The 44785-nt window shown below is 72.8% G+C and carries 40 protein-coding genes and 1 pseudogene (1 of these 41 running past the window's edge); 25 read left to right on the plus strand and 16 right to left on the minus strand.

The window, feature by feature from the left end:
- Positions 1-1647, plus strand: partial view of a DEAD/DEAH box helicase gene (locus IEY96_RS10075; RefSeq protein ID WP_189194537.1) — the 3' portion only. The gene continues 1152 nt to the left of window position 1, outside the view; the window shows 1647 of its 2799 coding nt (coding positions 1153-2799); its start codon lies off the left edge, out of view; the stop codon is at positions 1645-1647.
- A 33-nt stretch (positions 1648-1680) separates the two neighbouring features.
- On the opposite strand, the gene IEY96_RS10080 is transcribed toward IEY96_RS10075, so the two are convergent.
- Positions 1681-2604, minus strand: coding sequence for a 5'-3' exonuclease (locus tag IEY96_RS10080; protein ID WP_189194538.1), 924 nt, complete (start codon positions 2602-2604; stop codon positions 1681-1683).
- Positions 2605-2695: 91 nt separating this feature from the next.
- On the opposite strand from IEY96_RS10080, the gene IEY96_RS10085 reads away from it, so the two are divergent.
- Genes IEY96_RS10085 through IEY96_RS10095 form a run of 3 tightly spaced genes read left to right on the plus strand, consistent with a single transcriptional unit; the run spans position 2696 to position 5166 of the window.
- The gene (locus tag IEY96_RS10085) at positions 2696-3157 is read left to right on the plus strand and encodes a MarR family winged helix-turn-helix transcriptional regulator (RefSeq protein ID WP_189194539.1); all 462 of its coding nucleotides are present in this window, start codon (positions 2696-2698) and stop codon (positions 3155-3157) included.
- A gap of 17 nt (positions 3158-3174) precedes the next feature.
- Positions 3175-4032, plus strand: a complete 858-nt coding sequence (locus tag IEY96_RS10090; protein WP_189194540.1) for a haloalkane dehalogenase — start codon at positions 3175-3177, stop codon at positions 4030-4032.
- A 60-nt stretch (positions 4033-4092) separates the two neighbouring features.
- Positions 4093-5166 carry a DUF4037 domain-containing protein gene (locus tag IEY96_RS10095; RefSeq protein WP_189194541.1) on the plus strand — a complete coding sequence of 358 codons (1074 nt, stop codon included), beginning with the start codon at positions 4093-4095 and terminating at the stop codon, positions 5164-5166.
- 54 nt (positions 5167-5220) lie between these two features.
- On the opposite strand, the gene IEY96_RS10100 is transcribed toward IEY96_RS10095, so the two are convergent.
- Positions 5221-6066 (minus strand): MBL fold metallo-hydrolase, encoded by an 846-nt coding sequence (locus tag IEY96_RS10100; RefSeq protein ID WP_189194542.1) that lies wholly within the window; start codon positions 6064-6066, stop codon positions 5221-5223.
- A 54-nt stretch (positions 6067-6120) separates the two neighbouring features.
- Between IEY96_RS10100 and IEY96_RS10105 the strand changes: the two genes are divergently transcribed.
- Positions 6121-6492: a winged helix-turn-helix transcriptional regulator gene (locus IEY96_RS10105; RefSeq protein ID WP_189194543.1), complete on the plus strand. Its 372-nt coding sequence runs from the start codon at positions 6121-6123 to the stop codon at positions 6490-6492.
- Here IEY96_RS10105 and IEY96_RS10110 read toward each other — a convergent pair.
- Positions 6489-7751 carry an MFS transporter gene (locus IEY96_RS10110; RefSeq protein WP_189194544.1) on the minus strand — a complete coding sequence of 421 codons (1263 nt, stop codon included), beginning with the start codon at positions 7749-7751 and terminating at the stop codon, positions 6489-6491. The two genes, IEY96_RS10105 and IEY96_RS10110, sit on opposite strands and share 4 nt — an antisense overlap.
- An 83-nt stretch (positions 7752-7834) precedes the next feature.
- Here IEY96_RS10110 and IEY96_RS10115 point away from each other — a divergent pair, with 83 nt between their 5' ends.
- Positions 7835-8725, plus strand: coding sequence for a winged helix-turn-helix transcriptional regulator (locus tag IEY96_RS10115; RefSeq protein WP_189194545.1), 891 nt, complete (start codon positions 7835-7837; stop codon positions 8723-8725).
- 13 nt (positions 8726-8738) lie between these two features.
- Here the strand turns inward: IEY96_RS10115 and IEY96_RS10120 are convergent, their stop codons facing one another.
- Entirely contained in the window at positions 8739-9455 is a 717-nt protein-coding gene (locus IEY96_RS10120; protein ID WP_189194546.1) for a TetR/AcrR family transcriptional regulator, read from the minus strand.
- Positions 9456-9567: 112 nt separating this feature from the next.
- On the opposite strand from IEY96_RS10120, the gene IEY96_RS10125 reads away from it, so the two are divergent.
- Entirely contained in the window at positions 9568-10551 is a 984-nt protein-coding gene (locus IEY96_RS10125; protein ID WP_189194547.1) for an NAD(P)-dependent alcohol dehydrogenase, read from the plus strand.
- On the opposite strand, the gene IEY96_RS10130 is transcribed toward IEY96_RS10125, so the two are convergent.
- Positions 10548-11096, minus strand: coding sequence for a GNAT family N-acetyltransferase (locus tag IEY96_RS10130; protein WP_189194548.1), 549 nt, complete (start codon positions 11094-11096; stop codon positions 10548-10550). The genes IEY96_RS10125 and IEY96_RS10130 overlap by 4 nt on opposite strands.
- Positions 11097-11143: 47 nt before the next feature.
- Here IEY96_RS10130 and IEY96_RS10135 point away from each other — a divergent pair, with 47 nt between their 5' ends.
- From IEY96_RS10135 to IEY96_RS10155, 5 genes are all read left to right on the plus strand, one after another.
- Complete coding sequence (locus tag IEY96_RS10135) at positions 11144-11734, plus strand: TetR/AcrR family transcriptional regulator (protein WP_189194549.1); 591 nt, start codon at positions 11144-11146, stop codon at positions 11732-11734.
- A 197-nt stretch (positions 11735-11931) separates the two neighbouring features.
- Positions 11932-13251, plus strand: coding sequence for an extracellular catalytic domain type 1 short-chain-length polyhydroxyalkanoate depolymerase (locus IEY96_RS10140; RefSeq protein WP_189194550.1), 1320 nt, complete (start codon positions 11932-11934; stop codon positions 13249-13251).
- Positions 13252-13546: 295 nt separating this feature from the next.
- A complete protein-coding gene (locus IEY96_RS10145) occupies positions 13547-14857 on the plus strand; it encodes an RNA-guided endonuclease InsQ/TnpB family protein (RefSeq protein WP_189194551.1) in 1311 nt (436 codons plus the stop codon).
- Between the two features lie 215 nt (positions 14858-15072).
- Positions 15073-15195 (plus strand): 50S ribosomal protein L36, encoded by a 123-nt coding sequence (locus IEY96_RS10150; protein WP_091265774.1) that lies wholly within the window; start codon positions 15073-15075, stop codon positions 15193-15195.
- Positions 15196-15199: 4 nt separating this feature from the next.
- Positions 15200-15973 carry an SDR family oxidoreductase gene (locus IEY96_RS10155; RefSeq protein WP_189194552.1) on the plus strand — a complete coding sequence of 258 codons (774 nt, stop codon included), beginning with the start codon at positions 15200-15202 and terminating at the stop codon, positions 15971-15973.
- Here IEY96_RS10155 and IEY96_RS10160 read toward each other — a convergent pair.
- The 4 genes from IEY96_RS10160 to IEY96_RS10175 all read right to left on the minus strand — a co-directional run bounded on the left by IEY96_RS10160 (position 15933) and on the right by IEY96_RS10175 (position 18470).
- The gene (locus tag IEY96_RS10160; RefSeq protein ID WP_189194553.1) at positions 15933-16697 is read right to left on the minus strand and encodes a glycosyltransferase family 2 protein; all 765 of its coding nucleotides are present in this window, start codon (positions 16695-16697) and stop codon (positions 15933-15935) included. The two genes, IEY96_RS10155 and IEY96_RS10160, sit on opposite strands and share 41 nt — an antisense overlap.
- Positions 16698-16818: 121 nt before the next feature.
- Entirely contained in the window at positions 16819-17454 is a 636-nt protein-coding gene (locus tag IEY96_RS10165) for a YdcF family protein (protein ID WP_189194554.1), read from the minus strand.
- A gap of 27 nt (positions 17455-17481) precedes the next feature.
- Positions 17482-17757 (minus strand): DUF4873 domain-containing protein, encoded by a 276-nt coding sequence (locus IEY96_RS10170; protein ID WP_189194555.1) that lies wholly within the window; start codon positions 17755-17757, stop codon positions 17482-17484.
- Positions 17754-18470 carry a TetR family transcriptional regulator gene (locus tag IEY96_RS10175; RefSeq protein WP_189194556.1) on the minus strand — a complete coding sequence of 239 codons (717 nt, stop codon included), beginning with the start codon at positions 18468-18470 and terminating at the stop codon, positions 17754-17756. The genes IEY96_RS10170 and IEY96_RS10175 overlap by 4 nt, the downstream gene beginning before the upstream one ends.
- Positions 18471-18519: 49 nt before the next feature.
- Here IEY96_RS10175 and IEY96_RS10180 point away from each other — a divergent pair.
- Positions 18520-19422: pseudogene (locus tag IEY96_RS10180) on the plus strand (AurF N-oxygenase family protein).
- Between the two features lie 44 nt (positions 19423-19466).
- Here IEY96_RS10180 and IEY96_RS10185 read toward each other — a convergent pair.
- The 4 genes from IEY96_RS10185 to IEY96_RS10200 all read right to left on the minus strand — a co-directional run bounded on the left by IEY96_RS10185 (position 19467) and on the right by IEY96_RS10200 (position 22235).
- Positions 19467-20909, minus strand: a complete 1443-nt coding sequence (locus IEY96_RS10185) for a cellulase family glycosylhydrolase (protein ID WP_189194778.1) — start codon at positions 20907-20909, stop codon at positions 19467-19469.
- Between the two features lie 131 nt (positions 20910-21040).
- Entirely contained in the window at positions 21041-21331 is a 291-nt protein-coding gene (locus IEY96_RS10190; RefSeq protein WP_189194557.1) for a BON domain-containing protein, read from the minus strand.
- A gap of 44 nt (positions 21332-21375) precedes the next feature.
- Positions 21376-21924, minus strand: a complete 549-nt coding sequence (locus tag IEY96_RS10195) for an STAS domain-containing protein (RefSeq protein WP_189194558.1) — start codon at positions 21922-21924, stop codon at positions 21376-21378.
- The gene (locus tag IEY96_RS10200) at positions 21921-22235 is read right to left on the minus strand and encodes a hypothetical protein (protein WP_189194559.1); all 315 of its coding nucleotides are present in this window, start codon (positions 22233-22235) and stop codon (positions 21921-21923) included. The genes IEY96_RS10195 and IEY96_RS10200 overlap by 4 nt, the downstream gene beginning before the upstream one ends.
- 211 nt (positions 22236-22446) lie before the next feature.
- On the opposite strand from IEY96_RS10200, the gene IEY96_RS10205 reads away from it, so the two are divergent.
- The 3 genes from IEY96_RS10205 to IEY96_RS10215 are packed head-to-tail and all read left to right on the plus strand — an operon-like array spanning position 22447 to position 25024.
- The gene (locus IEY96_RS10205) at positions 22447-23121 is read left to right on the plus strand and encodes a response regulator transcription factor (protein ID WP_189194560.1); all 675 of its coding nucleotides are present in this window, start codon (positions 22447-22449) and stop codon (positions 23119-23121) included.
- Positions 23118-24467 (plus strand): sensor histidine kinase, encoded by a 1350-nt coding sequence (locus IEY96_RS10210; protein WP_189194561.1) that lies wholly within the window; start codon positions 23118-23120, stop codon positions 24465-24467. Before IEY96_RS10205 ends, IEY96_RS10210 begins: the two co-directional genes overlap by 4 nt.
- Positions 24464-25024: a GerMN domain-containing protein gene (locus IEY96_RS10215; protein WP_189194562.1), complete on the plus strand. Its 561-nt coding sequence runs from the start codon at positions 24464-24466 to the stop codon at positions 25022-25024. The genes IEY96_RS10210 and IEY96_RS10215 overlap by 4 nt, the downstream gene beginning before the upstream one ends.
- A gap of 69 nt (positions 25025-25093) precedes the next feature.
- Here the strand turns inward: IEY96_RS10215 and IEY96_RS10220 are convergent, their stop codons facing one another.
- A complete protein-coding gene (locus IEY96_RS10220) occupies positions 25094-26692 on the minus strand; it encodes a hypothetical protein (RefSeq protein WP_189194563.1) in 1599 nt (532 codons plus the stop codon).
- 282 nt (positions 26693-26974) lie between these two features.
- Here IEY96_RS10220 and IEY96_RS10225 point away from each other — a divergent pair, with 282 nt between their 5' ends.
- Both IEY96_RS10225 and IEY96_RS10230 read left to right on the plus strand, forming a co-directional pair.
- The gene (locus IEY96_RS10225) at positions 26975-27787 is read left to right on the plus strand and encodes a SigB/SigF/SigG family RNA polymerase sigma factor (RefSeq protein WP_189194564.1); all 813 of its coding nucleotides are present in this window, start codon (positions 26975-26977) and stop codon (positions 27785-27787) included.
- A gap of 224 nt (positions 27788-28011) precedes the next feature.
- On the plus strand, positions 28012-32520 hold the full coding sequence (locus IEY96_RS10230) for a HAMP domain-containing hybrid sensor histidine kinase/response regulator (protein WP_229791493.1): 4509 nt from the start codon (positions 28012-28014) through the stop codon (positions 32518-32520).
- Positions 32521-32591: 71 nt separating this feature from the next.
- Here the strand turns inward: IEY96_RS10230 and IEY96_RS10235 are convergent, their stop codons facing one another.
- The gene (locus IEY96_RS10235; protein ID WP_189194565.1) at positions 32592-33122 is read right to left on the minus strand and encodes a PadR family transcriptional regulator; all 531 of its coding nucleotides are present in this window, start codon (positions 33120-33122) and stop codon (positions 32592-32594) included.
- Between the two features lie 56 nt (positions 33123-33178).
- Between IEY96_RS10235 and IEY96_RS10240 the strand changes: the two genes are divergently transcribed.
- Positions 33179-33955 (plus strand): alpha/beta fold hydrolase, encoded by a 777-nt coding sequence (locus tag IEY96_RS10240; RefSeq protein WP_189194566.1) that lies wholly within the window; start codon positions 33179-33181, stop codon positions 33953-33955.
- A gap of 114 nt (positions 33956-34069) precedes the next feature.
- On the opposite strand, the gene IEY96_RS10245 is transcribed toward IEY96_RS10240, so the two are convergent.
- A complete protein-coding gene (locus tag IEY96_RS10245; protein WP_189194567.1) occupies positions 34070-36106 on the minus strand; it encodes a glycosyl hydrolase family 28-related protein in 2037 nt (678 codons plus the stop codon).
- Positions 36107-36345: 239 nt separating this feature from the next.
- Here IEY96_RS10245 and IEY96_RS10250 point away from each other — a divergent pair, with 239 nt between their 5' ends.
- The 6 genes from IEY96_RS10250 to IEY96_RS10275 all read left to right on the plus strand — a co-directional run.
- Positions 36346-37347: a LacI family DNA-binding transcriptional regulator gene (locus IEY96_RS10250; protein ID WP_229791494.1), complete on the plus strand. Its 1002-nt coding sequence runs from the start codon at positions 36346-36348 to the stop codon at positions 37345-37347.
- Positions 37348-37685: 338 nt separating this feature from the next.
- Positions 37686-39065, plus strand: a complete 1380-nt coding sequence (locus tag IEY96_RS10255) for an ABC transporter substrate-binding protein (RefSeq protein ID WP_189194568.1) — start codon at positions 37686-37688, stop codon at positions 39063-39065.
- An 83-nt stretch (positions 39066-39148) separates the two neighbouring features.
- A complete protein-coding gene (locus IEY96_RS10260; RefSeq protein WP_189194569.1) occupies positions 39149-40105 on the plus strand; it encodes a carbohydrate ABC transporter permease in 957 nt (318 codons plus the stop codon).
- A gap of 12 nt (positions 40106-40117) precedes the next feature.
- Positions 40118-41005: a carbohydrate ABC transporter permease gene (locus IEY96_RS10265; protein ID WP_189194570.1), complete on the plus strand. Its 888-nt coding sequence runs from the start codon at positions 40118-40120 to the stop codon at positions 41003-41005.
- 103 nt (positions 41006-41108) lie between these two features.
- A complete protein-coding gene (locus tag IEY96_RS10270; RefSeq protein ID WP_189194571.1) occupies positions 41109-42734 on the plus strand; it encodes a glycoside hydrolase family 13 protein in 1626 nt (541 codons plus the stop codon).
- 118 nt (positions 42735-42852) lie between these two features.
- On the plus strand, positions 42853-44785 hold a 1933-nt coding region (locus tag IEY96_RS10275; RefSeq protein ID WP_189194572.1), incomplete at its 3' end, for a glycosyl hydrolase family 28-related protein.

A 44785-nucleotide genomic window follows, 5' to 3' on the forward strand; every position in this document is an offset into this window, starting at 1 on the left:
GAGGTCGTCGAGGAGCTGTTCGTCCGCGGCCTGGTCAAGGCGGTCTTCGCCACCGAGACGCTCGCCCTGGGCATCAACATGCCGGCCCGCTGCGTGGTCCTGGAGCGCCTGGTCAAGTTCAACGGCGAGGCGCACGTCGACCTCACCCCGGGGGAGTACACGCAGCTCACCGGGCGGGCCGGCCGGCGCGGCATCGACGTCGAGGGCCACGCCGTGGTGGTCTGGTCGCCGGAGACCGATCCCCGGCACGTCGCCGGTCTCGCCTCCACCCGCACCTACCCGCTGCGGTCCAGCTTCCGGCCCTCCTACAACATGGCCGTCAACCTGGTCGGCACCGTCGGCGCGGAGCCGGCCCGGGCCCTGCTGGAGTCCTCGTTCGCGCAGTTCCAGGCGGACCGGTCGGTGGTCGGCCTGGCCCGGCAGGTGCAGCGCAACACCGAGACCATCGAGGCGTACGGCGCCGAGGCGGCCTGCCACCAGGGCGACTTCGACGAGTACTTCGCTCTGCGGGTGGCCATCGCCGACCGGGAGCGCGCCATCGCCCGGCAGGGCCAGACCCAGCGCAAGGCGGCGGCGGTCGCCTCGCTGGAACGGCTGCGGGTGGGCGACGTGATACGGGTGCCCTCGGGCCGGCGGGCCGGCCTCGCCGTGGTGCTCGACCCGGCCACCGGCGGCTTCGGTGAGCCCCGGCCGCTGGTGCTCACCCAGGACCGGTGGGCTGGACGGGTCAGCCCCGGCGACTTCACCACCCCGGCCGAGGTGCTCGCCCGGATCCGGGTGCCGAAGCACTTCAACCACCGTTCGCCGGCGGCCCGCCGGGACCTGGCCGCCGAGGTCAGCGGCACCGGGCTGGACCGGCACGGTCGGCGCGGCGGGCGTTCCCGGCAGGCGGCCGGCGAGGACCACCGGCTCAGTCAGCTCCGCACCGAGCTGCGCGGGCACCCCTGCCACGCCTGCCCCGACCGCGAGGAGCACGCCCGCTGGGCCGAGCGGCGCCGCCGCCTGGAGCGCGACACCGAGGAGCTGCGCCAGCGGGTGGCCGGCCGGACCGGTTCGCTGGCCCGCACCTTCGACCGGATCGTCGCGCTGCTGACCGCGCGCGGCTACCTCACCGAGGAGGGCGAGGTGACCGACGCCGGCCGGATGCTCGGCCGGATCTGGACCGAGGCCGACCTGCTGGTCGCCGAGTGCCTGCGCCGCAAGGTGTGGGACGGGCTCTCCCCGGCCGAGCTGGCCGCCGCCGTCTCCGTGGTGGTCTTCGAGGCCCGCCGGGACGTCGACGAGCGGGCCGGTCTGCCCCGCGGTCCGGTCGCGGAGGCGGTCGACGAGACGCTGAAGCTCTGGGGCGACATCGAGGCCGACGAGGCGTCCCGTGGCCTGGCGGTCACCCGCGAGCCGGACCTCGGCTTCGCCTGGCCGATCTACCGCTGGGCGCGGGGCGAGGCGCTGGCCAAGGTGCTGGCCAGCGGCCACCAGATCGACGGCGAGATGCCGGCCGGCGACTTCGTCCGCTGGGCCCGGCAGGTGGTCGACCTGCTCGGCCAGCTCGCCGACTCCGGCGGCGCGTCCACCGAGCTGCGCTCGACCGCGCGGCAGGCGATCGCGGCGGTCAACCGGGGCGTGCTGGCCTACCACGCCACCGCCTGATCCGGCCGGAGCGGCCCGCCCCGGCCGTTCCGGTCAGGGCCGGGGCAGGGCGAGCGCGTCCACGAGGCGCCGGCACGAGCCGGCCAGGTTCCACCGTTGCGCGAGCTCCAGCAGCCGGTCCGGGTCCGCCGGCGCCGTCGGCAGGGCGGTGGCCAGCTTCGGCAGCGGCACGTCGGTGGCGACCCGGACCACCTTCGGCGCGACGGCCAGGTAGTCGCGGGCCCCGTTCAGCTTGGTGCGCAGCCCGGGGGCGAAGCCGGAACCCGGGTCGTCCAGCGCGGCGAGGATGCCGGGCAGGCCGTCGTAGCGCTCGATGAGGCGGGCGGCGGTCTTCTCGCCCACCCCGGGCACGCCGGGCAGGCCGTCGCTCGGGTCGCCGCGCAGCGCCGCGAAGTCGGCGTAGCGGTCGGCGGGCACGCCGTAGCGGGCCCGGACCGCGGCGTCGTCGCAGTCGTCGAGCTTGGCCACGCCGCGGCCCACGTAGAGCAGGCGCACCTGGCGGGTGTCGTCGACGAGCTGGAACAGGTCGCGGTCGCCGGAGACCACCTCGGCCGGGCCGGGCTGGGTCACCGAGAGGGTGCCGAGCACGTCGTCGGCCTCGTAGCCGGTCGCGCCGACGGCGGGGATGCCGAGCGCGTCGAGGACTTCCAGGATCATCGGCACCTGCGGGGAGAGAGTGTCCGGAACCACCTCGCCGCCCTCGGGCGCGACCCGGTGCGCCTTGTACGACGGCAGCAGCTCGACCCGCCACGCCGGTCGCCAGTCGTGGTCGAGCGCGCAGACCATCCGGTCCGGCCGGCGGGTGCGGACGAGCTGGGCCAGCATGTCGAGGAAGCCGCGGACGGCGTTGACCGGCTGGCCGTCGTCCGTCTTCGCCGCCGACTCGGGAATGCCGAAGTAGGCGCGGAAGTAGAGGCTCGGGGAGTCGATCAGCAGGATCGGGGGTCGGTGTGCCACGCCGACAAGCCTGGCACAGCCCACCGACGAGGTGGGGGACGCGGCGGCAAAATACTAGCCATGTACATCATGTCCATGTACTGTTTCTCGCATGGACGCAACGCCGATCGGCCCCAGCCCCGGCCACCTGGTCTGGCGGCTGGCCATGCGCTGGCGGGTGGCGGTCGACCGGGCGCTCGCCCCGCTCGGCCTCACCCACGCGCAGTACGTGCTGCTCTCCTCACTGCACGGGATGCGCCGCGCCGGCCGGCACCCGAGCCAGCGCGAGCTGGCCGACCACACCGGCCTGGAGCCGCTCTACGTGTCGAAACTGGCCCGGTCCCTGGAGGCCGACGGGCTGGTGCGACGCGAGCGCGACCCGGCCGACACGCGCGCGGTCCGGCTGACCCTGACCGAGCGGGGGCAGGAGGTGGTCCGCCCGGCGATCGACACCGTCCAGGCGCTGCTCGACCGGCTGCTCGCCCCGCTCGGTGGCCGGGACGACCCGCGTACGGCGGGGTTCGTCCGCGACCTGTCCACGCTGCTGGACACCCCGCTCGACCCACCCGACTGACGAAGGAGCCCCGGGACATGCCCGAGACGCGCGTACTGGACTCGACCATCCACCACGAGGAGAGCGGCGCCGGGACGGCGTTCGTGTTCCTGCACGGCAATCCCGGCTCGTCGCACACCTGGCGCGGGGTGCTGCCCGGGGTCGGCGCGGGCCGGCTGCTCGCACCCGACCTGATCGGCATGGGCCGCTCCGGCAAGCCCGACCTGCCGTACCTCTTCGCCGACCACGCCCGCTACCTGGACGCCTGGTTCGACGCCCTCGACCTGACCGACGTGGTGCTGGTCGGCCACGACTGGGGCGGCGCGCTCGCCTTCGACTGGGCGGCCCGGCACCCCGAGCGGGTGCGCGGCGTGGCGTTCCTGGAGACCATGGTCAAGCCGATGGCGTGGAGCGACCTGTCGCCGCAGGCCCGGGCCCGCTCCGAGGCGATCCGCACGCCGGGCGTCGGCGAGCAGCTCGTGCTCGACCAGGACCTGCTCGTCCGGCAGGCGTTCACCGGCGGGGTGCTCCAGCCCGTCGGCGAGGAGGACCTGAAGACCTACCTCGCGCCGTACCCGACCCGGGAGAGCCGGCGGCCGCTGCTGGCCTGGGCGCGCCAGATGCCGCTCGGCGGCGAGCCGGCCGAGCTGGTCGCCCGGATCGAGGCGTACGACCGGTGGCTGGCCGCCAGCGACGAGGTGCCCAAGCTGCTGCTGACCTTCGAGGGCTCACCGACCCTGCTGATCACCCCGGAGCTGGCCGACTGGTGCGCGCGGAACATGGCGGCCCTGGAGACGGTCGCCTGCGGGCCGGCCGGGCACCACGCGCCCGAGGACCGCCCCGCCGAGATCGCCGCCGCGCTCTCCGCCTGGGCGGACCGCCACCACCTCCGCTGACCGGCGACGTCGGCCGGAAACCGGGCGGCGCGGCCGGGCTGCGGTGCGCAGACTGGCGGGGTGACGTTCGTACCCGGCCTGACCCTGGCGCACCGGTTCCACGACGAGGTGGTCGGCCCGCTGCTGGCCCGCCGGCTGCCCCGCCTGCGCTACGCCGCGGGGCTCCTCGACGGCGGCTCGGAGCTGCTCGGCCTGGACACGCCCCGGTCGACCGACCACGACTGGGGGCCGCGCACCCAGCTCTTCGTCGCGGACGCGGCCGAGGTGGCGCCGGTGCGGGCGGTCCTCGACGCGGAGCTGCCGACCGAGTTCCTCGGCTGGCCGACCCGGTTCACCGGCGGCCCGACGGTCCGGCTCGGCGTGGCCCGCGCCGACGGGGAGCGGCACGGGGTGAGCGTCGACGAGCTGGGCGCGTGGCTGCGGGACCGGCTGGGCGGGGACCCGCAGTCCGGGATGACGACGGCGGACTGGCTGGCCGCGCCCACCCAGCGGCTCGCCGAGCTGACCGGCGGGGCGGTGTTCCACGACGGGCTGGACGGGGCGCTCATCGCCGTCCAGGCCCGGCTGGCCTGGTACCCCGACGACGTCTGGCGGCACGTGCTGGCGGCCGGGTGGCAGCGGGTCGGCCAGGTCGAGCACCTGGTCGGCCGCTGCGCCGAGGTCGGCGACGAGCTGGGCAGCCGGGTGGTGACCGCCGCGCTGGCCCGTGACCTGATGCGCCTCGGCCTGCTGCTGCACCGCCGCTGGCCCCCGTACGCGAAATGGCTCGGTACGGTCTTCGCCGCGCTGCCGGCCGCGGCGCCGGTCGTGGACGGGCTGACCACGGCGCTCGGGCCGGCCGGCTGGTCCGGGCGGCAGGCCGGGCTGGTCCGGGCGCTGGAGGCGGTGGCGGCCTGGACCAACGACACGGGGCTGGCCGCGCCGGTCGACCCGGCCGCCCGGCCGTTCCACGACCGGCCGTTCCTGGTCCTGAACGCCGAGCGGTTCACCGCCGCGCTGCGCGCCGCGATCGCCGATCCGGTGCTGCGTGCCCGCCCGCCGGTCGGCGCGGTGGACCAGTACCTCGACAACGTCGACGTGCTCACCCGCCCGGCGCGGGCCCGCCGGGTCGCCGCGGCCGTCCTGCCGGACTGAGGGCCCACGGTGCGGCCGGCGACGGATCCGTGTCCGCCGCCGGCCGCCCGGCCGTCAGGCGGGACTCGCCGGAGCCGCCTGCCGGTGCCGCGCGAACTCCCACGGGTCGTGCGCGGAGACGACGTCGACCTGGTCGGGCTGCTCGGCGAGGAGGGCCCGGAGCCGGTCCACGTTGCGCAACCGCAGCGAACGGTCGGTCTCGACCGACGCCTGCAGCGCGTCGAACGCCGGCGGGGTCGGCGGCAGCCCCGGCTGGACCTCCCCGCGGTAGAAGTAGGTGTCGCCGGCATGGACCAGCCACGCCGAGCCGCTGCCGGTGGGGCGGCGCACCGCCACGGCGACGTGTCCCGGGGTGTGCCCGGCCAGCGGCACCAGCAGGATCTCCGGCGGCAGGCCGGTGAGCTGCTGAACCCCGTCGAATCCCTGCCAGCGCTCCCCGTCGTCGCCGGAGTAGGTGACCCAGCGCGGGTCGTGCGCCCAGTGCGCCGGCAGGTAGCGGTCGTGGCCGACGACCGTGGCGGCCCGGTGCTCGGCCTCGTGCAGGTGCACCCGCGCGTGCGGGAAGTCGGCCAGCCCGCCGGTGTGGTCCCGGTGCAGGTGGGTCACCACGACGTGGCGTACGTCGGCCGGCGCGTACCCGAGCCGCTGGAGCTGGCGCACGGCGGTCTCCTCCGGGTCGAGGACGGGCTGGGCCCACGCGAGGAAGTCCGGCCCGAGCCGCCCCTGCGGGTCCCGGACGTCGAGCGTGCCGTACCCGGTCTCGATGAGCACCAGGCCGGCGGAGTCGGTCTCGACGAGCAGGCAGTGGCAGACTGCGGGCAACGGCCGGAGCGCGCCGTCCGGATCGGACGGCGGGGCGACCTCCCGCATGGACCCGCAGTTGAGATGGTGGATGCGCATGGTTCCCCCTGAGCTGGCGACGAAGGGCCGTGCCGAACGCTAGGAGGCGGTCTCGTGACTCACCAAACGGTTGGCCACGACGGGGTGGACCTGCGCCGGCTCTGCTCCGGCCCGGACGCCCGCCCCGACCCGTCCTGCCCGCTGGAGGTCACCCTGGCCGCGCTGCGCGGTCGCTGGACCGCCCTGGTGATCGGCGCTGTCGCCCGGGGCCCGCACTCGTTCAGCGACCTCGCGCACGCGCTGCCGACCCTGTCGGACAAGGTGCTCACCGATCGCCTGGTCCAGCTGACCGAGGCCGGTGTCGTCGCCCGCCACCGCACCGCGTCCTGGCCGCCGCGGGTGACCTACACGCTCACCGAGCGGGGCCGGGCGCTGCTGCCGGTACTCCGGGCCATGTGGGACTGGGGCGCGGCGGAGGCCGGCTAGCGCGCGGCGACGGTCTCCCGGTCGGCCGGTTCGTCGATTTGCAGGTCGGTGAGGTCGCGCAGGCGGCGCACCGGGGACAGCAGCAGGGCCAGGGGCGCCAGCACGGTGGCCGCGGCGAAGCAGAACAGGGTGACCCGGGCGCCGGCCAGCCCGGCGAGCGCCCCGGCGAGCAGCCCGCCGACCGGGATGGCGCCCCAGGAGACGAAGCGGACCGTGGCCATCACCCGGGAGAGCAGGTCGGGCGGGCTCGCGGTCTGCCGGTAGGTGCGGGTGGTCACGCTGAGCACCACCACGCCACCGGCGAAGACCACGTTGCCGGCCGCGAACGCGAGGTACGCCGGCCAGCCGGCGCCCAGCGGCACCAGGAACGCGCCGCCGACCGCCACCAGGCAGGCGACCAGCAGCGACCGGGCGGTGCCCCACCGCCGGGTGATCCACTGGGTCAGGGCCGCGCCGACCAGCGAGCCGACCCCCTCGACCGCGAGCAGCACGCCGACCAGCGCGGCCGGGGCGTGCAGCTCCCGGACCAGGTAGAGCGGGTAGACGGCGAGCTGCGCCCCGCAGACGAAGTTCACGGCGGTGGCCGTCCACATGGTCGGTCCCATGACCGGGTGGCGGGTGACGTACCGCCAGCCCTCGCCGATCATGGCGCGGACCGGGGGCCAGCGGTCCGGGGCGTCGACCCGGCGGGCCGGCAGCGACCCGAGCAGCGCCGCGGAGACCAGGTAGCTGACCGCGTCGACCAGCACGGCCGGCACCGCACCGAGGGCCTGCACCGCGAGGCCGCCCAGGGACGGGCCGGTGAGCTGGGTGGCGGCGTGGGTGGCCGAGGTGAGGCTGTTGCGGGCGTGCAGCTGGTCGCGGCCGACGATGGCCGGCAGGAAGGTGGCGTTGGCGACGTCGAACAGCACGTTGGCGAAGCTGACCACCAGCGCCACGACGACCAGCTGGGCCACGGTGAGCCGGCCCCACCACCAGGCGAGCGGCACGGAGGCCACCGCGACGGCCCGGGCCAGGTCGGCGCCGACCTGCGCGCCGCGCAGCGGCAGTCGCTGGACGATCACGCCGGCGGGCAGCCCGATCACCAGCCAGGCGACGTAGCTCGCGGCGGCCACCAGGCCCATCTCGAACGCGGACGCGTCCAGCACGGTCAGCGCGGTGAGCGGCAACGCGACGGCACCGACCGCCGACCCCACCGAGCTGGTGGTGCCGGCGGCCCACCAGCGCCAGAACACCCCGGCCCCCTGCTCGACGGACATGCCGCCAACCCCCGATCCGAGCCAGTGAGTTCCAATCTGAAACGGACTATAGTCGAGGCTTCGGGCCGAGCGGGAGGTGGGACGTGAGACGGGCGGACCTCGGCGACGCCGACTGCGGCATCGCCCAGGCGCTCGGCGTGCTGGGCGACTGGTGGACGGTGCTCATCGTGCGCGAGGTCGCCGGCGGCACCACGCGCTTCGACGGGTTGCAGCGCGAGCTGGGCGTGAGCCGGCGGGCGCTCACCGAGCGGCTCGCCGGGCTGGTCGGGCACGGCGTGCTGCGCCGCGAGCCCTACTCGGCGCACCCGCCGCGCCACGACTACCTGCTCACCGCGAAGGGGGAGGCGCTGCTGCCGGTGCTGGTCGCCCTCCAGGACTGGGGCACCCGGCACGTGATGGGCGACGGCGGGCTGACGGCGACCGCCGACGCGGACTCCGCCGAGGCGCGCCGGGCGCACCGGCTGGTCGGCCGCCGCGTACCCCCGATGAGCCTGGCCCGGCACGACGGCGGCGCGGAGTCACCGGCGATGCCCGGGCGGTGGACGGTGCTCTACCTCTTCCCGGGAGCGTTCGCGCCGGGCGCCCCGGCCCTCCCGCCGAGCTGGGGGGAGATCCCGGGCGCCGTCGGGTGCACGCTCGAATCGCGCACGTACGCCGACCGGCACCCGCTGTTCCAGGCGGCCGGGGCCGAGGTGCGGGGCGTGAGCACCCAGCGTCCGGACCAGCTCGCCGCCTTCGCCGCGCACGCCCGGTTGCCGTACCCGTTGCTGTCCGATGAGGACGGCCGGCTCGCCGCCGGCCTGCTGCTGCCCACCTTCCGGGCCGGTGGTGTGGCCCGGTTCAAGCGGCTCACCCTGCTGCTGGACCCGGAGGCGGTGGTGCGGGCGGTGCAGTTCCCGGTCACCGACCCGGCCGGCTCGGTCGACGAGATGCTCGCCGAGGTGCGCCGCCGCACCGCCGCCGAGGCGGTCTAGGGGGTCCTGCCGCTCAGCGGGGCCGGCGGGACGAGGTCCAGCCCTGCTGGTGCAGCCGTTCGATGCCGTCCAGCAGCAGGTCCAGCGCGAACTCGAACTCGAACCGGTCGTCACAGCCCTGCCCGACGACCGACTCGTCGTCGTGGGACGCCGCCATGGCGATCTCCGCGAGGTGCGGGAACCGGGCCGCGACCTCCGGCGGGAAGGCTGCCGGCGGGGCCGGGGTGGTCGTGCCGGACCGGCCGACGCTCCGGGCGGCGTCGAACAGTTCCTGGCTGAAGCCCAGGATCCGGCTGCCCATCGCGTGCATCACGTGGTGCGCGAGGTCGGCGGAGAACCCGCCGGCCCGGAACGTCGCGACCATCGAGTCGAGGTAGGCCAGGATGGCCGGTGTCGCCATGTTCCGCGACTCGATCGCGAGCGGCGCCCAGGGGTGGCGCCGCAGTGCCTCCCGCGCCGAGAGGATGCGCCCGCGGACCGTGTGCTTCCAGTCGGCGGCGGGCACCGGCGGGTCGATCTCGCCGACGACCACGTCGATCATGCCGTCGAGCAGTTCGTCCTTGTTGGCCACGTGCTTGTAGAGGGCCATCGGCACGACGCCCAGATCCTGGGCGAGGTTGCGCATGCTGAGGGACTCGATTCCGGCCAGGTCGGCCAGCGCGACGGCGGCGCGCAGGATCCGGTCCCTGCTCAGCGGCGTCCGGCGCAGCGTCTCAGCCTGCTCAGCCATCTCGATCCTCGTCTTCCGGCGGCGGTGAAAACCATAACGCCCTTGACGGGTGTACGGCGTACACCTACCGTGTTTCCCATGAGGTGTACGCCGTACACTGAGGGAGGGCAAGATGAAGGCGATCGTCCAGGACCGGTACGGGCCCCCGGAGACGCTCACGCTCGCGGAGGTGGACACGCCGGTGCCCGCCGCCGACGAGGTGCTCGTGCGGGTGGAGGCCGCCGCGCTGAACGCGTACGACTGGCACGCCATGCGCGGCGATCCCCGGCTGGCGCGGCTGGCGATGGGCCGGTCGAAGCCCCGGGCGCGCGTCCGTGGCCGGGACTTCGCCGGCCGGGTCGAGGCCGTCGGCGCCCACGTCCGAGAGGTGCGCCCGGGTGACGCCGTCTTCGGCGACCTCGGCGAGGCCGACGGCGCGTTCGCCGAGTACGTGCGCGTGCCCGAGACCCTGGTCGCCGCGCGGCCGGGGAACCTGACGCCGCAGCAGGCGGCCGCCCTGCCGCTGGCCGGCGTCACCGCGCTCCTGGGGCTGCGCGACGCCGGGCAGGTGCAGCCCGGTCACCGGGTGCTCGTCAACGGCGCCTCCGGCGGCGTCGGCACCCTGGCGGTCCAACTGGCCAAGGTGCTCGGCGCGACCGTGACCGGGGTGTGCAGCACCCGCAACGTGGACCTGGTCCGCTCACTCGGCGCCGACCACGTCGTCGACTACACCCGCGACGACTTCACCCGCGACACCGGCCGTCACGACGTCGTGTTCGACCTCGTCGGCAACCGCTCGCTCACCGCGCTGCGGCGGGCGCTGACCCCGACCGGGACGCTGGTGCTCTCCGGCGGCGGCGTGTACCGCGGCGGCAGCCTCGTCGGGCCGGTCTGGCTCATCGCGCGCGGGCGGCTGCTGGCGCCCTTCGTCCGGCAGCGCATCGTCGCACTGGCGACGGCGCCCGGCCGGCAGCACCTCGACACGCTCCGCGCCCACGCCGAGGCCGGCCGCCTCACCCCGGTGATCGACCGGACCTATCCGCTCCACGAGGTGCCCCGGGCCATCCGGTACCTCGAAGGCGAGCATGCGCGGGCGAAGGTCGTCATCACGGTCTAGGCGCCGGCACGCCACTCGGTGGCCAGCAGTGACCAGACCTCGATGTCGAGCCGTTCGCCGAGGAAGGGGAACGCGGCGCGCAGCACGCCCTCGCGGGTCATGCCCAGCCGCTGCGCCACCGCCCGGCTGCGCGCGTTGTGCGGGACGGTCCGCCACTCCACCCGGGCCAGGCCACGCTCGACGAGCGCCCAGTCGATCATCCGCTGGGCGGCCCGGGTCACCAGCCCGTGCCCCTCGGCCTCCGGCGCGAGCCAGACCCCGATCTCGCAGACCCCGGCCGCCGCGTCGAAGGTGCGGAACAGGGTGCCGCCGACCAGCTTCCCGTCCAGCCGGATGCCGTGGATCGAGCCGGCGTCGCGGGCCTGGGCGTCGGCGTAGCGCTGGAGGAAGGCGCGGGCGGCGTCGGTGTCGGTGACGGTGTGCGCCCAGGGGAGCCAGGGCGCGAGGTGGGTACGGGTGCGCGCCACGAAGTCGGCGAACTCCGCCGCCTGCCACGGGGCGAGCGGGTGCAGGGCGGCGCGGTCGGTGAGGGGAAGGGAGAACATGTCGCTCCAAGGTGCGTACCGAACGTTTGTTATGTACTGTAGCGGGTGTGCCGGCACGAGGTGACCACGACGCCCGCCGCGCCGACGTCTCGGCGGCGGTCTGGCGGGTGCTCGCCACCCGCGGTTTCGGCGGGTTGACCCTGCGCGCGGTGGCCGCCGAGATGGGTGTCTCCACCGGGCTGCTGACCCACTACTTCCCGAACAAGCGGGCCCTGGTGCGGCACGCCGTCGACGTTGCCGAGCGGCACACCGACGCGCGCGACCGCCATGCCGCGGCGGGGGAGGGGCGGCCGGCGCTGCGCGCCGCCCTACTGGACGTCCTGCCGCTGACCGACGAGGCGACCGTGATGAGCCGCGTCTGGGTCAGCTACTGGGACGGCGCGCTCGCCGACGAGGAGTTCGCCGCCGACCAGCGCCGCCGCTACGACCGGTGGCGGGCGCGGCTGCGCTCCCACGTGGACGCCGCGCTGGGCGGGGCGCCCGCCGGGCCGGGCGCCGACCCCGACGACCTGGCGGCCACCTGCGCGGCCTTCGCGCACGGCCTGGTCGTCCAGGCGCTCTTCGACCCGGCCGCCTTCCCGGCGCCCCGGCAGGTGGCGCTGCTCGACCGCTTCCTCGCCGACCTGTTCCCGGCCTGACCGGCAGCCGGACCGAGCGTTTCCGGAACTTGTTGTCGGCCCCGGTGGCCGCCGCCTAAACTCCGATCCGACCGCACCAATTTGCGGTCATCTATCTCGTCTCCGAGGGTCCGGGCCGCCGTCGAAGGCGCCTCGCCGGCGAGCACGCCGCGGGCGCGCCTGCGCTGCGCGGCGTCCCCACCACCTGAGGAGATGCCATGCTGCCCAGAAGGAGAAGACTCAGACTGCTCGGCGCCGCCGTGGTCGCCGCCGGGCTGGCCGCCCTGGCGGCGGTCACCGTCCCCGGCCCCGCCGCGGCGGCCGCGCTGACCGAGGTGACGAACTTCGGGGCCAACCCGAGCAACCTGCGGATGTACCTGTACGTCCCGGACACCGTCGCGGCGCGTCCCGGGCTGCTCGTGGTCAACCACTACTGCACGGGTTCCGGGCCGGCCATGTACTCCGGCACCCAGTTCGCCGCGCTGGCCGACCGGTACGGCTACCTCGTCGTCTACCCCTCGGTGACCCGGAGCAGCCAGTGCTTCGACGTCTCCTCACCCCAGGCGCTGCGCCGCGACGGCGGCAGCGACCCGGTGGGCATCAAGTCGATGGTCGATCACGTGCGGCAGCGGTACCCCGTCGACCCGAACCGGATCTTCGCCACCGGCGTCTCGTCCGGCGCGATGATGACCAACGTGCTGCTCGGGCTCTACCCGGACGTGTTCAGCGCGGGCGCGGCCTTCGCCGGCGTGCCCTTCGGCTGCTTCGCCACCACCAACGGCTCGGAGTGGAACAGCGAGTGCGCCAACGGCCAGGTCGTGAAGACCCCGCAGCAGTGGGGTGACCTGGTCCGCAACGCGTACCCGGGGTACAGCGGGCGGCGGCCCCGGATGCAGGTCTGGCACGGGACCAACGACGAGACCCTGCGCTACCCGAACTTCACCGAAGAGATCAAGCAGTGGACCAACGTGAACGGGCTGAGCCAGACGCCTTCGTACACCGACAGCCCGCAGTCCGGCTACACCCGGACGAGGTACGGCGGCACCGGCGGCACCGCGACGGTCGAGGCGATCAGCATGCAGGGCGTCTCGCACAACCTGCCGGTCGACGCGGCCCAGGCGGTGCGGTTCTTCGGCCTGGACACCAGCACGCCGCCCACGAGCCCGCCGCCGACCAGCACCCCGCCCAGCACGCCGCCGCCCACGACGCCGCCGCCGTCCGGCGGGTGCCGCGTCGCGTACGCGGTGAACGCCTGGAACACCGGGCTGACCGCGTCCGTCACGATCACCAACACCGCCGCCACGGCGGTCAACGGCTGGAGCCTCGCCTTCACCCTGCCCGCCGGGCAGACCGTCACCAACGGCTGGAACGCCACGTACGCCCCGACCAGCGGAGCGGTGACCGCCCGCAACGTCTCCTACAACGGGACCATCGCGCCGAACGGCTCGGTGGACATCGGCTTCCAGGCCACCCACACCGGTAACACCGGCAAGCCCACCTCCTTCACCCTCAACGGCACCGCCTGCACGGTCGCCTAACAGTGTCTGCGGCGGTCGCCTGGAACACCATCCCAGGCGGCCGCCACCGTTATGCCCCGGTCCCCGCTTACTGATGGACTTCCATAAGGCGCGAAAGCCTCACGCGAGCTGGCCCGCCACTTCCTCGCTGTCGTTCCCGGATGGCCCGCCATCGGCAGCAACCTCAGCCATCGGAAGCACGAGGGTCCGAACGTCGCAAGCCCTCGCTTGAGCCGACGAGCTCACCCCCAGGGACTTGGTGTCCGCCGGTTGGATTTCGCGCAGGCTGTCGTAGGCCATCGGTAATTTGTCCTGTGTGCAGCTTCGGTACAGCTACCGCATCTATCCGGACTTGGGTCAGCAGCAGGCGTTGGCGCGGGCGTTCGGGTGTGCTCGGGTGGTGTTCAACGATGGGCTGCGCGCGCGACAGCAGGCACGGGAGGCGGGCGAGGCATACCTGTCGGATGGCGCCCTGTCGAAGCGGATCATCACCGAGGCCAAGCGCACTTCAGAGCGGGCATGGCTTGGCGAGGTGTCGGTCGTGGTGCTGCAGCAGGCCCTCGCAGACCTGAATGTTGCATACCGGAACTTTTTCGCCTCGTTGTCCGGCAAGCGCAAGGGGCGCAGGGTGGCGCCGCCGCGGTTCCGGTCTCGGAAGGACAACCGGCAGGCGATTCGGTTCACCAGGAATTCCCGTTTTGCAGTGTTGGCCAATGGGCGACTGCGGCTGCCGAAGGTCGGGGAGGTGATAGTTCGGTGGTCACGGCCGTTGCCGGTTGCACCCACGTCAGTGACAGTGATCAAGGATGCTGCCGGCCGCTATTTCGCCTCGTTCGTCGTGGCCGTTGCCGGCGAGCCGATGCCACCGGTCGATGCCGAGGTGGGCATCGACTTGGGGCTGACCCATTTCGCGGTTCTGTCCAATGGAACGAAGGTCGCGGCGCCGAGGTTCCTGCGCCGCGCTGCCGGTAAGCTGCGTCGGTTGCAGCAGGGTGTGTCCCGAAAACAGCGGGGCAGCAACAACCGCAAGAAGGCTGTTGCCAAGGTCGCCAGAGCACACGCCCGGGTGGCCGACACCCGGCGGGACTGGCAGCACAAGCTGTCCACACGGATCATCCGCGACAACCAAGCGGTGTACGTGGAGGACCTGTGCGTTGTCGGGCTAGGCCGAACCCGGCTGGCCAAGTCCGTGTACGACGCCGGCTGGGCGGCATTCCTTGGGATGCTGGAGTACAAGGCCGCCCGGTACGGGCGCGCCTTCGCGAGGATCAATCGGTTCGCGCCAACGTCGCAGACCTGCTCGTCGTGCGGGCGGGTCGACGGACCGAAGCCGTTGGGCGTCCGGTCGTGGGCCTGCCCGTGCGGGGCAGCCCACGATCGGGACGTCAACGCGGCGGTCAACGTGCTCGCGGCGGGACGCGCCGAGAGCCTAAACGTCTGTGGAGCGCAGGTAAGACCGGCACGCGTGCCGGCACCGCGCGAAGAAGCAGAAATCCACCCGGATGCTGCGCAGTTTCCCGCATGCAGCGTGGAGGGAGCCCCGTCAATTGAGGCGGAGGGAACGTCAATTCAACGTCGATCCGACCGTAGCCCATCAGGACGGGAGTGCGGTTCGACGGCCTACTAACCGTCTCGCCCGGCGGCAACGGGTCGATCACTTACGTCATCAACGACACCGGCGGCACGGCGCAGGGCACGAACACCCTCCCCGTAAACGTGGTCAGCTATGCCTAACCGGACCGGGGGCGGCGGCGGAACCCGCCGCACCGGCCCCGCACATGACCGTGGCCCCGGCGGGTACGCGACCCCGAACGGGGTTACCACCGGGAACGGAGGTGCGGGATGAAGGTCCGAAGCTCCCTGCGCGCGCTGAAGCGCAAGGCCAACTCGATCGTGGTACGCCGCCGGGGCAAGGTCTTCGTGCTCAACAAGGCCGATCCCCGACAGAAGGCCCGCCAGGGCTGACCGGGTGGCCGACATCCTCATCACCGGGGCCGGCAGTGGCCTCGGCCGGGGCGCGGCGCTCGGACTGGCCCGGGCCGGCCACCACGTCATCGCCGGCGCCGAGATCTGGCCCCAGGTGCGCGACCTGCGCGCCGAGGCCGAACGCGCCGGCGTGACTCTCGACGCCATCAAGCTGGACGTGACGGACCCGGCCGACCGCGCCGCCGCCCGACGGCACCGGGCCGACATCCTGGTGCTCAACGCCGGCGTCCAGGAGGCCGGGGCGGTGGTGGAGATCCCGATGGACCGGGTGCGCCGGTCCTTCGAGGTGAACGTCTTCGGTCACCTGCACCTCGCGCAGAAGCTCGTGCCGCCCATGCTGGAGCGGGGCGCCGGCAAGGTCGTCTGGGTGTCCTCCGCGGTCGGCATCCGGACCCGGCCGTTCGTCGGCGTCTACGCCGCCACCAAGCACGCCATCGAGGCGCTGGCCTGGGCCATGAAGGGCGAACTCGAACCGCGCGGCGTCCGGGTCGCCGTCGTCAACCCCGGCCCCTACCGGACCGGGTACAACGACACCGGCGTCGAGGCGATGTTCCAGTGGTGGGACTCCTCGACCGCCCTGCTGGACCGGCCCGACTTCGCCGACTACCTGGAGCACCAGCGCGACCCGCGGGAGATGGTCGAGGAGCTGGTCCGGGTGATTCCGGCCGACCGGCACCCGTTCCGGACGGCCTACCCCGAGGAGCTCCGCCGGCAGCTCAGGGAGTTCGAGTCGGAAGTGTGGGACGCGACGACGTGACCTTGCCCGGCGCGGCGTCGCCGGCGTGACGAGCGGGCGTGAGCAGCCGGGCGGCGGCGAACCGGACCAGCGGCCCGTAGATCCGCGCCGAGTCGGTCAGCGAGGAGAAGTGCGACGAGGCGTTGTCGGCCTGGTAGTGGGTGGCGATCGGGACCTGCTCGATCGGGCGTCCGGCCCGGGACGCGTGCAGCAGCACGTTCATCTCGTACTCGAACCGCTCGCCGGGCACGGCCCGGAGCCAGCCGAGCAGCCCGGCCGGGTACGCCCGCAGCCCGGTCTGGGTGTCCCGGACGCGACGGCCGGTGGCGAGGCGGAACGCGGCCCGGGTCATCGCGTTGCCGAACCGGCTCCGCAGCGGCACCTCGCCGTCGAACCGGCGGACGCCCAGCGTCAGTGCGCCGGTCTCGCGCATCCGGTCCGCGACCCGGACGACGTCCGGGATCAGGTGCTGCCCGTCGGCGTCCACGCACACCACGTCGCGTCCCGGGTGGTGGACGGCGACGTACCGGAAGCCGGTCTTCAGCACGATCCCCTTGCCCCGGTTCATCCGGCGCCGCAGCACGGTGGCGCCCCGGTCGCGGGCCGCCGCGAGCACCCCGGCCGCGGTCGGGCCGCTGCCGTCGTCGACGATCAGCACGTGCGCCGCGGTCAGCGCGGCCGTGAGGTCGCCGACGAGCCGCGGCAGGCCGTCCCCGGGTCGGTACACCGGCACCAGCACAATCACGGAACCTCCCGGGGTGACCCGTCGCCCGCCGGCCCGCTCACCGGGGCCGATCGACGTCCGTCCTTACCCGTGCCACCGGCCGGCGAATCCACCTCGCCCAGCGGCGGCGGATCCACCGTGGTCAGCGGCGGAACAGCCCGGTGACGCGTTCCGCCGAACGGGCCAGGTCGCGTTCCCGGCGCAGCAGCGCCTCCGGGGTACGTAGGCCGAGGTAGCACAGGCGGCTGGCCGCCCGGGCGGCCCGCTCGCGCCGGGCGGGCACCGGGTCGGGGCCGGTCACCGGCACGTCCAGCAGCGCGGCGCCGGTGAGCCCGAGCACCTTGCCGGCGAGGAACCGGATCCGGGGGAGGTGCCACGGGTGGGAGACCAGCCCGAGCGGCCGGGCCGGGGTGTGGACCTGCCCGGCGAGCAGTCCGTCCTGGACGGTGTGCGCCAGGTTCTGCAGGGTGGTGCGGGACCGGGTCTCCGCGTGCAGCCGGGCGTACCCGTCGAGGCCGGCGGCGCGGGCCAGGGCCAGCATCAGCTCGCCCTCCCGGCACCCGGCCGGCGGGCCGGGCGCCCCGGCGGGACCGTGCGGCCAGCCGCCGGTGAACACCACCCGCGCCCCGGCGTCCCGCCGGAACTCGGTCACGTGCGCGCGGACGTAGCCGATGGCGGCCCGGGCCCGGGCGGCGCTCTCCGCGGTGAGCCGGTAGCCGTCGTCGCCCGCGACCACCCCGCGGCCGAACACCAGCAGCACGGTGGCGGTCGGCGTCATCCGACCCACGGTACGCGGGCTCTCGGATCAGTCCTCGTCCGCGCGGGGCGGCCAGGGCGGCTCGCCCACGCCGGTGATGCGTACCCCGCCCCACGGGTCGGCCTCGGCGAGCCGGCCCCGGACGGTCCGTTCGCCGACCCGGACCTCGACGTCGCGCCGGCCGGAGCGGAGCAGGCGCAGCATCCGGGGCTCCGGCTCGATCCGCCCCGCCCAGTGGTAGCGCCCGTCGACCGGCTCCCAGCGGCCGCTGGCGTGCAGCCGGACGGCGGTGCCGGCGATCTCCGCCGGGCCCTGCCAGCTCACCGCTCGATCCGCTCGTGCGCGCGGGTCAGTTCGCGGGGCAGGTCGGCGCTGCGCCGGACGCCCTCGATGCCGCTCCAGAGCAGGGTGGTCAGGTAGTCGGTGAGCGCGGCCCGGCGGATCGGCTGGCCGTGGGTGGCCCACCAGTCGCCGACCGCCTGCACGAACCCGACGAGGCCGTACGCCCACGGTTCGGCGGGACCGGCGTCGAGCCCGAGCGCGCGCAGCCGGTCGCCGATCACCCGGGCCAGGCCGGCGGCCACCTGCCGGCTGGTGCCGGCCACCACCTGCTGGATGCCGGGGTGCCCGGCCTCGTGCAGCAGGAACCGGTAGAGCGTCGGCTCCGATTCGATGACGCTCAGGTAGGCGTCGATGGTCGCCTCGACCAGCGCGCGTTCCTCGCGGACCCGCTCGACGGCGGGGGCGACGGCGTCGACCACCCTTGCCGCCACCACCTCGCTGACGGCCAGCCAGAGCTGCGCCTTGTCGGCGAAGTAGCGGTAGAGCACCGGCTTGCTGACCCCGGCCGCGGCGGCCACCTGGTCCATGTCGACGGTCGGCCCGTGCCGCAGCAGCGCCTGCACGGCGGCCCCGATCAGCTCCTGCCGCCGCTGCTCGCGGTGGTCGGCCCAGCGGTCCCGCCGGCCGGTGGGCCGGGCCTCGGGCGGCTCCGGCGGGGCGTCCGGGGCATTGACATCCGTGGAGGTGCGTCGCATGCTACCACTCGTAACAGTTACTTGAAGTTACGTCAACTGTGGAGGGGCCATGGAGGGGACGCCGGCCGGATTCCCGCGCGAGGCGGTGGCCACCCGCCTGCTCGCCGCCTCGGTCCGCACGAGCTACGACCCCGTCGTCGACATCGACTGGTCGGCGCCGCACGTCCCCGGGGCGTACTGGATGCCGCCGGAGCGCAGCAGCCTCTACGGAACCGCGCTGTGGGAGGGGCTGAGCGAGGAGCGGCGGATCGAGCTGACCAAGCACGAGGTGGCCAGCGCGGCGAGCGCCGGGCTGTGGTTCGAGACGATCCTCATGCAGATGCTCATCCGGCACTACTACGACGCCGACCCCACCAGCCGGCACGCCCAGTACGCGCTCACCGAGGTCGCCGACGAGTGCCGGCACTCCATCATGTTCGGTCGGCTCATCGAGGCCATGGGCTGCCCGGTCTACCGGGCCGACCCGTTCGACCACCTGCTCGGGCGCTGACTCAAGGCCACCGCCACCGGCCCGCGGATGTACGCGGCCATCCTCATCGCCGAGGAGATCCTCGACGCGTTCCAGCGGGAGGCCATGGCCGACGAGTCGATCCAGCCGCTGATCCGGATGGTGTCCCGGATCCACGTGGTCGAGGAGGCCCGGCACGTGCGCTTCGCCCGGGACGAACTGGCCCGTCAGGTCGAGGCCGCCGGCCCGGTCGGGCTGGCCTACGCGCGTCTGGTGATCGGGCGGGCCGCGTACTCGATCACCCGCCGCCTGGTCAACCCGCGGGCGTACGCGGCGGTCGGCATCCCGCCGGCGGCCGGGGTGGCCGCGGCCCGGGCCAACCCGCACTGGCGGGCCACCCTGCGCTGGTCCGCCCAGCGCATCGCCGAGCACCTGACCGAGCTGGGGCTGGTCGCCGGGCCGGGCCGGCTGCTCTGGCGCCGCGCCGGCCTCATCGAAGACTGACCGACGGCGGCCCGCCCGGGGAGGGCCGCCGCCGGTCGCGCCGGTCAGGACGTGGGGAAGTTGTCCGGGGTGCGGATGCGGTTGCGCATGAAGTTCCCGGAGTCGGTGAGCACCGAGGTGCCCGCGTAGGTGCCGCCCGCGCAGGTGCCCGGCCGGAACGCCGCGCTGCCCTCGCTCGCGTCGGAGTACGTCCAGTTCGCGTAGCTGATCTTCAGCCGGTCCAGCAGGTCGAGCCAGGCCGTGCTGCTGGCCGTGTCGACCGCGCCGTCACCGGTGTAGGTCACCGTGCCGAACTCGGTGACGAACAGCGGCAGCCGGGAGGCGGCCCGCTGCACCTCGTTGCGGTAGTTGTCCTTGTGGGAAGCGGCGTAGAAGTGGAACGTGTACATGATGTTGTCGGCCCGGACGGGGTTGTTGACGATCTCGTCGGAGTTGCCGCCCTCCGACACGCCCAGCGACGACCAGCCCCGGGTTCCGACGATGACCACGGCGTCCGGATCGTTGGCCCGGATCACCGGGATGACCTGCTCGGCGTAGTTCCTGATGGTCGACCAGCTCACGCCGTTCGGCTCGTTGGTGATCTCGTAGATGACGTTGTTCTTCGCGGCGTTGCGGGCCGAGACCGCGGCGAAGAAGGTCTTGGCCCGGTCCAGGTTGTACATCGGGTCGCCCGGGGTCAGCGTGTGGAAGTCGATCAGCGCGTACAGGCCGCGCGCCTCGGCCTTGTCCACCAGGCTGTTGACCTGGTTGGTGAAGCCGGTCGGGTTGGTCTCGTAGCCCTGCTCCTGCACGTACATCGAGATGCGGAACAGGTCGGCCTGCCAGTCCTTGGCCAGCGCGTCGAGCGAGGCGTCGTTGTAGCAGTTGGCGAACCACTGCAACCCGTGGGAACTCATGCCCCGCAGCTGGATCGGCCGGCCGTACCGGTTGCAGAGGTTGACCCCGCAGACCCGCAGCTGGCCGTTGATCGCCACGGGGGTGGTGCCGGTGGGCGGCGGGGTGGTCGGGGGCGGGGTGGTGGGTGGGGGAGTGGTGGTCGGCGGCGGCGTGGTCGGCGTGGTCCCGCCGGTGCAGGCCGTGCCGTTGAGGGTGAACGCCGTCGGGGCCGGGTTGGCCCCGGTCCACGAGCCGTTGAAGCCGACGGTGGTGCTCGCCCCGGTGCCGAGGGAGCCGTTGTAGCTCATGCTCCGCGCGGTGACCGCGCTGCCGCTCTGCTGCCAGGTCGCCGACCAGCCCTGGACGACCCGCTGCCCGGCGTCGGGGAAGCTGAAGCCCAGGGTCCAGTCGTTCACCGGGTCGCCGAGGTTCTTCACGGTCACCGTGGCGGTGAATCCGCCCTGCCAGGAGTTGGTGGTGTAGGTGACGGCGCAGCCGGTCGCCGCCATCGCGTTCGTCGACGGCAGCACGGCCGTCGCGGCCAGGGCGAGCGCACCGACGGCGCCGCCTACGAGGAGGTGCCGCCGGGACGGGCGGGGGATCGAGAACATGCGGGATCGTCCCATCTGGTGGGTGGTGGTTGGACGGTGCCCGTCGTGAACTCGCCCGGAAAGTCCGACGCGGCAGCCTCGGGAGCGCTCCCACGCCGAGGGTAGAGGCGGACGCCGATCCGTGCAACCGGTCAGCGGCCGCGGCGCCGCCCGGAGCGCAGCCGGAGTGCGTTGCACACGTCGAACACGCCGGACACGTCCCAGGCCAGCTCGCCGGCCGCCCGGCGGGTCTCCGGGTCGGCCACCAGCCCGGACAGGATCACCACCCGGTTCTGGACCGTGACGGTGATCTGCTGCCGCCGGGTGGTCCAGTCGACGCTCAACCGCTGCGCCACCAGGGCGGCCAGCCGCACGTCCGCACCGTCGGGCGCCGGCCCGTCCCCGGTGAACGGGAAGTCGGGGTACGGCCAGGGCATCACCATCTGTCGGGCTCCTTCTGCTCGTTCACGATTCTCCGTCGGGCGGCTCAGGCCGGACGCGGTCGCGTCGCCCCGCCCGATCCGCTCAGCGCCCGGGTGCGGCTGTCGAAGACCGGGAAGACCCCGTCCAGCCGCATGGTGTGCAGCACGGTGCGCACGAACCGGGACGGCGCCACCAGGCAGAGCCGCCGGCCGTCCTGCCGGGTCTCCCGGTGGGCGCGGACCAGCAGCCCGAGCCCGGCCGAGTCGATCACCTCGACCTCGGTGAGGTCGACAAGCACCCGGTCGCCCACCGTGACGGCCTCGGCCAGTGCCCGGCGTACCGGATCGGCGTGGTCGACCTCGGTGACGGCCGGCTCCCCGCCGACGTCGTCCAGGTCGTCGACGCCGAGGCCCCCGTCGTCCACCGTGGTCCGGACACTGCACCGCGGGCAGTGGTGCGGCCCGGAGGCGAAGGGTGAGCCGACCCAGTCGTTCTCGAACACCAGCGTCCAGACCACCTCGGCGTCCGGCAGGGTGCAGCCGGTGCCGGTGACGCTGTCACCGCAGCCGTCGCAGATGAGCATCATCAGGTGCTCCGCCGGTACGACCGTCACGATCCCTCCCTCCGCCGCGCGCCCGGTCGGGGCGGCGGTTCCCTCCCGGCCGGCGGGCGCCCGGCGGCCAGCACGGCGAGCACGACCGCGACGGCGGCGAACCCCGACTGCACGACCAGTGGCCACACCGCCGGCCGGGCGGGACCGGTGTCCACGAGGCCCACGACGATCGCGCCGAGCAGCGCGGCGGCGACCCCGAGCGCGAGGGTCAGCCAGACCGGCGCGGCCGTACGCCCCGGCACGACCAGGCGACCCACGGCGCCGACGGCGAGCCCCACCACGAGGGCTCCGAGCAGGGTGCCGGCGTTCACGACCCCTCCCCGAGGAGCGGCACGGCGCCTTCCGGTGGGGCTGGCGGCGGCAACGTCATCTGGTCGTCTTTCTCGACGGGTCTCCGGTTCGGCTCCCACTCTGTGCAGGGATCTTGGAGGTCGCCGCGCGGTTCCATGACAGTTGTGTGACAAACGGCGGGAACGGCTGACACGGTTGGGCTACCCGTGGGCGGCCCGTCATGATGCGGATATGACGGCCGTACTGGTGATCGAGGACGACGACCGCATCCGGCTGGCCCTGCTTCTCGCGCTGGAGGAGGAGGGCTATTCCGCGTACGGGGCGGCGACCGCGGAGGAGGGTCTGCGCCGGCAGCGGGAGAGCCCCGCCGACAACGTGCTGGTCGACCTGATGCTGCCCGGCCTCGACGGGTTCGAGTGCATCCGCCAGTTGCGCCGCGACGACGACGTCCCGATCGTGGTGGTCAGCGCCCGCGACGACACCCACGACATCGTCGCCGCGCTGGAGGCCGGGGCCGACGACTACGTGGTCAAGCCCGTGGCGATCAAGGAGCTCTCCGCCCGGCTGCGGGCCCTGCGCCGGCGCGGCCGGGTCGTGGTGGACGCCGTCCCCGCCCAGGTCTTCGGGGACCTGGAGATCAGCGCCGAGGCCGGCGAGGTCCGTCGCGCCGGCCGGCCGGTCGCGGTGACCCGCACCGAGTTCCGGCTGCTCTGCGAACTGGCCGAGCACGCCGGCCGGGTGCTGTCCCGGCAGCAGTTGCTGCGCCGGGTCTGGGGGTACGAGACCGGCGACGAACGGCTGGTCGACGTGCACGTGGGCCGGCTGCGGCAGAAGATCGAGCCGGACCCGGCGAACCCACGGCACCTGGTCACCCTCCGCGGCCTCGGTTACAAGCTCCAGCGATGACCCGCCTCGGACTGCGCGCCCGGGTCACCGCCGCGTTCGCCGTCGGCGCGTTGCTGCTCGCCGCCGTGATGGCCCTCTTCTCGTACGACCTGACCCGCCGCTCGCTGCTCGACGAGCGGGAGCGCACGGCTGTCCGGGCCGCGTACTACGACGCCGCGGTGGTCCGCTCCGGGCTGGACACCGGCACCCCGGACGTGGTGGCGGTGCTGCGCTCCCTGGACACCGGCAGCAGCCGACGCCCGCTGCTGCACCTGCGCGACGGCTGGTACGCCCGCACCGCCGACGTCGGCGCCGGCTCGGTCCCGGTGGAGCTGCAACGTATGGTCGCCGCCGGCCAGCCGGCCGTGCAGCGGGTCCGTGTGGACGGGCAGCCGACCCTGCTGGTCGGCGTCCCGCTCGCCGGCGAGCTGGGCTACTACGAGTTGACCTCGTTGCGTGAGGTCGAGGAGACCTTTCAGGTGATCGGGCTGGCGCTGACCGCGGTGGCGATCATGGTCGCCGGGGCGGGCGCCGCCCTCGGCTGGTACGCGACGCGGCACAGCGTCCGGCCGCTCACCGCGGTCGCCGACGCCGCCGAGCGGATCGCCGCCGGCGACTTCGCCACCCGGCTCGACCCCACCACCGACCCCGACCTCACCCGGCTCTCCACCTCGTTCAACCACATGGTCGACCAGGTGGTGCGGCGGATCGAGCGGGACCGCCGGTTCGCGGCCGACGTCAGCCACGAGTTGCGCTCCCCGTTGCAGACCCTGGCCGCCGCCGCGAGCGTGCTGACCCGCCGCCGGGAGCACCAGGACGAGCGCACCGCCACCGCGGCGGGGCTGGTCGCCGACGAGGTGGCCCGGTTCCAGCGCCTGGTGGACGACCTGATCCAGCTGGCCCGCACCGAACAACCCGCGCACCGCGACACGGTCGACGTGGCCGGGCTGGCCCGGGCCGCCTGCCGCGAACGGTCGCTGCCGGAGAGCCTCGTCGAGGTCGCCGAGGGCACTTTGGCCCGGTGGCGGGTCGACCGGCGCCGGGTCGAGCAGATCCTGTTGAACCTGCTCGACAACGCCGTGCGCTACGGCGGCGGTCCGGTCGCCGTACGCCTCGAACTGCGCGACGGGATCGGCGTGCTCGACGTCGACGACGACGGGCCGGGCGTGCCGGAGGCCGACCGGGAGGTCATCTTCGACCGCTTCGTCCGCGGCCGGGCCGCCCACGCCCGGGCCGGCACCGACGGCACCGGCCTCGGCCTCGCACTGGTGGCCCAGCACGCCGCCGCGCACGGCGGGCACGCGGCGGTGGTGGACCGGGACCGCGGCGCCCGGTTCCGGGTCGAGCTGCCGGGGGCCGCCGGATGAGCCGCCGACTGCTTCCGGTGCTGGTCGCCGCGGCGCTGCTCGGCGGCTGCGGGGTGCCGGTCGACGACGAGCCCCGCCTCGTGCAGGCGCCGCCCGGCGGCTTCCCGACCCCGGCGGGCACGGCGACCGCCGACCCGGCCGGGCGGGTGGTCGAGCCGCTCTGCTTCGTCCGGGACGACGGGCTGGCGGCGGTCACCCGCCGGGTCGACGACCTGCCCGGCGTGGACGCGCACCTGCAGCACCTGCTGGCCGGGCCGGACGGCGCGGAGCGGGACCGGGGGCTGGCCACCGCCCTGCCCGGCACGGTCGCGGTGGCCGGGGCCACCCTCACCGGCACGGTGGCCACCGTCGACGTGCGGCAGGCCGGCGAGGAGACCGGCCGCAACGACGAGGTCCTCGCCTTCGGGCAGATCGTCTGCACGCTGACCCAGCGCCCCGACGTGGACAGCGTCGCGTTCCGCCGGGACGGGCAGCCGCTGGAGGTGCCGAGGGCCGACGGCAACCTGTCCTCGTTGCCGCTCACCGCCGCCGACTACCGGCCGCTGTTGCACCGCTGAGCTGTCCGACGACGAAGATGCGGCCCTTCCCGCACGGGAGAGGGCCGCACCTTTCTGCTGCGTGCCAGGTCAGGCCGCTGGCAGGCTGGTGAACACCAGCGGCCCGGACGGCGCCGGAGCACCGCCGTTGGGGTAGCCCCACCCCGCGCTGTTCTCCGCCGCGGTGGTGAGCGTGAAGCCCACCGTGTACGTCCCCGGCGGCAGGTAGCTGAAGTACACCGGCAGCGAGACGTGCCCGTCGGGCCCGACCTGGATCCCGCCGCCCGCACCGCCCACCGAGTGGCCCAGGGAGTTGTAGATGGTGGTCGAGAACCCGGTCACCGGAGCGAGCGTGACGTCGTCGATGGTGACGTCGACGCTGATGCCGTTGAACAGGTCGCCCGGAGCGGCCTCGGTGCGGCTCAGTGACGCCGCGATCGCCACCGGCCGGGACGTGTCGGGCACCCGGGTGGCCCGCAGGTCGAGCACGGGCGCCCCGTAGTAGGCGCCGTACACCGAGACCGAACCGGCCGTGTCGGTGAGCAGGATGCCGCCGATGGTGCAGGAGCTGCTCAGGGTGCTCATCACCACCGGCAGGGAGTACGTGCCCGCCGGTCCCTCGCTCAGCACCTGGTTCCAGGTCGAGCAGCCCGTGGTCTCGACCGTGGCGGTCAGCTCGCCCTGCACTCCGCTCGCGGTGAACGTCAGCGTGGTCGTCGCTGACTCGCGCCAGTTGTTCACCTGCGTCGGGCTGAGCGCGAATCCGCTGGCGCCGATCACCTCGTTGCGGGTGACCCGCACCGTCGGCGCGTCGAGGCCGGTGTAGCGCTCGGTGTTGCCGGCCCGGTCGGTCAGGCTGACCGACCCCACCTTCCAGTCGCCGGTCGGGCTGCCGGCCGGAAGGATCACCGGCACGTCGCACTCGACGAACCAGGGATCCCAGTTCTGCATGTCACCGCAGAGCATGCCCCCCTGGTCGCTGTAGGTCAGGGTGATCGGTGCGACGACCTCGGCGGTGCCGGGACCGTCCAGCTCGATGCGACCCTGCCAGAAGCCCGCGCCCGGGTCGTCCTGGACGTACAGGCCGTAGCGCAGGGTTGAGCCGGAGCCGTCGTCGTACACCTGACTCCTGGTGGGCGAGCGGAGCCAGATCCGGTCAGTCACCGGCGGCGTGGTGTCGGGAGTCTGGGTGGCGGCCAGCACGGCGGCCGGCTTGATCTTGTCGCCGGACAGGGTCCGCGTCGTGCCCTGGTCGTCGGTCGCGATGATCTTCGTGACGCGGTAGGTCACCGGCGCGGCCGGGCCGTACTCGGTCACGAGGAAGTCGTACGCGTACGACGAGCTGGCGATGTCGCCCGTGTACGGACGCACGACGGGCCAGCCGCCGTCGAGACCGAACCGGATCTGCTCGACCGGCCCGACCGGGGTGGTGCCGCTGTAACCCTGCACGTAGATGCTGCCGCTGAGGTCGCGGGCGGTGGTCGACGTGTCGGTCACCGTCCAGTTCAGGGTGACGGTCGTGCCGCCGGTGGTGGTGTCGACGTGGTCCGTCGCGAATGCGATGCCGGAAAAGCCGATCTTCGGTTTCGCCGCCGCGGCGGCCGGTGTGGCCGCCGCCGTGAGCAGCGCCGTGGCCGCGGTGGCGGTGACCAGGATGCGTGAGACTGCGCGAAGGCGTGCACCAGCCATGTGTCCCCCCGGTTGACGTGTGAGCGGGCCCTGATGGTCCGGTCGGTGTGGGCCGCCGTACGGCGGCCCGCGCGCGCAGGGTAATGGGTGCACACCAGTGCGGGAACGCGTCAACGGGCAGCACCAACGACCGGAAGTGGCTCGGGTCACCACGTATTTGTCCCCCGTTGGGCGAATTATCCATCGTCCGTTCGGTTGATTGGGCGGCAACCTTTGGTCTAGGGTGACTGGCACGACCGGTGCTCGGGAGGCACCCGTTCTCCTCAGGACAGGAAGGCCAGCATGACCACGACGACCATCGCGCCGACGACGACCAGCGAGGTGCACCGCGCGGCGGTGACCGGCGAGGAGACCCGCGCCAGCCAGCTGATCGCCGCCCTGGCCGCGCTGCCCGAGGGCCACCCGGAGCGGCCGGCGCTGCGCAACCAGGTCATCGAGGCCTGGCTGCCGCTGGCCAACCACCTCGCCGCCCGCTACAGCGGCCGCGGCGAGCCGGCCGGCGACCTGGCCCAGACGGCGGCCCTGGGCCTGATCAAGGCGGTGGACCGGTTCGACGCCTCCCGGGGCGTGGACTTCGCCGGCTTCGCCATCCCGACCATCCTCGGCGAGATCAAGCGGCACTTCCGCGACCGCACCTGGAACATCCGGGTCCCGCGGCGCCTCCAGGAGCTGCGGCTGCGCATCTCCGAGGCGAACAGCACGCTGACCCAGACCCTCAACCGGGCCCCGACGGTCGCCGACATCGCCAGCCACCTCGACGTCACCGAGGAGGAGGTGCTCGAGGGCCTGGAGGGCGCCCGCGCCTACAACGCCGTCTCGCTCTCCACCCCGATCGGCGACGGCGACAGCGCCACCGAGCTGGGCGACACCCTCGGCACCGAGGACAACGAGTACGAGCTGGCCGAGCTGCGCGCCTCGCTGGGCCCGGCGCTCGCCACCCTCGACGAGCGCGAGCAGAAGATCCTCACCCTGCGCTTCTACGGCAACCTGACCCAGAGCGAGATCGCCGCCCGGGTCGGGGTGTCCCAGATGCACGTGTCCCGGCTGCTCGCCCGCGCGCTGACCAAGCTGCGCGGCCAGCTCACCGAGGCCTGATCCACCCCGGGCGGGACACCCGCCCGAGTCGTTCCTCCCGTTCCCGCGAGCGCTGCCGCCTCGCCCCGGGCCCACGCACCGCCACCGACTCCCCTCGGTGGCGGTGCGTCGTCCACTCGACCCGCCCCGCCCGCCCCGCGCGCCGGGGCGGGCCTGTGCATACTTGCGCGGATGCAATCGTTGCCGGGCGGATCCGCCGTTCGGCTGTCACAGAGGCGGTAGTGGTGGTCGACCAGACGATCCCGCGGCGACGCGAAACGACTCCGCAGGCCGGCGCCCCGGTGGCCGATCCGGACCTCCGCCAGCTGTTGGCCGGCCTCACCGCGGTCCGGGACGGCGACTTCGGCACGCGGCTGCCGGAGGACGCCGACGGGCTGCTCGGCGAGATCGCCACCGTCTTCAACGGCATGGTCGACCAGCTCTCCCTGTTCACCTCCGAGGTCACCCGCGTGGCCCGCGAGGTCGGCACCGAGGGGCAGCTCGGCGGCCAGGCCGACGTGCCGGGCGTGTCGGGCACCTGGAAGGACCTGACCGACTCGGTGAACGCGATGGCCGGCAACCTGACCGACCAGGTCCGCGACATCGCCGAGGTGGCCACGGCGGTGGCCCGGGGCGACCTGTCGCAGAAGATCACCGTCGACGTGCGTGGCGAGATCCTGGAGCTGAAGGTCACCATCAACACGATGGTGGACCAGCTCTCCTCGTTCGCCGACGAGGTGACGCGGGTGGCCCGGGAGGTCGGCAGCGAGGGCCGGCTGGGCGGTCAGGCCGAGGTGCCCGGCGTCGCCGGCACCTGGCGGGACCTGACCGACTCGGTGAACTTCATGGCCGGCAACCTGACCAGCCAGGTCCGCAACATCGCCCAGGTGACCACGGCGGTGGCCCGCGGCGACCTCTCCCAGAAGATCACCGTCGACGCCCGGGGCGAGATCCTGGAGCTCAAGAGCACCATCAACACGATGGTGGACCAGCTCTCCTCGTTCGCCGACGAGGTGACGCGGGTGGCCCGGGAGGTCGGCACCGACGGCCGGCTCGGCGGTCAGGCGCAGGTCAGCGGCGTCGCCGGCACCTGGCGGGATCTGACCGACTCGGTGAACTCGATGGCCGTCAACCTCACCGACCAGGTGCGCAGCATCGCCCAGGTCGCCACGGCGGTGGCCCGGGGCGACCTGTCCCAGAAGATCACCGTCACCGCGCACGGCGAGATCCTGGAGCTGAAGAACACCATCAACACGATGGTGGACCAGCTCTCCTCGTTCGCCGACGAGGTGACCCGGGTGGCCCGGGAGGTCGGCACCGAGGGCCGCCTCGGCGGCCAGGCCGACGTCAAGGGCGTCTCGGGCACCTGGAAGGACCTCACCGAGTCGGTGAACGTCATGGCGGACAACCTCACCGCCCAGGTCCGCAGCATCGCCGAGGTCACCACCGCGGTCGCCAAGGGCGACCTGACGCAGAAGATCCGGGTGGACGCCCGGGGCGAGATCCTCGCCCTGAAGGAGACCATCAACACGATGGTCGACCAGCTCTCGGCGTTCGCCGACGAAGTGACCCGGGTGGCCCGCGAGGTGGGCACCGAGGGCCGGCTCGGCGGTCAGGCCCGGGTCTCCAACGTGGCCGGCACCTGGAAGGACCTGACCGACAACGTCAACGAGATGGCGAACAACCTGACCAACCAGGTGCGTTCCATCGCGCTGGTCGCCACGGCGGTCGCCCAGGGCGACCTCAGCCGGCAGATCACCGTCGAGGCCAAGGGCGAGGTCGCCGTGCTCGCCCAGACCATCAACACCATGGTCGGCACGCTCAGCGCGTTCGCCGACGAGGTGACCCGGGTGGCCCGCGAGGTCGGCACCGAGGGGCAGCTGGGCGGCCAGGCCCGGGTGCCGAACGTGGCCGGCACCTGGAAGGACCTGACCGACAACGTCAACTCGATGGCGAACAACCTCACCGGCCAGGTCCGCAACATCGCCCAGGTGACCACGGCGGTGGCGCAGGGTGACCTGACCAAGAAGATCGACGTGGACGCCCGCGGCGAGATCCTGGAGCTGAAGACCACCATCAACACGATGGTCGACCAGCTCTCCAGCTTCGCGGCCGAGGTCACCCGGGTGGCCCGGGAGGTCGGCAGCGAGGGCCGCCTCGGCGGTCAGGCCGAGGTGGAGGGCGTCTCCGGCACCTGGAAGCGGCTCACCGAGAACGTCAACGAGCTGGCCGGGAACCTGACCCGGCAGGTGCGCGCCATCGCCGAGGTGACCAGCGCGGTCGCCACCGGCGACCTGACCCGCTCGATCACGGTCGACGCCTCCGGCGAGGTGGCCGAGCTCAAGGACAACATCAACTCCATGGTGGAGTCGCTGCGCGAGACCACCCGGACCAACCAGGAACAGGACTGGCTCAAGACCAACCTGGCCCGCATCTCCGGCCTCATGCAGGGCCACCGGGACCTGGAGGTGGTCGCCGGCCTGGTCATGAACGAGCTGGCTCCGCTGGTCTCCGCGCAGCTGGGCACGTTCCTGCTGGTCGACGACAGTGGCGACGGCCGGGGCCTGCGGGTGGTCGGCGGCTACGGCCACGACGCCACCCGCCGCCGGTACGCCCTCGGCGACTCGCTGGTCGGGCAGGCCGCGCTGAGCAAGCGGGCCATCGTGGTGGACGCCGTGCCCGCCGACTACGTCACCGTCTCGTCGAGCCTGGGTGCGGCCGTGCCGCTGCACCTCGTGGTGCTGCCGATCCTCTTCGAGGACCAGGTCCTCGGCGTCATCGAGCTGGCCGGCATGGGCCGGTTCACCGAGGTCCAGCGCGACTTCCTGGACCAGCTCACCGAGACCATCGGCGTCAACGTCAACACCATCGTCGCCAACGCCCGCACCGACGTGCTGCTGACCGAGTCGCAGCGGCTGGCAGCCGAGTTGCAGGCACGCTCGGAGGAACTGCAGGCCCGCTCCGAGGAACTCCAGAGCTCCAACGCCGAGCTGGAGGAGAAGGCCGCCCTGCTGGCCCGGCAGAACCACGACATCGAGACGAAGAACTCCGAGATCGAGCAGGCCCGGCAGGAGTTGGAGACCCGCGCCCAGCAGCTCGCGCTCGCCTCGAAGTACAAGTCGGAGTTCCTGGCCAACATGAGCCACGAGCTGCGTACGCCGCTGAACTCGCTGCTCATCCTCGCCCAGCTGCTGGCCCAGAACCCGAACCGCAACCTCACCCCGAAGCAGGTCGAGTACGCCACCGTGATCCACTCGGCCGGCGCCGACCTGCTCCAGCTCATCAACGACATCCTCGACCTGTCCAAGGTCGAGGCCGGCAAGATGGACATCAACCCGGAGACGTTCGAGCTGTCCACGCTGCGCGACTACGTCGACGCCACCTTCCGCCCGCTCACCACCCCGCGCGGGCTGGAGCTGGACCTGGTCACCGGCCCGGACGTGCCGGCCCGGCTGCACACCGACGAGCAGCGGCTGCGGCAGGTGCTCCGCAACCTGGTCTCCAACGCGGTCAAGTTCACCGAAAAGGGCCGGGTGCAGCTGCGCATCGAGCGGGCCCGCCCGGACGAGCTGCCGGCCGGGATGCCGCCGGCCGACGCGGTCATCGCGTTCCGGGTCGTCGACACCGGCATCGGCATCGCCGAGCAGCACCTGACCGCCATCTTCGACGCGTTCCAGCAGGCCGACGGCACCACCAGTCGGCGGTACGGCGGCACCGGCCTGGGCCTGTCCATCAGCCGGGAGATCGCCCGGCTGCTCGGCGGGCAGATCACCGCGGAGAGCGTCCTCGGCCAGGGCAGCACCTTCACCCTCTACCTGCCCGCCACGGCCGCCGCGCCGCTGCCCGACAACGGCGCCGCACTCCTGGCCGCGGCGACGGCGGCTCCCGTCGAGACGGAGGCCCAGCGCTGGGTCGCGCAGCAGCAGCGGCGGGTGCTGGTGCTCGAACCGCACGAGAAGGGGCTGCTCACGCTGCTGGCCCGCGGCGTGGCCGCGGAGACCGGCGGCCCGGTCGAGGTGACCACCGCGGTGGACGTCGAGTCGGCGGTCGGCACGCTCGCCCGGCACCGTCACCACCTGCTCGTGGTGCAGCTCGACCCGGCCGACGAGCAGGGCGCGGGCCTGCTCAGGGCGCTGCACGAGCACCCCGGCCTGCGCGGCATGCCGGTGCTGGCGTACCACGGGCAGCCGCTCGCGGGCGGGCAGGAGGCGCTGCTTCAGGGGATGGCCGCGGACCGCCCGCTGGAGGTCCTCGGCAGCCTCGACGAGCTGCGGGAACGCATCGTGCTGCACCTGACCGCGGACAACCCGGAGCGGGTGCCGTCGTTCGCGGCGCCGGTCACCGACCTCAGCCCGGTCGGTGACCCGGTCGCCCACGAGCTGTCCGGCCGCAAGGTGCTGGTGGTGGACGACGACGCCCGTAACGTCTTCGCCCTGACCAACATCCTCGAACTGCACGGCATGGACGTGGTCTACGCGGAGAACGGCCGCAAGGGCGTCGAGACGCTGATGCGGCACGACGACATCGACCTGGTGCTGATGGACGTGATGATGCCCGAGATGGACGGGTACGCGGCCACCGCCGCGATCCGCGCCATGCCCCGCTACGCGGACCTGCCGATCATCGCGGTGACCGCCAAGGCGATGCGCGGGGACCGGGAGAAGAGCATCTCCTCCGGCGCCAGCGACTATGTCACGAAGCCGGTGGACGCGGAGGACCTGCTCGCCTGCATCCACCGCTGGCTGACGAGCTGACCCAGGTCCGCCGGACGGTGTGGACCGCTCGCGGCCGGCCCCTCGGACGCCCACGCCGAACGCGGCAGGGGTCAGGAAGCCCGCTCCAGGGCGGCCAGTGTCTGGCGCAGCCATTTCAGCTCGGCATGCGTCGTGGCGGTCGCGATCGTGAACAGTCCCTGCCGGAAGGCGTCGTCGAAGTCGGCGGCACGCAGCGGCCGGTCGCCGTCCCAGAAGAAGCTGGCCGGCTGGGTGAGGAAGTGCAGCCGGCGCCGCAGCACGGCGGCCTGCGCGGCCGGGTCGTCGAGGTGGCGCAGGAAGGCGAGCATGGTGAACCACCGGTTCTCGTCGGTGATGAACAGCTCGTCGGGTTCGCGGAGCCGGTCGTGCAGCACCTTCGTGCCCGCCTCGGTCAGCGACAGCATGTGCCGGGGTGCGGCCACCTGACCGGGCTGCAGTTCGCGGGACAGCAGCCCGGCCGCTTCCATGCGCTTGAGCAGGGGATAGAGCGTGCCGTCCGCGATGGGGCGGACGTGCCCGGTGAGGGCGGCGATGCGTTTGCGCAGGTCGTAACCGTGCAACGGTCCGTCCTGAAGGAAGCCGAGGATCGCGAGCTCCAGCATGATCGAGATAATACCCCCTTGCCAAGATACCTCGGAGTCGAGATATCGTGTCGATCATGCAGAGCGCTCAGGTACTTCCCGACGGTTCCCGCGTGCGCTGGGTCGAGATTCCCGGCGCCGAGCCCACCCGTGTCTACCTCCACGGCCTCGGCGCGAGCGCCACGCCCTACTACGCCGCCGCGGTAGCGCACCCGGCCCTGGCCGGCCACCGCTCCCTCATGGTCGACATGCTGGGTTTCGGGATCAGCGACCGCCCGCAGGATGCCGCCTACAGCCTGCGGATGCACGCCGACGTCCTGGCCCGCGCACTCCAGCAGGCTCGGGTGAGCGGTGCCGACGTCGTCGCACACAGCATGGGTGGCACGGTGGCGGTCACCCTGGCCGCGCGCCACCCCCGGCTGGTGCGCCGACTCGTTCTGGTCGACGCGCCCCTCGACCCGCTGCGAGAGCTGCCCACCGCCAAGCGACCGGGCAGCTCGGGCATCGGGGTCTACCGCACCGAGCAGGAATTCCTCGACCGCGGCTGGGACGAGACGCTCGAGTTCGTCGGGCCGCAGTGGGCGGCCACGATGCGGCTGGCCGGGCCGCAGGCCCTCTACCGCAGCGCGATGAACCTGCTGCGCGGCACCGAGCCCGCGACGCGCGAAAGCCTGGAGAAGCTCCCGATACCTCGCACGTTCCTGTACCCGGCGGCCGACGGGCCACGGTTCGACGCCGACCGACTGACCAGCGCCGGCGTCGACGTGGTGGCGGTCCCCGACTGCGGCCACAACATCATGGTCGACAACGTGCCGGGCTTCGCCCTCGCCGTACAGGCGGCGCTGCGCGACTGAACCCGCGTCTCAGGCGGGGGAGTGCGCTGTGCCGGATCCCGGCACCGATCACGGATCGTTGGGGAGCGGCCCAGCGGGCAGGTGCCGCCGGGCCGCTCCCGCGAAGGGGTCAGCTCACCACGGCGTCGGGGCCGGCGGCGGCACCACGGGCGGGCGGTCGTCGCAGGTGATGGTGTTCGGCAGCAGCCAGGGGGCGAGCCAGCCGCCGTCGTTGCCGCCGAGGTCGGTGAGGCCGAACTCCGACCCGGCCGGGGTGAAGTGGAACGACCCGCAGTTGTTCACCCCGACCGCGCCGACGTTGCGCGCGTCCACGTCGGCGAAGGACGCCGAGCCGGCGGTCCGGGCGCTCACCACCGAGGTGCCGGTGCCGTCGACCCGGATGTCGCGGAACTGCACGTTGCTGATCGAGACCTGGTCCTTTACCGGCCAGTCGCTGACCAGCATGATCGCGTTGTAGGTGTTGTCGAGGTAGCTGTCGCCGACCACCTGGATGTCGGCGTCGATGCTGCGGTCCAGCGCGTAGAACCAGATCGCGCCGAGGCCGATGTTCCAGTTCAGGTCGTAGGTGCCGGCCCGGACCGTGGTGTTGCCGGTGATCCGGAGCTGGCCGGTGAACGGCTCGGCGCCGAACCGGGAGCCGATCTGGATGGCGCTGCCCTCGCGGACCGGGTCGGCGATCAGGTTGTGCGAGACGGTGAGGTCGGTGCCGCCGTAGAGGGCGATGCCGTTGGCCAGGACCGGGGACTGCACCGTGTTGTGGTCGAAGGTGTTGTGCGCGTTGCCGGTCCGCTCCGACCACATGGCGAGGGCGTCGTCGCCGGTGTTGCGGACGAAGCTGTGCGACATCGAGGAGTGCGTGACGCCGGTGTGGAAGTTGAGCCCGTCGGCGATCTGGTCGGCGATCACCGTGTTGGTGACCCGCAGGTCGGTCATCGGGCCGTCGAACCACAGGCCGACCTTGGTGTGGTGCAGGTAGAGACCGTCGACGGTGGAGTGGTTGAGCGCTCCGCCGACGGCGTTGACCTGGTCGGTGTCGATGCGGTCGCGCACGTCGCCCTCGACGGCGAAGCCGGAGAGGTGGACGTCGCTGCTGCCGCCGTCGGCGGCGTCACGGCCGTAGAAGCCGACGCCGGTGTGCACCGAGCCGTCGGGGGCCGGGGTGTTCAGGGCGACCTCGCGGCCCTTGACGACGGTGTACCAGCTGCCGGCGCCCGCGATGGTCACGTCGTCGACGGTGATGTGCCGGTTCACCTGGTACGTCCCGGGCGGCAGGTAGAGCGTGCGGTCCGCCCGGCGGGCGTACGCGACGGCGCGGTCGAAGGCGTCGGCGGACTCCCGCCGGCCGGTCGGGTCGGCGCCGTAGGCCAGCACGTTGACGGCGTGGGGCAGCACCCGGGGCGGGGCGACGAGGTGGGAGTCCAGCAGGTCGATCACGGTCCACGCCGCGGCCGTGCCGGTCGGTGCGGTCAGCCGGACCACCTCGCCGGCCCGGTGGGTGCGGCCCAGCAGCAGCCGCTGTTCGTCGTAGAAGTGGTGCGGCCGGAACGGCTTGGTGATGGCCGGCGCGGGCGTGGTGGCCGCCGGCACGCAGGAGCACTCGGTGATCCACCAGTCGGGGTGGAGCAGGTCGGCGCCGGGATCGTTGGTGAACGGGTACTGGTTGTAGAGCCAGGCGTACTGGGAGGTGAGCGTCATGGTGCGGGCCGGCCCGTGCCCGACGGTGACCCGCAGCGGCGCGGTGATCCCGCCGCCGCCGGGCGCGTCGGGAATGCTGTACCGGACGGTGAGCGCGTTGGTCGCCCGCGGGAGGGTGAACTCGACGTACTGGCCGGGGGCGAGGCGGACCGCCCGCCGCCCGGACGCCTCGCCCGCGAGGGTGTAGGCGGCGCGGTCGGGGCCGATGACGGTGCCGTTGGTCCGGGCGTGCTCGGCCTCCTGCTCGACGAAGTCCACGGTGGCGCCCCGGCCGGCGACCAGCGCCGGGTCGAGCCCGGCGCGGGTGACCACCGGGGTCGGGCCGGCGGGACCGGCCGCCAGCGCGGCGCTCCCGGCCGGTACGGCCAGCGCGACGGCGGTGGCCGCCGCCGCGAGGATCCTGGCGATCGGCACGGCCGGGCGCCAGCCCGCCGCGCCTTCCACGCTCCGCTGCATCGGACTACCCACTTTCACCGGGGGACGGGGGAGACGGTGGTGGCGTCGGCGCGGCTCGGGGCGCGCCCGCCGAGAGGTGCCTCATGTTATTCCTGGGCTTTGTCGATATTCAAGCGGCTGTCTGTCCGAATCTTGCGGGCCGTGATCACTCCTCCGAATGCCGTGCGGGGGATGCCCCGGGGCTGCCGCATGCAGGGCCTTGTTCATTTCTTGCAAGAACACGACGTACGATTGCCGCCGTGACGAAACGGTTGACGGAGGTGGCCCGCAAGGCGGGCGTCAGCGAGGCGACCGTGAGCCGGGTGCTCAACGGGCGGGGCGGCGTGTCCGAGGCGACCCGGACCGCGGTGCTGACCGCGCTCGACGTGCTCGGCTACGAGCGCCCGACCAAGCTGCGCGGTGAGCGGGCACGACTGGTCGGCCTGGTCCTGCCCGAGCTGCAGAACCCGATCTTCCCGGCGCTCGCCGAGGTGGTGACCGGCTCCCTCGCCCAGCGGGGCTTCACCCCGGCGCTCTGCGCCCGCACCATCGGCGGAGTGTCCGAGTCGGACTACGTCGAGATGCTCCTCGACCACCAGGTCTCCGGGGTGATCTTCGCGGGCGGGTCGTACGCGCTCGCCGACGCCACCCACGAGCACTACCGCCGGCTGACCGACCGGGGCCTGCCCGTGGTGCTGGTCAACGCGGGCGTCGACGAGCTGGGCTTCCCCCGGGTCTCCACCGACGACGCGGTGGCGGTGGAGCAGGCGTACGGGCACCTGCGCTCGCTCGGGCACGACCGGATCGGCATGGTGCTCGGCCCGGAGGGGCACGTCCCGTCCCGGCGCAAGCTGGCCGCCATGATCCAGGCCGCGGGCTGGGCCGACGACACCACGTTCGTCGAGCGTTCCAGCTTCTCCATGGAAGGGGCGCGGGTCGCGGCGACCAAGCTGGTCGAGCGGGGCGTCACCGGCATCATCTGCGCCAGCGACGTGCTGGCCCTGGGCACCATCCGGGCCGCGCGGCGGCTCGGTCGCGCGGTGCCGACCGACGTCTCCGTGGTCGGCTTCGACGACTCCGCGTTCATGACCTGCACCGATCCGCCGTTGACCACGGTGCGGCAGCCGATCGAGACGATGGGGCAGGCCGCCGTGGACCTGCTGGTCACCCAGATCGAGGGAGCCGGCGTGCTGCACGACGAGCTGCTGTTCGAGCCCGAACTCGTGGTCCGCGGCTCCACCGCGCCCGCCCCCGGCCGCTGACCGTCCCGCCGGACGCCTCCGGCCCCCGACCGCCTCCCTGACCACGCACGACCCTCCGGCCGTCGACCGCCCACCCGCGGTCGGCGGCCGTTTCGTCGTTGCCGGCCGGCGCACGGCCGAAAGGGACGAAAGCCGGAACCCGGGCCCGGCTTACAGGCCTGTCAACATTTGCCGTCACACAGTCGTGTCCTTTCATCATGCGATCGAAACCTTGCCGCAATGAGTCCACCTCGCTACAGTGGCCCCACTCACACCTGACCCCGATGTCAGGCGGTGACGTTCACGGCAGATCAAGCGAAGGCCATGGATACCCCCCGTTCCCCCGAAGGGATGGACAGATGTCCGTACCGCAGTACCGGAAGGCTGCGGCGATAGCGCTCGTGGCCGGCCTGGGGCTCAGCCTCGCGGCTTGCTCCACGAAGAGCGACAACGCGGCGAAGGACGCCAGCGGCAAGGTCACCATCACCGTCGACTGCCAGCCGGTCGGCTCCCAGAAAGAGCTGCTGAAGAACTGGAACGACGACGTCGCCGAGTTCCAGCGGCAGAACCCGAACATCGTCATCAAGAGCGTCAGCGTCGGCGAACAGTGCAACAACCCGCCGGACTTCACGGCCCGCCTCGCCGGCGGCACCGTGACCGACGTGTTCTACGGGTACATGACCGATCTCCAGCAGGTGCTCGACTCCGGTCAGGCCATGGACATCACGGAGTACGCCAACAAGGACACGGTCCCGACCTGGGACAGCGTCGACCCGGCGCTCAAGGGGGTCTTCACCGACGGCGGCAAGCTCTACGCCGTGCCGGTGAAGAACTACTCGATGGGCCTGGTCTACAACAAGGTCCTCTTCCAGCGGGCGGGCCTCGACGTGAACAACCCGCCCAAGACGTGGGCGGAGGTCCGGGAGGCGGCCAAGAAGATCTCCGCGCTGGGCAACGGCATCGCCGGCTACTCGGAGTACAGCGCCGGCAACACCGGCGGCTGGCACTTCACCTCCCTGCTCTACTCGCAGGGCGGCCAGGTGCTCAGCGAGGACGGCAAGAAGGCCGACTTCAACAACGCGATGGGCAAGCAGGTCCTCCAGAACCTCAAGGACATGCGGTACGGCGACAACAGCATGGGCAGCCGCCAGCTGCTGCAGTGGGGCGACCTGCTGACCAACGCCGGCGCGGGCAAGGTCGGCATGTTCATCGGCGCCCCGGACGCCACCCAGGCGATCGTCAGCCAGTTCCAGGGCAAGTTCCAGGACTGGGCGATGGGCCCGCTGCCCGGCCAGGACGGCCCGGCCAAGGCGACACTCGGTGGCGGCGAGGGCTACTTCTTCAAGAAGGGCCTCACCCCCGAGCAGGTCAAGGCCGGTCTGAAGTGGATCGCGTACCAGAAGTTGACGCCGGGCAAGGGCCAGTTCGACTACGTCCGGGCCAAGCCGCAGAACTACCCGGTGGGCCTGCCCCAGCCGCTGCTGTTCGCCAACGGCAGCGACGCCCAGAAGCAGGAGCTGGAGCTGCGTAAGGCGAACGCGAACGTGGACACCGCCAACTTCGCGGCCTTCGAGGCGAACCCGGTCCCGATCAAGGGCGAGCCCCGCAACGCGCAGGCCATCTACGCGGTGCTCGACGCCGCGATGTCCGGGGTCCTGACGAACCCGAACGCGAACATCGACGCGCTGCTCAAGACGGCCGAAGGCAAGGTCAACCAGCTGCTGGCCGCCGGCAGCTGACCCGGCGCGGGTGGGGGCCGGCGCGCCGGCCCCCACCCTCCGGCCGCACACCGTCCGGCCACCGACTTTCCGCAGGAGACGCCTTGGCCACCACCACCGTCCCGGGCACCACCAGACACCCGGGTCGCTCCGGGCCGCCGTACCCGTTACCGCGCCGGCGTGCGGGCCTCGGCCGCAAGGTACGGGACAACCTCACCGGGCACGCGTTCCTGATCGGGGCGGTCCTCTGCTTCGCCGTCTTCTCCTGGTACCCGATGGTCCGCGGCATCGTGATGAGCTTCCAGCGCACCCGCCGGGGCGAGACCACCTGGGTCGGCTGGGACAACTACGCCCGCATCGTCGACGACCCCAGCTTCTGGACCGCCTGGCAGAACACCTTCTACTTCACGGCCCTCGCGCTCGTCCTCGGGTACGCGGTGCCGTTCTTCGTGGCGATCCTGCTCAACGAGTTCCGCCACGCCAAGGGATACCTGCGGATCCTGGTCTACCTGCCGGTGATGCTGCCGCCGGCCTCGGCGCTCTTCCTCTTCAAGTTCTACGCGTACGACCCGAGCGAGGCTGGGCTGTTCAACGCGATCCTCACGGCGCTGCACCTGCCCACGTCGGAGTGGATGCAGTCACCCGGGATGACCATGCCCGCCATGGTGCTGGCGTCGACCTGGATGAACATGGGCAGCGCCGTGCTGATCTACCTGGCGGCGCTGCAGAACATCCCCGGCGAGCTCTACGAGGCGGCCGAACTCGACGGCGCCGGGATCTGGCGGCGGATCCGGCACGTGACCATCCCGCAGACCCGGCTGATCCTCGCGCTCCTGGCGATGCTCCAGATCGTCGCCACCATGCAGCTCTTCATCGAGCCGCTGATCCTCGCCAACGGCGCCGGTACGGGCGACTCGGCGACCTCGGTCGCGTACCTCATCTACCAGCACGGCTTCTTCCAGAACGACCTCAACGGCGCCGCGGCGCTCGGCGTGATCATGCTCGTGGTGCTGGCCGGCTTCTCCGCCGTCTACGTGCGGCTGACCGCGAAACAGGACTAGGACGGACGAGGAATGGCACAGGACTCCGGGACCCGCACCCTCATCTCCCAGGCCCAGCTCACCCGGGGACGCGGCAGGGTCGTCTACTGGACGCTGCTCGCCGTCGTCGTGGTGGGGTTCACGCTCGTCTTCATCGGGCCGCTCTACTGGATGGTCACCGGCGCGCTGAAGTCCGGCCAGGAGATCGCGCAGACCCCGCCGTCGCTGTTCCCGAAGGATCCCCAGCCGCAGAACTACGTCGACGCGTGGACCAACCTGAACCTCGCCAAGCTGCTGTTCAACACGTTCTACTACGCGACCGGCGCGGTGCTGTTCCAACTGGTCCTCGACACCGCGGCGGCGTACTCGCTGTCGAAGCTCCGGCCGGTCCTCGGCAACGTGATCCTCGGCCTCATGCTGGCCACCCTGATGATCCCGGCGATGGTCCTCATCGTCCCGCAGTACGTGACCGTGATCGACCTGCCGATCCTGCACCTCAACCTGCTCGACTCGCCGTTCGCGATCTGGCTGCCCCTGGTCGCGAACGCGTTCAACATCTTCCTGCTGAAACGGTTCTTCGACTCGATCCCGGCGGATCTCATGGCGGCGGCACTCGTGGACGGGGCCACCCCGCTGCGCACGCTCTGGTCGATCATCCTGCCGATGTCGCGCCCCATCCTCGGCGTGGTCTCGATCTTCGCGGTGACGGCGGTCTGGAAGGACTTCCTCTGGCCGAAGCTGGTCATGCCGTCGCCCGAGACCCGGACCGTCAGCGTCGGCATCTACGCCTTCTCCGGTGGCACGCCCATGAACGTGGTGATCGCCGCCTCGGTCATCGCCGCGATACCCACCGTCGTCATCTTCCTGATCTTCCAGCGCAACATCATGTCCGGCCTCACCACCGGCAGCCTCAAGGGCTGACCGCGCCGGACGGCGAAACCTCCCGCGGCGACCGACGACCGTTCGCCCGGCACGTCCAGGTCCGGCGAACCCGCCGACGTACCGACGCAGAAAGCAGGTGCTCGTGTCCACACCAGACAGCGGTCCGTGGTGGCGTGGAGCGGTGATCTACCAGGTGTACCCGCGGAGCTTCGCCGACGGCGGTGGCGACGGCGTCGGTGACATCGCCGGCATCCGGTCCCGGCTCCACTACCTCGCGGAGCTCGGCGTCGACGCGATCTGGTTCAGCCCCTGGTACCCCTCGCCGATGGCCGACGCCGGCTACGACGTGGCCGACTACCGCGACATCGACCCGGTCTTCGGCACCCTCGCCGACGCGGAGGCCCTGATCAGCGAGGCGCACGCGCTGGGCATCCGGACCATCGTCGACGTGGTGCCGAACCACTGCTCCGCCGCGCACCCCTGGTTCCGGGCGGCCCTCGCCGGCGGCCCGGACGCCCCGGAGCGGGAGCTGTTCTGGTTCCGCCCCGGCCGCGGCCCGGACGGCGACCAGCGGCCCACCGACTGGGTCGGCGAGTTCGGCGGCCCGACCTGGACGCGGACGGTCAACCCCGACGGCACCCCCGGCGACTGGTATCTGCACCTGTTCGCCCCCGAACAGCCGGACTTCAACTGGGACCACCCGCGGGTGCGCGCCGAGTTCGAGGACATCCTGCGGTTCTGGTTCGACCGCGGGGTGGACGGCATCCGGATCGACTCGGCCGGGCTGCTGGTCAAGGACGGGACGCTGCCCGAGACCCGGCCGGACCGGCCGCACCCCTTCCGCGACCTCGACGGGGTGCACGAGATCTACCGGGGCTGGCGGCGGGTCGCCGACTCGTACCCGGGCGACCGGGCGCTGATCGGGGAGGTGTGGCTGCCGGACCGGCAGCGGTTCGCCAACTACCTGCGCCCGGACGAGCTGCACGCGGCCTTCAACTTCGACTTCCTCGGCTGCGCCTGGGACGCCTCGGCGCTGCGCGAGAGCATCGACGGGACGCTGAGCGCGCACGCGCCGGTCGGCGCGCCGGCCACCTGGGTGCTCTCCAACCACGACGTCACCCGGCACGTCACCCGCTACGGCCGGGGCGACACCCGGTTCAGCTTCGCGGCCAAGCGCGAGGGGATCCCCACCGACCTGGAGCTCGGCACCCGCCGGGCCCGGGCCGCCGCGCTGCTCTCCCTGGCGCTGCCCGGCGCCGCCTACGTCTACCAGGGGGAGGAGCTGGGGCTCTGGGAGGTCGAGGACATCCCGTACGAGCTGCGCCAGGACCCGATGTGGGAACGTTCCGGCCGGGTCGACCCCGGCCGGGACGGCTGCCGGGTGCCGCTGCCCTGGGCCGGCGACGCCCCGCCGTTCGGGTTCAGCCCCGACGGTGCGGCGGCCGCGCCCTGGCTGCCCCAGCCGGCCGACTGGAAGGACCGCACCGTCCGCGCCCAGACCGGCGACCCGCACTCGATGCTGGAGCTCTACCGGGCGGCCATCGCGATCCGCCGGTCCGAGGCCGCGCTCGGCGACGGCGGGCTCACCTGGCTGCCCGCCCCCGACCAGGTGCTCGCCTTCGCCCGCGACCCCGGCTTCACCTGCCTGGTCAACCTCTCCGCGGCCGCCGTGCCGCTGCCCGCGCACGAGCGGCTGCTGCTGGCCAGCGGACCGCTCGACGACGACCGGCTGCCGCCGGACACCGCGGTCTGGCTACGGACCAGCTGACCCGTCCCGGCGTCGGCGGCCCGTCCCGGCCGCCGGCGCCGCCCCAGCAGGAAGGAGGAGCGGAGACACCGCACCGCACGGGGGACCTGGCCATCCGACGAAAGGGAGCGCACCCCTCATGGCCGACCACACCACCCCGCACCACCCGCGCCGCCGCCGGCTCCGCGCGGGGCTGGCCGCCCTCGCCGGCGCCGCGCTGGCCGCCACCTCCGTCACCGTCGTGGCGCTCACCACCACCGCCACCCCGGCCCGCGCCGCCGGGCTGTCCCCGTTCGACATCGCCGGGCGCGGCGCCACCGTCGGATTCGTCGAACAGGAGGCGGAGAACGCCGTCCATACCGGCACCCGGATCGGCCCCGACCGCCGCTACGGCACCCTCCCGTCGGAGGCGTCCGGTCGGGAGGCGGTCACCCTCGACGCCGTCGGCGAGTACGTCGAGTTCACCCTCACCGCGCCGGCCAACGCGGTCACCTTCCGGTACAGCCTGCCGGACAGCGCCGCCGGCACCGGCCGGGACGCAAGCATCGACCTGCGCGCCGGCGGCGCTCTCGTCAAGTCCGTCCCGGTCACCTCCCGGTACGGCTGGTACTACGGCGGGTACCCGTTCAACAACAACCCGGGCGACACCAACCCGCACCACTTCTACGACGAGACCCGCACCCTGTTCGGCACCACGTACCCGGCCGGCACGAAGATCCGCCTCCAGGTCTCCTCGACCGCGCAGTCGCCCAGCTTCACCATCGACCTGGCTGACTTCGAGCTGGTCGGCGGCCAGATCGCCAAGCCCGCCGGTGTGCTGGACGTGGTCACCGACTTCGGCGCCGACCCCACCGGCGCCACCGACTCGACCGCGAGGTTCCAGGCCGCGGTCGACGCCGGCAAGGCGCAGGGGAAGGTCGTGTGGATCCCCGCCGGCACCTTCACCCTCTGGGACCACGTCGTGGTCGACGGGGTGACCCTGCGCGGCGCCGGGCCCTGGTACTCGGTGCTCGGCGGCCGCCACCCCACCGACCGCAAGCGGGCCGCCGGCATCTACGGCAAGTACGTGCCCGGCGGCGGCTACAGCGGCGAGATCCGGCCGCACGAGGCCGGCGGGCCCAGCCGCAACGTCACCCTGCGGGACTTCGCCATCATCGGCGACATCCGCGAGCGGGTCGACGAGGACCAGGTCAACGCCCTGGGCGGGGCGATGTCGAACTCCGTGGTGGACAACCTCTGGTTGCAGCACACCAAGGTCGGCGCCTGGATGGACGGCCCCATGGACAACTTCACCATCCGCAACAGCCGGATCCTCGACCAGACCGCCGACGGGGTGAACTTCCACTGGGGCGTCACCAACTCCACGGTGACCAACACCTTCGTCCGCAACACCGGTGACGACGGCCTGGCCATGTGGGCGCAGAGCGTGCCCAACGTCAACAACGCCTTCACCTTCAACACCGTCGGCGTCACCATCCTGGCGAACAACCTGGTCACCTACGGCGGCCGGGACATCCGGATCACCGACAACGTCACCGCCGACTCGGTCACCAACGGCGGCGGCATCCACGTGGCCAACCGCTATCCCGGCGTGAACGGCCCCACCGCGGTCGCCGGCACCGTCACCGTCGCCCGCAACACCCTGATCCGCAACGGCAACTCGGACTACAACTGGCGCTTCGGCGTCGGCGCGCTCTGGTTCTCGGCCCTCAACGAGCCGATCCAGGGCGCCACCATCAACGTCACCGACACCGACATCCTGGACAGCTCCTACGCGGCCCTGCACTGGATCGAGGGGCAGACCAGCGGGATCAACCTGAACAACGTGCGGATCGACGGCGCGGGGACCTTCGCGCTCCAGGTGCAGGCGCCCAGCCAGGTCAGCTTCACGAACGTGCGGGCCACCGGGATCGCCCAGGCCAACCCGATGTACAACTGCGTCGGGAGCGGCTTCCAGATCACCCAGGGCGCCGGCAACTCCGGCTGGTACTCGGCGAGCCCGTACTGCGGGCCGTGGCCCGAGCCGCAGTGGGGCAACGGCCCGTCCACCCCGCCCACCCCGACCCCGCCCA

This window comes from Micromonospora fulviviridis, from assembly GCF_014648395.1.
In the GTDB taxonomy this organism is placed as follows: Bacteria; Actinomycetota; Actinomycetes; order Mycobacteriales; family Micromonosporaceae; genus Micromonospora; species Micromonospora fulviviridis.

Bases quoted from the DNA above. Each gene is read 5' to 3' on its own strand.
- IEY96_RS10085 (WP_189194539.1), top strand. From the start codon at position 2,696: ATGGACGCAACGCCGATCGGCCCCAGCCCCGGCCACCTGGTCTGGCGG.
- IEY96_RS10090 (WP_189194540.1), top strand. From the start codon at position 3,175: ATGCCCGAGACGCGCGTACTGGACTCGACCATCCACCACGAGGAGAGC.
- IEY96_RS10100 (WP_189194542.1), bottom strand. From the start codon at position 6,066: ATGCGCATCCACCATCTCAACTGCGGGTCCATGCGGGAGGTCGCCCCG.
- IEY96_RS10110 (WP_189194544.1), bottom strand. From the start codon at position 7,751: ATGTCCGTCGAGCAGGGGGCCGGGGTGTTCTGGCGCTGGTGGGCCGCC.
- IEY96_RS10120 (WP_189194546.1), bottom strand. From the start codon at position 9,455: ATGGCTGAGCAGGCTGAGACGCTGCGCCGGACGCCGCTGAGCAGGGAC.
- IEY96_RS10125 (WP_189194547.1), top strand. From the start codon at position 9,568: ATGAAGGCGATCGTCCAGGACCGGTACGGGCCCCCGGAGACGCTCACG.
- IEY96_RS10130 (WP_189194548.1), bottom strand. From the start codon at position 11,096: ATGTTCTCCCTTCCCCTCACCGACCGCGCCGCCCTGCACCCGCTCGCC.
- IEY96_RS10140 (WP_189194550.1), top strand. From the start codon at position 11,932: ATGCTGCCCAGAAGGAGAAGACTCAGACTGCTCGGCGCCGCCGTGGTC.
- IEY96_RS10150 (WP_091265774.1), top strand. From the start codon at position 15,073: ATGAAGGTCCGAAGCTCCCTGCGCGCGCTGAAGCGCAAGGCCAACTCG.
- IEY96_RS10165 (WP_189194554.1), bottom strand. From the start codon at position 17,454: ATGACGCCGACCGCCACCGTGCTGCTGGTGTTCGGCCGCGGGGTGGTC.
- IEY96_RS10175 (WP_189194556.1), bottom strand. From the start codon at position 18,470: ATGCGACGCACCTCCACGGATGTCAATGCCCCGGACGCCCCGCCGGAG.
- IEY96_RS10185 (WP_189194778.1), bottom strand. From the start codon at position 20,909: ATGTTCTCGATCCCCCGCCCGTCCCGGCGGCACCTCCTCGTAGGCGGC.
- IEY96_RS10190 (WP_189194557.1), bottom strand. From the start codon at position 21,331: ATGGTGATGCCCTGGCCGTACCCCGACTTCCCGTTCACCGGGGACGGG.
- IEY96_RS10205 (WP_189194560.1), top strand. From the start codon at position 22,447: ATGACGGCCGTACTGGTGATCGAGGACGACGACCGCATCCGGCTGGCC.
- IEY96_RS10210 (WP_189194561.1), top strand. From the start codon at position 23,118: ATGACCCGCCTCGGACTGCGCGCCCGGGTCACCGCCGCGTTCGCCGTC.
- IEY96_RS10215 (WP_189194562.1), top strand. From the start codon at position 24,464: ATGAGCCGCCGACTGCTTCCGGTGCTGGTCGCCGCGGCGCTGCTCGGC.
- IEY96_RS10220 (WP_189194563.1), bottom strand. From the start codon at position 26,692: ATGGCTGGTGCACGCCTTCGCGCAGTCTCACGCATCCTGGTCACCGCC.
- IEY96_RS10225 (WP_189194564.1), top strand. From the start codon at position 26,975: ATGACCACGACGACCATCGCGCCGACGACGACCAGCGAGGTGCACCGC.
- IEY96_RS10235 (WP_189194565.1), bottom strand. From the start codon at position 33,122: ATGCTGGAGCTCGCGATCCTCGGCTTCCTTCAGGACGGACCGTTGCAC.
- IEY96_RS10240 (WP_189194566.1), top strand. From the start codon at position 33,179: ATGCAGAGCGCTCAGGTACTTCCCGACGGTTCCCGCGTGCGCTGGGTC.
- IEY96_RS10245 (WP_189194567.1), bottom strand. From the start codon at position 36,106: ATGCAGCGGAGCGTGGAAGGCGCGGCGGGCTGGCGCCCGGCCGTGCCG.
- IEY96_RS10255 (WP_189194568.1), top strand. From the start codon at position 37,686: ATGTCCGTACCGCAGTACCGGAAGGCTGCGGCGATAGCGCTCGTGGCC.
- IEY96_RS10265 (WP_189194570.1), top strand. From the start codon at position 40,118: ATGGCACAGGACTCCGGGACCCGCACCCTCATCTCCCAGGCCCAGCTC.